This is a genomic window from Polynucleobacter sp. AP-Nickl1-40-C4, assembly GCF_035012665.1.
Taxonomy (GTDB): domain Bacteria; phylum Pseudomonadota; class Gammaproteobacteria; order Burkholderiales; family Burkholderiaceae; genus Polynucleobacter.
Genome location: NZ_JAYGQR010000009.1, coordinates 1 through 56,026 on the forward strand (window position 1 = coordinate 1; position 56,026 = coordinate 56,026).

Annotated in this window: 61 protein-coding genes (1 of these 61 cut by a window edge); 34 read left to right on the plus strand and 27 right to left on the minus strand. The window is 45.1% G+C overall.

The window, feature by feature from the left end; genetic code table 11:
* Window positions 1-191 precede the first annotated feature (191 nt).
* The 7 genes from VC182_RS09960 (at window position 192) to ppx (ending at window position 6,891) form a co-directional block, all read left to right on the plus strand.
* The gene (locus tag VC182_RS09960; RefSeq protein ID WP_158009062.1) at window positions 192-368 is read left to right on the plus strand and encodes a hypothetical protein; all 177 of its coding nucleotides are present in this window, start codon (window positions 192-194) and stop codon (window positions 366-368) included.
* Window positions 369-392: 24 nt separating this feature from the next.
* On the plus strand, window positions 393-896 hold the full coding sequence (locus VC182_RS09965) for an arsenate reductase ArsC (RefSeq protein ID WP_323485203.1): 504 nt from the start codon (window positions 393-395) through the stop codon (window positions 894-896).
* A 54-nt stretch (window positions 897-950) separates the two neighbouring features.
* Window positions 951-2,393: a DUF2252 domain-containing protein gene (locus tag VC182_RS09970; protein WP_323485204.1), complete on the plus strand. Its 1,443-nt coding sequence runs from the start codon at window positions 951-953 to the stop codon at window positions 2,391-2,393.
* Between the two features lie 83 nt (window positions 2,394-2,476).
* Window positions 2,477-4,222: an alkaline phosphatase gene (locus tag VC182_RS09975; protein WP_323485205.1), complete on the plus strand. Its 1,746-nt coding sequence runs from the start codon at window positions 2,477-2,479 to the stop codon at window positions 4,220-4,222.
* Window positions 4,223-4,240: 18 nt separating this feature from the next.
* On the plus strand, window positions 4,241-4,957 hold the full coding sequence (locus VC182_RS09980) for an MgtC/SapB family protein (protein WP_072583839.1): 717 nt from the start codon (window positions 4,241-4,243) through the stop codon (window positions 4,955-4,957).
* Window positions 4,958-5,009: 52 nt separating this feature from the next.
* Window positions 5,010-5,216 carry a GDCCVxC domain-containing (seleno)protein gene (locus VC182_RS09985; RefSeq protein ID WP_323485206.1) on the plus strand — a complete coding sequence of 69 codons (207 nt, stop codon included), beginning with the start codon at window positions 5,010-5,012 and terminating at the stop codon, window positions 5,214-5,216.
* A gap of 112 nt (window positions 5,217-5,328) precedes the next feature.
* Window positions 5,329-6,891, plus strand: coding sequence for an exopolyphosphatase (gene ppx / locus VC182_RS09990; RefSeq protein ID WP_323485207.1), 1,563 nt, complete (start codon window positions 5,329-5,331; stop codon window positions 6,889-6,891).
* A 72-nt stretch (window positions 6,892-6,963) separates the two neighbouring features.
* Here the strand turns inward: ppx and VC182_RS09995 are convergent, their stop codons facing one another.
* Genes VC182_RS09995 through VC182_RS10010 form a run of 4 tightly spaced genes read right to left on the minus strand, consistent with a single transcriptional unit; the run spans window position 6,964 to window position 10,159 of the window.
* Window positions 6,964-7,887, minus strand: coding sequence for a GNAT family N-acetyltransferase (locus tag VC182_RS09995; protein WP_323485208.1), 924 nt, complete (start codon window positions 7,885-7,887; stop codon window positions 6,964-6,966).
* Window positions 7,888-7,906: 19 nt separating this feature from the next.
* Entirely contained in the window at window positions 7,907-8,311 is a 405-nt protein-coding gene (locus tag VC182_RS10000; protein ID WP_083564292.1) for a diacylglycerol kinase, read from the minus strand.
* 13 nt (window positions 8,312-8,324) lie between these two features.
* On the minus strand, window positions 8,325-9,353 hold the full coding sequence (locus tag VC182_RS10005) for a glycosyltransferase family 4 protein (RefSeq protein WP_216121376.1): 1,029 nt from the start codon (window positions 9,351-9,353) through the stop codon (window positions 8,325-8,327).
* Window positions 9,350-10,159, minus strand: coding sequence for a UDP-2,3-diacylglucosamine diphosphatase (locus tag VC182_RS10010; RefSeq protein ID WP_416350584.1), 810 nt, complete (start codon window positions 10,157-10,159; stop codon window positions 9,350-9,352). Before VC182_RS10010 ends, VC182_RS10005 begins: the two co-directional genes overlap by 4 nt.
* A gap of 103 nt (window positions 10,160-10,262) precedes the next feature.
* Here VC182_RS10010 and VC182_RS10015 point away from each other — a divergent pair, with 103 nt between their 5' ends.
* Both VC182_RS10015 and ppk2 (VC182_RS10020) read left to right on the plus strand, forming a co-directional pair.
* Entirely contained in the window at window positions 10,263-11,057 is a 795-nt protein-coding gene (locus VC182_RS10015) for a lysophospholipid acyltransferase family protein (RefSeq protein WP_323485209.1), read from the plus strand.
* Window positions 11,058-11,103: 46 nt separating this feature from the next.
* On the plus strand, window positions 11,104-12,009 hold the full coding sequence (ppk2, locus tag VC182_RS10020) for a polyphosphate kinase 2 (RefSeq protein WP_072583845.1): 906 nt from the start codon (window positions 11,104-11,106) through the stop codon (window positions 12,007-12,009).
* Between the two features lie 4 nt (window positions 12,010-12,013).
* Here ppk2 (VC182_RS10020) and ppk2 (VC182_RS10025) read toward each other — a convergent pair whose 3' ends face one another.
* Window positions 12,014-12,787 (minus strand): polyphosphate kinase 2, encoded by a 774-nt coding sequence (gene ppk2, locus VC182_RS10025; RefSeq protein ID WP_072583846.1) that lies wholly within the window; start codon window positions 12,785-12,787, stop codon window positions 12,014-12,016.
* Entirely contained in the window at window positions 12,787-13,077 is a 291-nt protein-coding gene (locus tag VC182_RS10030) for a serine/threonine protein kinase (protein WP_072583847.1), read from the minus strand. The genes ppk2 (VC182_RS10025) and VC182_RS10030 overlap by 1 nt, the downstream gene beginning before the upstream one ends.
* Window positions 13,078-13,237: 160 nt before the next feature.
* Here VC182_RS10030 and VC182_RS10035 point away from each other — a divergent pair, with 160 nt between their 5' ends.
* The 6 genes from VC182_RS10035 (at window position 13,238) to VC182_RS10060 (ending at window position 18,091) form a co-directional block, all read left to right on the plus strand.
* Window positions 13,238-13,567 carry an ArsR/SmtB family transcription factor gene (locus VC182_RS10035; RefSeq protein WP_072583848.1) on the plus strand — a complete coding sequence of 110 codons (330 nt, stop codon included), beginning with the start codon at window positions 13,238-13,240 and terminating at the stop codon, window positions 13,565-13,567.
* Window positions 13,564-14,043, plus strand: a complete 480-nt coding sequence (locus VC182_RS10040; protein WP_072583849.1) for an arsenate reductase ArsC — start codon at window positions 13,564-13,566, stop codon at window positions 14,041-14,043. The genes VC182_RS10035 and VC182_RS10040 overlap by 4 nt, the downstream gene beginning before the upstream one ends.
* On the plus strand, window positions 14,040-15,083 hold the full coding sequence (gene arsB / locus VC182_RS10045; protein WP_072583850.1) for an ACR3 family arsenite efflux transporter: 1,044 nt from the start codon (window positions 14,040-14,042) through the stop codon (window positions 15,081-15,083). The genes VC182_RS10040 and arsB overlap by 4 nt, the downstream gene beginning before the upstream one ends.
* Window positions 15,084-15,200: 117 nt before the next feature.
* Entirely contained in the window at window positions 15,201-17,264 is a 2,064-nt protein-coding gene (locus VC182_RS10050; protein WP_323485210.1) for a hypothetical protein, read from the plus strand.
* A gap of 114 nt (window positions 17,265-17,378) precedes the next feature.
* Window positions 17,379-17,777: a hypothetical protein gene (locus VC182_RS10055; RefSeq protein ID WP_323485211.1), complete on the plus strand. Its 399-nt coding sequence runs from the start codon at window positions 17,379-17,381 to the stop codon at window positions 17,775-17,777.
* 56 nt (window positions 17,778-17,833) lie between these two features.
* Window positions 17,834-18,091, plus strand: a complete 258-nt coding sequence (locus tag VC182_RS10060) for a hypothetical protein (RefSeq protein ID WP_237767789.1) — start codon at window positions 17,834-17,836, stop codon at window positions 18,089-18,091.
* Between the two features lie 32 nt (window positions 18,092-18,123).
* On the opposite strand, the gene VC182_RS10065 is transcribed toward VC182_RS10060, so the two are convergent.
* Window positions 18,124-19,002 (minus strand): hypothetical protein, encoded by an 879-nt coding sequence (locus VC182_RS10065; RefSeq protein ID WP_323485212.1) that lies wholly within the window; start codon window positions 19,000-19,002, stop codon window positions 18,124-18,126.
* Between the two features lie 217 nt (window positions 19,003-19,219).
* Between VC182_RS10065 and VC182_RS10070 the strand changes: the two genes are divergently transcribed.
* Complete coding sequence (locus VC182_RS10070) at window positions 19,220-19,435, plus strand: YdcH family protein (RefSeq protein WP_216121390.1); 216 nt, start codon at window positions 19,220-19,222, stop codon at window positions 19,433-19,435.
* 39 nt (window positions 19,436-19,474) lie between these two features.
* Here the strand turns inward: VC182_RS10070 and VC182_RS10075 are convergent, their stop codons facing one another.
* On the minus strand, window positions 19,475-19,819 hold the full coding sequence (locus VC182_RS10075; protein WP_323485213.1) for a zinc ribbon domain-containing protein YjdM: 345 nt from the start codon (window positions 19,817-19,819) through the stop codon (window positions 19,475-19,477).
* 66 nt (window positions 19,820-19,885) lie between these two features.
* On the opposite strand from VC182_RS10075, the gene VC182_RS10080 reads away from it, so the two are divergent.
* Entirely contained in the window at window positions 19,886-21,685 is a 1,800-nt protein-coding gene (locus tag VC182_RS10080) for an AsmA family protein (RefSeq protein ID WP_323485214.1), read from the plus strand.
* A 27-nt stretch (window positions 21,686-21,712) separates the two neighbouring features.
* On the opposite strand, the gene VC182_RS10085 is transcribed toward VC182_RS10080, so the two are convergent.
* From VC182_RS10085 to VC182_RS10095, 3 genes are read right to left on the minus strand one after another with little or no spacing between them, the layout of a single operon-like run.
* Window positions 21,713-22,060, minus strand: coding sequence for a phage holin family protein (locus VC182_RS10085; protein ID WP_072583858.1), 348 nt, complete (start codon window positions 22,058-22,060; stop codon window positions 21,713-21,715).
* 60 nt (window positions 22,061-22,120) lie between these two features.
* On the minus strand, window positions 22,121-22,321 hold the full coding sequence (locus VC182_RS10090; RefSeq protein ID WP_072583859.1) for a SlyX family protein: 201 nt from the start codon (window positions 22,319-22,321) through the stop codon (window positions 22,121-22,123).
* Window positions 22,322-22,331: 10 nt separating this feature from the next.
* Window positions 22,332-22,553 carry a hypothetical protein gene (locus VC182_RS10095; RefSeq protein WP_072583860.1) on the minus strand — a complete coding sequence of 74 codons (222 nt, stop codon included), beginning with the start codon at window positions 22,551-22,553 and terminating at the stop codon, window positions 22,332-22,334.
* A gap of 33 nt (window positions 22,554-22,586) precedes the next feature.
* Between VC182_RS10095 and VC182_RS10100 the strand changes: the two genes are divergently transcribed.
* The gene (locus tag VC182_RS10100; protein ID WP_323485215.1) at window positions 22,587-23,585 is read left to right on the plus strand and encodes an LLM class flavin-dependent oxidoreductase; all 999 of its coding nucleotides are present in this window, start codon (window positions 22,587-22,589) and stop codon (window positions 23,583-23,585) included.
* Here VC182_RS10100 and VC182_RS10105 read toward each other — a convergent pair.
* Both VC182_RS10105 and VC182_RS10110 read right to left on the minus strand, forming a co-directional pair.
* The gene (locus tag VC182_RS10105) at window positions 23,580-23,996 is read right to left on the minus strand and encodes a putative toxin-antitoxin system toxin component, PIN family (protein ID WP_323485216.1); all 417 of its coding nucleotides are present in this window, start codon (window positions 23,994-23,996) and stop codon (window positions 23,580-23,582) included. The genes VC182_RS10100 and VC182_RS10105 overlap by 6 nt on opposite strands.
* 9 nt (window positions 23,997-24,005) lie before the next feature.
* The gene (locus VC182_RS10110; protein WP_072583863.1) at window positions 24,006-24,551 is read right to left on the minus strand and encodes a YaeQ family protein; all 546 of its coding nucleotides are present in this window, start codon (window positions 24,549-24,551) and stop codon (window positions 24,006-24,008) included.
* Between the two features lie 120 nt (window positions 24,552-24,671).
* On the opposite strand from VC182_RS10110, the gene VC182_RS10115 reads away from it, so the two are divergent.
* The 3 genes from VC182_RS10115 (at window position 24,672) to VC182_RS10125 (ending at window position 28,527) form a co-directional block, all read left to right on the plus strand.
* Window positions 24,672-26,285 (plus strand): NAD(P)/FAD-dependent oxidoreductase, encoded by a 1,614-nt coding sequence (locus VC182_RS10115; RefSeq protein WP_323485217.1) that lies wholly within the window; start codon window positions 24,672-24,674, stop codon window positions 26,283-26,285.
* 18 nt (window positions 26,286-26,303) lie between these two features.
* The gene (gene hemN, locus VC182_RS10120) at window positions 26,304-27,719 is read left to right on the plus strand and encodes an oxygen-independent coproporphyrinogen III oxidase (RefSeq protein ID WP_323485218.1); all 1,416 of its coding nucleotides are present in this window, start codon (window positions 26,304-26,306) and stop codon (window positions 27,717-27,719) included.
* 169 nt (window positions 27,720-27,888) lie between these two features.
* Window positions 27,889-28,527 carry an OmpW/AlkL family protein gene (locus VC182_RS10125; protein WP_216121402.1) on the plus strand — a complete coding sequence of 213 codons (639 nt, stop codon included), beginning with the start codon at window positions 27,889-27,891 and terminating at the stop codon, window positions 28,525-28,527.
* Between the two features lie 59 nt (window positions 28,528-28,586).
* On the opposite strand, the gene VC182_RS10130 is transcribed toward VC182_RS10125, so the two are convergent.
* Window positions 28,587-29,183, minus strand: coding sequence for an AAA family ATPase (locus VC182_RS10130; RefSeq protein WP_323485219.1), 597 nt, complete (start codon window positions 29,181-29,183; stop codon window positions 28,587-28,589).
* Between the two features lie 67 nt (window positions 29,184-29,250).
* Between VC182_RS10130 and VC182_RS10135 the strand changes: the two genes are divergently transcribed.
* A complete protein-coding gene (locus VC182_RS10135; RefSeq protein ID WP_072583867.1) occupies window positions 29,251-31,185 on the plus strand; it encodes an ATP-binding cassette domain-containing protein in 1,935 nt (644 codons plus the stop codon).
* A gap of 9 nt (window positions 31,186-31,194) precedes the next feature.
* On the opposite strand, the gene VC182_RS10140 is transcribed toward VC182_RS10135, so the two are convergent.
* The 4 genes from VC182_RS10140 to VC182_RS10155 form a co-directional block, all read right to left on the minus strand.
* Window positions 31,195-31,503, minus strand: a complete 309-nt coding sequence (locus VC182_RS10140) for a chaperone modulator CbpM (RefSeq protein ID WP_072583879.1) — start codon at window positions 31,501-31,503, stop codon at window positions 31,195-31,197.
* A 5-nt stretch (window positions 31,504-31,508) separates the two neighbouring features.
* Window positions 31,509-32,489 carry a DnaJ C-terminal domain-containing protein gene (locus VC182_RS10145; RefSeq protein WP_216121406.1) on the minus strand — a complete coding sequence of 327 codons (981 nt, stop codon included), beginning with the start codon at window positions 32,487-32,489 and terminating at the stop codon, window positions 31,509-31,511.
* Between the two features lie 61 nt (window positions 32,490-32,550).
* Window positions 32,551-34,098, minus strand: coding sequence for an altronate dehydratase family protein (locus tag VC182_RS10150; RefSeq protein ID WP_323485220.1), 1,548 nt, complete (start codon window positions 34,096-34,098; stop codon window positions 32,551-32,553).
* Between the two features lie 26 nt (window positions 34,099-34,124).
* Entirely contained in the window at window positions 34,125-35,087 is a 963-nt protein-coding gene (locus VC182_RS10155) for a tripartite tricarboxylate transporter substrate binding protein (protein ID WP_323485221.1), read from the minus strand.
* Between the two features lie 54 nt (window positions 35,088-35,141).
* Here VC182_RS10155 and VC182_RS10160 point away from each other — a divergent pair, with 54 nt between their 5' ends.
* A complete protein-coding gene (locus VC182_RS10160; protein WP_323485222.1) occupies window positions 35,142-36,287 on the plus strand; it encodes a mandelate racemase/muconate lactonizing enzyme family protein in 1,146 nt (381 codons plus the stop codon).
* On the opposite strand, the gene VC182_RS10165 is transcribed toward VC182_RS10160, so the two are convergent.
* Window positions 36,274-37,209: a 3-hydroxyacyl-CoA dehydrogenase family protein gene (locus tag VC182_RS10165; RefSeq protein WP_072583456.1), complete on the minus strand. Its 936-nt coding sequence runs from the start codon at window positions 37,207-37,209 to the stop codon at window positions 36,274-36,276. The genes VC182_RS10160 and VC182_RS10165 overlap by 14 nt on opposite strands.
* A 141-nt stretch (window positions 37,210-37,350) precedes the next feature.
* Here VC182_RS10165 and VC182_RS10170 point away from each other — a divergent pair, with 141 nt between their 5' ends.
* Genes VC182_RS10170 through VC182_RS10185 form a run of 4 tightly spaced genes read left to right on the plus strand, consistent with a single transcriptional unit; the run spans window position 37,351 to window position 41,087 of the window.
* Window positions 37,351-38,283 (plus strand): SMP-30/gluconolactonase/LRE family protein, encoded by a 933-nt coding sequence (locus tag VC182_RS10170; protein WP_072583457.1) that lies wholly within the window; start codon window positions 37,351-37,353, stop codon window positions 38,281-38,283.
* A 1-nt stretch (window position 38,284) separates the two neighbouring features.
* Entirely contained in the window at window positions 38,285-39,019 is a 735-nt protein-coding gene (locus VC182_RS10175; RefSeq protein ID WP_158009046.1) for a GntR family transcriptional regulator, read from the plus strand.
* A 6-nt stretch (window positions 39,020-39,025) separates the two neighbouring features.
* Window positions 39,026-40,075, plus strand: a complete 1,050-nt coding sequence (locus VC182_RS10180) for an Ldh family oxidoreductase (protein ID WP_323485223.1) — start codon at window positions 39,026-39,028, stop codon at window positions 40,073-40,075.
* A gap of 28 nt (window positions 40,076-40,103) precedes the next feature.
* A complete protein-coding gene (locus VC182_RS10185) occupies window positions 40,104-41,087 on the plus strand; it encodes a tripartite tricarboxylate transporter substrate binding protein (RefSeq protein ID WP_323485224.1) in 984 nt (327 codons plus the stop codon).
* Window positions 41,088-41,108: 21 nt separating this feature from the next.
* On the opposite strand, the gene VC182_RS10190 is transcribed toward VC182_RS10185, so the two are convergent.
* A complete protein-coding gene (locus VC182_RS10190) occupies window positions 41,109-41,810 on the minus strand; it encodes a pirin family protein (protein ID WP_072583461.1) in 702 nt (233 codons plus the stop codon).
* An 85-nt stretch (window positions 41,811-41,895) separates the two neighbouring features.
* Between VC182_RS10190 and VC182_RS10195 the strand changes: the two genes are divergently transcribed.
* Complete coding sequence (locus tag VC182_RS10195) at window positions 41,896-43,305, plus strand: TAXI family TRAP transporter solute-binding subunit (RefSeq protein WP_323485225.1); 1,410 nt, start codon at window positions 41,896-41,898, stop codon at window positions 43,303-43,305.
* 4 nt (window positions 43,306-43,309) lie between these two features.
* On the opposite strand, the gene VC182_RS10200 is transcribed toward VC182_RS10195, so the two are convergent.
* The 3 genes from VC182_RS10200 to VC182_RS10210 all read right to left on the minus strand — a co-directional run bounded on the left by VC182_RS10200 (window position 43,310) and on the right by VC182_RS10210 (window position 45,498).
* Window positions 43,310-43,768, minus strand: a complete 459-nt coding sequence (locus tag VC182_RS10200) for a phosphate-starvation-inducible protein PsiE (RefSeq protein ID WP_143143912.1) — start codon at window positions 43,766-43,768, stop codon at window positions 43,310-43,312.
* Window positions 43,769-43,876: 108 nt separating this feature from the next.
* Window positions 43,877-45,151, minus strand: a complete 1,275-nt coding sequence (locus VC182_RS10205) for an NAD(P)/FAD-dependent oxidoreductase (protein ID WP_323485226.1) — start codon at window positions 45,149-45,151, stop codon at window positions 43,877-43,879.
* A gap of 14 nt (window positions 45,152-45,165) precedes the next feature.
* Window positions 45,166-45,498 carry a c-type cytochrome gene (locus VC182_RS10210; protein WP_323485227.1) on the minus strand — a complete coding sequence of 111 codons (333 nt, stop codon included), beginning with the start codon at window positions 45,496-45,498 and terminating at the stop codon, window positions 45,166-45,168.
* Between the two features lie 180 nt (window positions 45,499-45,678).
* Here VC182_RS10210 and VC182_RS10215 point away from each other — a divergent pair, with 180 nt between their 5' ends.
* From VC182_RS10215 to VC182_RS10240, 6 genes are all read left to right on the plus strand, one after another.
* Entirely contained in the window at window positions 45,679-47,400 is a 1,722-nt protein-coding gene (locus VC182_RS10215) for an ArnT family glycosyltransferase (RefSeq protein WP_323485228.1), read from the plus strand.
* Window positions 47,397-48,632 carry a sialidase family protein gene (locus VC182_RS10220; protein WP_323485229.1) on the plus strand — a complete coding sequence of 412 codons (1,236 nt, stop codon included), beginning with the start codon at window positions 47,397-47,399 and terminating at the stop codon, window positions 48,630-48,632. The genes VC182_RS10215 and VC182_RS10220 overlap by 4 nt, the downstream gene beginning before the upstream one ends.
* Complete coding sequence (locus VC182_RS10225; protein WP_323485230.1) at window positions 48,632-49,246, plus strand: hypothetical protein; 615 nt, start codon at window positions 48,632-48,634, stop codon at window positions 49,244-49,246. The genes VC182_RS10220 and VC182_RS10225 overlap by 1 nt, the downstream gene beginning before the upstream one ends.
* Window positions 49,247-49,427: 181 nt before the next feature.
* Complete coding sequence (locus tag VC182_RS10230; RefSeq protein WP_323485231.1) at window positions 49,428-50,612, plus strand: DUF3300 domain-containing protein; 1,185 nt, start codon at window positions 49,428-49,430, stop codon at window positions 50,610-50,612.
* 22 nt (window positions 50,613-50,634) lie between these two features.
* A complete protein-coding gene (locus VC182_RS10235; RefSeq protein ID WP_323485232.1) occupies window positions 50,635-51,003 on the plus strand; it encodes a Rap1a/Tai family immunity protein in 369 nt (122 codons plus the stop codon).
* Window positions 51,004-51,086: 83 nt separating this feature from the next.
* Window positions 51,087-52,438, plus strand: a protein-coding gene (locus tag VC182_RS10240) for an IS3 family transposase (protein ID WP_416350585.1) whose coding sequence is annotated in 2 segments (ribosomal slippage) — window positions 51,087-51,549 and window positions 51,549-52,438 — 1,353 coding nt in all. Because the reading frame shifts where the segments join, the coding sequence is not laid out codon by codon here.
* A gap of 64 nt (window positions 52,439-52,502) precedes the next feature.
* Here VC182_RS10240 and VC182_RS10245 read toward each other — a convergent pair.
* The 4 genes from VC182_RS10245 to VC182_RS10260 form a co-directional block, all read right to left on the minus strand.
* The gene (locus VC182_RS10245) at window positions 52,503-53,492 is read right to left on the minus strand and encodes a tripartite tricarboxylate transporter substrate binding protein BugD (RefSeq protein WP_072583469.1); all 990 of its coding nucleotides are present in this window, start codon (window positions 53,490-53,492) and stop codon (window positions 52,503-52,505) included.
* Window positions 53,493-53,586: 94 nt separating this feature from the next.
* Window positions 53,587-54,432: a CoA ester lyase gene (locus VC182_RS10250; protein ID WP_323485233.1), complete on the minus strand. Its 846-nt coding sequence runs from the start codon at window positions 54,430-54,432 to the stop codon at window positions 53,587-53,589.
* A gap of 38 nt (window positions 54,433-54,470) precedes the next feature.
* A complete protein-coding gene (locus tag VC182_RS10255) occupies window positions 54,471-55,847 on the minus strand; it encodes an MmgE/PrpD family protein (protein ID WP_323485234.1) in 1,377 nt (458 codons plus the stop codon).
* Between the two features lie 18 nt (window positions 55,848-55,865).
* Window positions 55,866-56,026: the 3' portion of an FAS1-like dehydratase domain-containing protein gene (locus tag VC182_RS10260; protein ID WP_072583472.1), read on the minus strand. Its footprint extends 724 nt past the window's final position; only the last 161 of its 885 coding nucleotides appear in the window; its start codon lies beyond the right edge, outside the window; its stop codon occupies window positions 55,866-55,868.

Genomic DNA, 56,026 nt, shown 5'->3' on the forward strand with positions numbered 1-56,026 from the left:
CAGTTTGGCTAAGGTGTTGATAGGTCATGGCTACTTTGACTTGCAGGTCTAGAAGCTTTGGATACTAAAACATCCTTAGCCTCCTTAACTAGTTGTTCAAAGTTGCACTTCGTAGTTGAATCCACCTAATAAAACTGCCATAAATTACGCCTAATATTGATCTTAACTTTATACATAAGAATGCATTTCAAATGACTGAGAATCTTGTTAAGTATCTTCCTTTGGCGCTCAGAATTGGTGTCGATGGAAAATCCACAATTGAAAAAATTGAGAAAGAAATCATTTCTCATAATCAACTATTAGATTCTCATCAAAATCAATTTTTGATGGATGGGAGATTTTCTCTTCGTCTTGACGAAATTATTTAATCCAATTGAAGTGCATAAATATTAATGAGTAATCAGTACAATATTTTATTTTTATGCACTGGCAATTCCGCAAGATCCATTCTTGGTGAAGTATTGGCAACCACTCTAAGCCATGGACGATTTAGAGGGTATTCAGCTGGATCTAGGCCATCAAAGTATGTGCATCCAATCGCATTGCGTATTGCCAGACAATTAGATTACCCACTAGAGCTGCTGAACAGTAAAAGCTGGGATGGGTTTGGAGTAGATGGGGCTGTACGTATGGACTTCATTATTACCGTCTGTGACTCTGCTGCTGGGGAGGAGTGCCCTTACTGGCCCGGCCATGCTGTGAGCGCCCATTGGGGGTTTGCCGATCCTGTCGCTGTAGATTCAGGGGATGCAGCCATGCTAGATGCATTCAGGCAGGTTGAAATGGGGCTGCGAAATCGCATTGAACTACTCATGGATTTACCCATAGATAAATTAGATCATGTGCAAATTAAGGATGAACTACAGTCCATTCATCATCGCCTAAAGTTTAGATAGGCAATAGCATCGAATTAAGGGTTAAGATTGAATGTAACCCTTTTGAGGAAGTTGATGTCTATAGAGAAAAAGCCAAAATTTGCTGTTCTAAGGTCGGTAGAGTCTTTTAGTAATCCTAGGCCCAGCATCAAAAAGCGCATGGCAGATGGTAAAGCCTTGCGAAAAAAGGTCGGCATTGCTCAGCAGGGCATCTATACCCCACCAGAACACCGAATTGACCCAATCACTATTCTGGAGAATCAAGCTAAGACTCGAATTGAGTCGCTGATCCCGATTCGTTATGAGCGCATGCTGCAGTCGCCCTTTGCATTTTATCGAGGGGGAGCCGCCATCATGGCTCAAGACTTAGCTAACCAACCATCTACCAATATCACGGTTCAGCTATGCGGAGACATGCACGTATCTAATTTCGGCTTATTTGGAACTGCCGAACATCGACTGGTATTTGGTATTAATGACTTTGACGAAACTTTGCCCGGTAGTTGGGAATGGGATCTCAAGCGTCTTGTTGCAAGTGCAGTTATTGCCTGTGAAAGTAATGGTGGCGATAAAGTATTAAGTAAAAAAATAGTATTACGTATTTGCGCTGAATATCAAAAGCGGATGGCTCAATATGCGCATATGCCTTATTTGGATTTAGCTCAAGACTTTATTAGTGGTTCAGATATACGTAAGCATTTTTCTAAAGAACATCAAAAGCAAATTGATGTTTATTTAAAGCAGACTAAAGGGCAGGGCAATATACAAGTACTGCAAAAACTGACTACGCTTGTTGGCAAAGATAGAAAGATCATCAACAAGCCTCCTTTAATTGAGCATTTCAAAGGGAGTGTTTACGGACAGCCTCTAAGCTCCCTGATTAATAGGGCCTTGTTAAATTACTCTAGTACTTTACTGGCTGATCGCAAGATTCTTTTTGAACGGTATGTCCTAAAGGATTTTGCTCGAAAGGTAGTTGGCGTAGGAAGTGTGGGCACCAATTGTATGGTTCTTTATTTTGAAGGCGATAGCGTAAATGATCCCTTGTTCTTGCAATACAAGGAAGCTCAAAAATCTGTCTTAAGTCCTTATTTAGGCGAGTCTATTTATCGAGATATGGGGCGGCGTGTGGTGGCTGGTCAGAGACTGCTACAGGGTGCTCCTGATATCTTTTTGAGTTTCGGCTCCATGCAGTTTGATGTTGATAAAAGTGAAGGATTTTATCTCCGCCAACTACGCGATATGAAGGGAGGTATTCCGATCGGTCCGGGTGGCATCTCTCTAAAGAACTTTGCCGACTATTCAAAATTGTTCGGCTGGGCTCTTGCCCTGGGTCACGCTCGCTCTGGAGATGCGGCTGAACTTACCGGTTATTGTGGTGAATTAAAAGAATTTGGCGAGGCAATGTATTCCTTTGCAAGATCCTATGCAAAGCAGAATGAGCAAGACTTCGATTTATTTCGTAAGGCGGTCAAATCGGGTAGATTGAAAGCGGCTAAGAAAAAAGCAGCCCTTTAAGGCCTATCAGGGCGTAGTCATGAGAGTGTCACTTTATTGGTGGATATTGTAGCTTCCCTAAGCTTATTCACCATTTCAACTCTATGAAAACTCCCCGTCTTATCAGGATTGCCTCCTTCATTTTTTTTGGATCAATTACAGGATTTCTTCAGGCAGCAGCTATCTATCCAATCGACCAAGCTACCATCTTGGCTGGATCTAAGTTTGATATCAAGATTGAATTTAATACCGTCATTAATCTTGGGGATGCTGAGATCGAACTCAATGGCGCACCAATAAATAAAATTATTAGCGCCCAACCCGAGTTTATTTCTAATGAAAATGTCAAAGGTAGCTCCATCCTGTATCGAGATGTTCAATTACCAAAGGCTGGTAAATATCAAATCGTGGCTCGAGCACCCCAGGAGCGTTTGCAAGTAAATTGGGATGTATATGCAACTGGTCCTCGCCGCGTAAAAAATGTGATTCTATTTATTGGTGATGGTATGACGATTGCTAACCGGACAACCGCAAGAGTTCTCTCGAAGGGAATTCAAGAGGGCAAATATCAAGGCAGATTGGCATTTGACGATATGCCCAGTACAGCCATGATAGGTACTTCAGGGTCTGATTCACTAATTACTGACTCTGCGAACTCTATGAGCGCATACACAACAGGGCATAAGACAGCGGTGAATGCCATGGGCGTTTATGTATCCCGAGCTAGCGATAATCTCTCGCATCCCAAAGTGGAAACCATTGCGGAGCTGATCAAGCGCAATACCAAGATGGCGGTAGGCATTGTTTCTGATGCAGAGTTGGAGGATGCAACCCCGGGCGCCATGGTATCTCATACTAGGCGTAGAGCAGATAAACAATATATTGCTGATCAGCTCTTATCTAGCGGTGCGGAAGTCATCCTAGGCGGTGGCTCTGCCTATTTTTATCCGCAATCCACTAAGGGCTCAAGACGTAAGGATGAGAAGAATTTGGTTGAAAACTTCAAGTTGAAGGGCTATCAGTTAGCTTTTACAAAACAAGAATTACTTTCAGCATCAGAGAGTAAGGATACAAAAAAACTATTTGGCGTCTTTCATCCAGACAATATGGATGGATCGCTGGATCGTTTGTATCTGAAAAAGAATACGGTTGAACAATTTCCTAATCAGCCCGATTTAACAGAGATGACCCAATCTGCCATTGATGTGTTGTCCAGAAATCCCAATGGATTTTTCTTGATGGTAGAGGCGGCTTTGATTGATAAGTTCAATCACCCTCTTGATTGGGAGCGAGCTGCATTTGATACCATCATGCTTAGTAATGCCGTGCAAATCGCTAAGGACTTTGCTAAAACGCATCCAGAAACTTTAATCATCGTGACGCCTGATCATACTCACAGCGGATCCATTAGCGGGGTAGTGCATGATGACAAGCCTGGACCTTTACGTGAAAAGGTAGGTATTTACGCCGAGGCCGGCTATCCAAATTATCCAAAAGCAGATATTCAGGGTTACCCAAATAAGATCGATGTATCTAAGCGCATTGCCTTCTTTTATGGCAGCTATCCCGATCACTATGAAACCCTACATCCTAAAATGGATGGCACTTTTGTTCCTGCCGTTAAAGATGATTCTGGTAAATATGTAGCCAATCCAAAATATCTCCAGCTTCAGGAGGATGCAATTCATGTGGGCGGTAATTTGCCATCGCACCAAGAGTCTGGCGTTCATACGGCAGATGATGCCGTTCTGAATGCAATGGGCCCCGGCTCAGAAAACTTCAAGGGCTTTATGGATAACACGGAAGTGTTTAAGATAATGGTGCAATCCTTAGGTTTGGGATCAAAATAATTTTGGATTAAAGCTGCCATGGAATTCATTAACAACATCAACTATGGATCACTGACAGATACGAGCGTCAGCCTCTGCGCTGCTTTTATTTTGGGGGGATTAATTGGCTTAGAGCGCCAATACCGCCAACGGACTGCGGGCTTAAGAACAAATATTCTAGTTGCTATCGGAGCTGCAATTTTTGTGGACGCTGGTAATCGCCTCACTGGTCATGATGGGGCTGTTCATGTGATGGCTTATGTTGTTTCTGGGATTGGCTTTTTGGGCGCCGGTGTCATCATGCGAGAAGAGGGTAACGTCAGGGGTATCAACACTGCTGCTACTTTGTGGGCATCGGGCGCAGTTGGTGCATGTGCAGGAGCTGACTTAATTTTAGAGGCTTGCCTAGCCACTGTTTTTGTTCTGGCAGCGAATACCTTACTTCGCCCAGTAGTCAGCTTAATTAATAGGCAGCCACTAGATACCGAAGCAGTAGAGGTGACTAATTCGGTATATATCATCACTCCTAAGCATGCTCAAAAGCATGCCTTAAAGCAATTTATTAAGACGCTCGAAGAGGCGGGCTATCAAACCCAAGATATTGAAGTGCATCAATTTGACAGCGATGATGTTGAAATACAGGCCGTTTTAACTGCATCGGCTGTTGATGGCGATGAGATGGATCAGTTGATCGCTAAGATTGCTGATCAAGAATTTGTGACCCAGGCGTTCTGGAGTCCCAGCACAACCGACTAAGCCATTTATTTATTGACACAATATTGAAATAATTCTGGTTCACTATTGTGATGTGAATAAGACCAACTATCTCCAATCTATCGTTACCTGCCCCCATTGCCAGGCTTCCGAGCTTATTAATGCCGAAGAAGGTGCGCAGCACTTGTATCGCTGCCGCTCATGTAGCGCTATCTTGAAGCCAAAATCTGGTGATTGCTGCATTTTATGTAGCTTCGGTAATCGCGATTGTTCTAGCTCAGAGCAAAACTTAGCAGCCTAAATAAGGCTCGTATATCCCAGCCACAAAGGCTTGCTGTTGATTTCATCAAGATGTCATGGTTTTTACATAAAATAGACATAATTGATACAGCATTCCATTTTTGGGGAATATTTTGGCCAGAAATCCCGTAGATCCTTTAGTTCATTCAGAAGACCTTGTTGCTGCGGTCGACTTGGGGTCGAATAGTTTTCGTATGTTAGTAGCCCAAGCAGTAAATACCCCCTCTGGCACACAGTTACGCCCCATTGATACCTTGCGTGAGACAGTCCGATTGGCTGCTGGCCTCACTGAAAATAAATTGCTTGGCAATGACGCCTATCAGCGGGGATTGATAGCTATTCGGCGTTTTGGTGAGCGTATTCGTGGATTTGATCCCGCTAATGTTCGAGCAGTCGCAACGAATACTTTGCGCGTTGCTAAAAATTCCCAACAATTTATAGAAGATGCGCAAGTAGCTCTAGGATTCCCGATTGAAGTGATTGCCGGCGTCGAAGAAGCTCGGCTGATTTATATCGGAGCGGCGCATGAGGTTCAGGCCGTACAAGGCAATAGACTAGTAATTGATATCGGTGGCGGCTCTACAGAATTCATCATTGGCAAAGGTTATGAGCCAAAGCTGATGGAAAGTCTCTATATTGGTTGCGTATCTCATAGCATGCGTTTTTTCCCTAAGGGAAATATTGATGCCCATGCTTTTAAAGAGGCTGAGTTGGCAGCGCGTCGTGAAATACAGGTAATTTCTGGCGCTTATTTAAGAAGCGGCTGGAAGCAGGTTATTGGCTCTTCCGGTACCGCTAGAGCTTTAGCAGATCTCATAGGAAATAATCATTTCAATGGAAGTGGCGATGGCTTAATGATGGGCCGCGTCAATAGCTCGAGTGGAATGATTACCCGTGAAGGCCTTAAGAATCTAAAAAAACACCTTCTCAAGTATGAACATGTCAATCAAGTGGAGCTAGAGGGTCTGAAGGATGACAGAAGATCTGTGTGGCCAGGCGGTTTAGCGATTATGTTGGCAGCATTCGATGAATTAGGTATTGAAGAGATGGAGGTAACGGACGCTGCATTGCGAACTGGTGTCTTGTATGACTTACTTGGCCGATCACAACATCACGATATGCGCTATGTGACTGTAGAGCAATTTATGCAACGCTACACCGTCGATCGAGAGCAGGCAGGTCGGGTTGGTAAATTAGCCGCAGATTTTTTACAGCAATTGCCAAAACCTGAATCGGAAAGCAGGGCGGATAACGTGGCTTTATTGCAGTGGGCAGCCAATTTACATGAAATCGGCTTATCAATCTCCCACAACGGTTATCACAAACATTCTGCCTACATAGCAGGTAACGCAGACATGCCGGGCTTCTCTAAAAATGATCAGGCTAGGCTGGCTGCATTACTCATTGGACATACTGGCAAGCTAGGCAAGCTGGCGAATAATGCTAGCTTTGAAGATTGGCGCATGCTCTTTTGTTTGCGACTTGCTCAAGTGCTGTGTCGCGGCCGAAATGACACCAATTTTCCTAAAGTAAAAGTCTCTGAACACGACGGTTCATATTTAGTGAGTCTGCCAAAAGAATGGGTTGCCGAGCATCCTTTGACTGAATTTAGCCTTCTGAAAGAGGCGGCGGAATGGGAAAGGGTAGGGCGCTCCTACCAAGTCAGCTTTAAGTAGGGATACATCTCAGAATGAAAAAAGCCACTTCAATACGAAGTGGCTTTTTCTTTGAGAGCTGATGCTTAAATATTACAACCCTAGAAAATGCTTTGCGTAACGAGGGTTGATTTCTGAAAGGCGGAGCATCGTCAATAAGTCAGCTGTATTGAAGTCTGGATCCCAGGCTGGGGAGCTACAAATTTTTGCCCCCAGCTTTAGGTAACCCTTGATCAATGGTGGAGGCTGCACATCTAAACCACCATTTAGCTTATCAAGAGGCAAAGGCAAGCGCGGGAATGCATGAAATTCTGTTGGCGCCATTTGATCATTGCCTAGGGAGTTATAAAGACTTGCTGCAAAGTGACCGCCATCTGCCATTGGAATGCTGGCACAACCAAGCATGACTTCATAGCCGTTCTTTTGCATATATTGAGCCAAGCCACTCCATAGCGCCATGATGACTGCTCCTGAGCGATAGTCTTGGTGCACGCAAGATCGACCAAGCTCAACCAATTTAGGGCGCAGGTGATCAATACGAGATAGATCAAACTCAGAATCAGAATAGAGGCGACCGATTTCTTGTGCCTTATGTGGGGGCAGTACGCGATAGGTGCCAACTACTTTCAGGCTGTCTTGATCACGAATCAATAAATGATCGCAATAAGAGTCAAACTCATCGACATCTAAGCCTTCAGCGTTCTTGGGGAGATTGGCACCCATTTCTTCGGCGAATACTTTATAGCGCAATCTTTGTGCTTCTTTAATCTCGCCCGTTGTGCTTGCCCAAACAATTTGAAAGGCAGGTTTTTTTGGTTTATCAATCTGAACCGCAGGAGCAGGAGCTACTTCTCTGAGCTCAGCCCTAGTTTTTGTCACAAACTTCTTGCCAAACAGCTTTTTGGCCAACTTTTTAGAGAGCTTTTTAAGCGGGTTTGGTTTATTTCTTTTTAATGCTTTGACCTTCTTAGGGGTGAAAATCTCAAATGAACCAATTGGGTTAGGGATATCAGACATGGCTGGCCTTAGTAGGTAATTAAAGTTTCAGAAGCAAGGGGATGCAGACTGCAGCCCAGAGTAGGGCTGCGACAAATAGCGCAAGCATGACGGCGGCACTGCCAAAATCTTTTGCCCTTTTGGAGAGATCATGATGTTCGAATGAGATTCGATCGATCGCTGCTTCCACGCTGGAGTTCAATAGTTCAATAACCAGCACCATCATCAAGGAAGAAATTAGTAATGATTTCTCTAGCAGTGTGATCGGCAACAAGAGCGCGACTGGTGTTAGCAAGGCAAATAAAGTCAGCTCTTGTCTAAAGGCGCTTTCTTCCATGAATGCATAAACTAAACCACACCAAGAGTTCTTGGCTGCATGCCATGCTCTGGCAAGGCCTCGATTGCCCTTATGGGGGTTCTGATCTATGTGATATGGGGAGTTCAAGATGCGTTTTTCTTTAGGCTAGTGCTGTTACATGAACTTCTGTTGTTGGTACAGGCTTAAGGTGATTGGCAAATTGCTCTGAGGCCGCTCTCCAGGAGAATTTCTCAGCATGTGCACGTGCTACTTCACGAGGAATCTTGAGGGCCTGCATGCAAGCCTCACGCAAGTCTTCGTTCATGGCGCCGGAATTGGAGTTGCCTAAGACATCAATAGGGCCAGTAACAGGATAAGCGGCTACTGGCGTCCCGCATGCCATGGCTTCTAGTAACACCAAACCAAATGTATCGGTCTTGCTAGGAAATACAAATACATCTGCTGCTGCATACACTTTTGCTAACTCATGCTGCTGAAGCACTCCCAGATAGTTCACTTCTGGATATTTTTCTTTGATTCCAGCCATTGCTGGACCGTCTCCTACCACCCACTTTGAACCTGGTAAATCGATTTCTAGAAAGGCATTGATATTTTTCTCAACAGCAACTCTGCCCACGTATAAAAAGATGGGATGCGCGGTATTTAAGGCTTTGGAATCCTGCATCTTAAAGATATCCAGATCAACGCCTCGTGACCACAACACCACGTTATCAAGACCATAAGATTCTAAGTCATTCTTAACCACAATTGTTGGCGCCATGACGGCCATTGACGGTTTATGAAACCAGCGAATAAAGGCATAGGTAATTGCTAAAGGAATGCCAGTACGCGCTTTGACATATTCTGGGAAACGGGTGTGATAAGCAGTTGAAAAAGGCAGGCGATTTTTAACTGCGTAGGCGCGAGCAGATAAACCTAGTGGGCCTTCTGTCGCAATATGCATTGCATCAGGCGCGAATTCTTTAATACGACGAGCCACTTCTTTGCCTGGGAAGAGTGAGAGGGCGATATCAGGATAGGTTGGGCAAGGAATGGATTTGAAGCCATTGGGAGTAATCATTTCTACTTGATGCCCCATGGCAGTTAATTCAGCGCGGGTTTGTTTCAGGGTGCGGACAACACCATTAACTTGTGGGTCCCATGCATCAGTAATGATCATAATTTTCATAGCGTAGCCTCTTTGATGAGTGATTCGATAGCGGGTTGAAGAGTGATTTGAGGTGACTCAACTGGCTCACCCTTGATCTGTGTCCAGTGAATAATTTTGAGTTCACCTGTTTGTGTTTCAACTAAGGCAGTAAGGCTCTCGACCCAATCACCATCGTTGCAATACAACAAGCCATCAATCTCGCGAATTTCTGCTTTGTGAATATGTCCACAAACTACGCCATCACAGCCTCTTAAGCGGGCCTCTCTGGCCATGATGTGTTCAAAGTCTGCGATATAGCTGACGGCATTTTTGACTTGATGTTTTAAGTATTGAGATAGCGACCAATACTGCAGCCCCATCTTGGCGCGCACCATATTGAAATAACGATTTACGTAAAGAATGAGCGAATAGAGGTTGTCACCAACGTATGCAAGCCACTTGGCGTATTGCATCACGCCATCAAACTGATCGCCATGGGTTACCCATAGTTTTCTACCATCAACTGTCGTGTGAATCACTTCCTCAACTACCTTGACATCACCAAAAGACATTCCAAAGAATTGTCTGGCGCTTTCATCATGATTTCCAGGAACATAGATGACTTCTGTCCCCTTACGTGCCTTACGCAAGAGTTTTTGTACTACATCATTATGTGATTGAGGCCAGTAGAAAGACTTCTTCAGTCTCCAGCCGTCAATAATGTCGCCAACTAGGTAGAATTTATCTGCTTCGTTGTGCTTAAGGAAATCGAGAAGGTAGTCTGCCTGACACCCTGATGTTCCTAGGTGTACGTCTGAAATCCAGATGGCTTTGTAATGCATCATGAAACAGTATTAAGCCTACTGAGTATGAAACCAGCATGACAGTTCTAAGACAGTTTTATGACTACGGAGTATTTTCTGAGATTGTTTTATATTCTTACAGCATATGAGCCTGACTAAACACTCCAAACAGCCTCCGTTTCAATATTGGGCTTATGCATGGTCGTGGATTTTAGTGTGGAGTCATGTGATTGCTGGATTGGCGACTCTATCTTTTCAGTTTCCATTTGCAACTCAGGAAACTAAAAATAGCCATATTCAGGAGTGGTCAAGAAGACTGCTAGCTATTTTTGGTATTGAATTAAGGCTCAGGAATCCAGAAATTCTTCCTGCCACAGCCTATCTACTGGCATCAAACCATATCTCTTGGATGGATGTCCACGCTATCAATGCTTTCAAACCCATTCGCTTCGTAGCAAAGTCCGATGTAGAGGGTTGGCCCATATTTGGATGGATGGCCAAGCAATTGGGTACGGTATTTATCAAGCGTGATAGCGCTCGTCATGGAAAGTATGTTGCTAGCGAAGTGAGTGATGTACTTAAAGCTCAGTCTGTTTGCATTTTTCCAGAGGGCACCTCCACAATAGGTGAGGGTGTCCTACCCTTTAAGCCCAATTTATTTGAATCTGCGGTTATTGCTCAAGTGCCAGTCTATTCGCTTGCAATTACCTATAGATCCCTGTCATCTGGCGAGAGAAGTGAAGTGCCTGCATTTGTGGGTGAGATGGGGTTACTGGAATCCATGGCTCAGATCTTGAGGGATCGTAACCTGATCGTGGAGCTTACCTTTTTATCACCCTCGGGAGCTAGTCCTGAGGCTTCCAGAGACCGAAAATGGCTGGCTTTGCATAGTCAAGAGGCGATTTCTAATCAATTAAAGGGTAATCAGCCCTCTATGTAATAAAAGTGTCATTTTCCCCCGCTATAAGTATTATTAGGGAAACAATATGACATCAAAACACAACGAAATGGCCGAGTGGTATCGCCGTGCACAAGAAGAGATTCTGGACAGCATGGATGAAGAGCTTGAAATGGAGCTCGATGATGACCGCCTATCTCCTGATGGTGATAGTCATTCACAAATTCCACGTAACGTTTACTTCCGAGAACTCTTTAGACTCCAGGGTGAGTTAGTAAAGCTTCAAGACTGGGTGGTAGAGAACAAGCTTAAGGTGGCAGTCCTATTTGAAGGTCGAGATTCTGCTGGTAAGGGTGGGGCGATTAAGCGCATTACCCAGCGATTGAATCCCCGGGTTTGTAAAGTGGTTGCTTTGCCCGCACCTAACGAACGTGAAAAGACGCAGTGGTACTTTCAAAGATATATTTCCCAGTTACCCGCTGGTGGCGAGATCGTTCTATTTGATAGAAGCTGGTACAACCGCGCTGGCGTTGAAAAGGTAATGGGTTTCTGTACTGATGATGAGTATGAAGAGTTTTTAAGAACGGTTCCTGATCTGGAGCGCATGATGATTAGTTCAGGCGTTATCTTGATCAAGTACTGGTTCTCAATTTCTGACGAAGAGCAATACAACCGCTTCATGATGCGGATTCACGATCCTTTAAAGCAGTGGAAGTTAAGTCCAATGGATTTAGAGGCAAGAAGGTTGTGGGAGGCCTATACCAAGGCCAAAGAGACCATGCTTGAACGTACGCATATTCCTGAGGCGCCTTGGTGGGTGGTTGCTGCCAATGACAAGAAAAAAGCACGTCTAAATTGCATTACGCATTTATTGGATCAAATCCCGTATAAAGAGATTGATCACCCAGTGATTACCTTGCCAAAACGCGTTCATAACCCGGATTACCTTCGAGGCCCAGTACCGCCTGAGATGTATGTTCCCGAGGTTTTTTAAGGGCTTATTTTTCGAGCTTAGATAGTTTGCTGTCCCATTGGAAGACGATATCCTTATCAGCCTTCAGCAAGCCTTTATCTTTTCCTGGGTATGAAACTCTAGAAAGAAGATCTTGAATCATATTGAGATGAGCAACTTTTTTATCGTTCGCCTTAACAACGATCCAGGGCGCATCTTTAGAGCTGGTTTTTTCTAGCATGTCATTTCTACATTTGCTATAGGCATCCCAGTTTTTCTGCGCTTGCTGATCAATCGGGCTAATCTTCCATTGCTTGAGTGGATCTTTAGCTCTATCTGCAAGACGAACAGCCTGTTCCTTTTTTGAGATGTCTAAATAGTATTTGAGAATCGTTATGCCAGAGCTGGTCAGAATAGATTCGAGCTCATTTACGGTTCCCATGAAGTTGGCGTACTGCTCCTTCGTGCAGAAATTCATGACCATCTCAACGCCGGCACGGTTGTACCAGCTGCGGTTGAATAGAACAAACTCACCTTTTTTGGGAAGCTCAGCTACATATCTCTGAAAGTACCATTCTGCAGATTCGGTATCAGATGGTTTTCCGAGGGCAACCACGCGGGTTTCCCTGGGGCTTAAGTGTTGGGTGATCACTTTAATAGTGCCATCCTTGCCAGCCGTATCGCGGCCCTCAAGAATGACCAGTATTTGATCGCCTTTGCTGATCAGACTATTTTGCAGCTTGACCAACTCAATCTGCAATAAGCGGAGCTGATCGTCGTAACTAGATTGCTCTAGCTTATCTTTGCCTTTTTGACCCATTAGCTTGCTTCATTTGTATTGGCAGGGCTAGCAGGAGTAGTTTTCTTTGCAGCCGCTTTTTTAGCAGGAGCCTTTTTAGCTGGGACTTTCTTGGCGGGGGCCTTTTTAGCAGGCGCTTTCTTGACCGGAGTCTTTTTGGCGGCAGCTTTCTTAGCCGGAGTTTTTTTGCTAGCTACTTTTTTATCTAACTTATCCAACGCTTTTCCAAGCTTGTCGATCAGCTTTTCTCTATCTGACTCTAATTTATCGAGCTTTTTTAATAGCTGCTTAACTAATTTCTTTTGGCTCATGCTGATTCCTGGGTTGATTGTGAATTCGTTGTATTGGCGTATCTTCAATCAATCCTACGTTTAATTTTCTCTATTTTCAAGCATATATGACACATATATGTCAGTTATGTGACATTGATTGTCACTATTGTGAAATATATATTTCGATACAATTGGAAATATGAAAAATACTGATGCCATCAAAGCATTCCTGGCCCTGGGTCAAGAGACCCGTTTGAATATTTTTCGCTTGATAGTTCAGCGTGGTGATACTGGATTAACGCCTAGCGAGATGATTGAAAAGCTAGGGGTTGCTAACGCCACACTGAGTTTTCACCTGAAAGAACTAGTAGGCGCTGACTTATTGTCAGTAGAGCGTCAAAGCCGCAATCTCATCTATCGACCTAATGCAGGCTTGGTGCAAGAGTTAAGCGGGTTCTTGCTTGAAAACTGCTGCGGTGGCAAATCATGCGCTCCAGTATTAATCTTGAAAAAGGCGAAGGCTAAATGAAGCAGTTCAATATTCTCTTCTTATGTACCCATAATTCTGCTCGGTCTGTTTTGGGGGAGGCACTTGCTTCAACTCATGTCAGCGGAAAATTTGTGGGCTACTCAGCAGGATCCACTCCAGGCACTTCAGTAAATCTATTTGCACGTGAGTTGGCTTTGCAGATGGGTTACGATGAATCTAAATTACGCTCCAAGTCCTGGGATGAGTTTGGTTTGCCAGAAGCTCCAAAGATGGATTTCATTATTACGGTTTGTGATAACGCGGCAGGCGAAGTGTGCCCATTCTGGCCTGGAAAACCTGCTACTGCCCACTGGGGCTTCCCAGACCCATCACAAGTGCCTGGCACGGATGACGATAAACGCCGTGCATTTAAAGAAGTCATGATTGGCTTAAAAAAACGCATTGATCTTCTGGCGGATATGCCATTAGATCGACTCAATTCACTTAGCCTTCAAGAAATTCACAATAAATCATGAGCACAGTTACCAGCAAGCTTTCCTTTTTAGATCGATACCTCACTGTTTGGATATTTGCTGCCATGGCGGCAGGTATTGGGTTGGGATATTTTGTTCCTGGGGTAGAGGAGTTCATTAATTCCTTTCAATCGGGCACTACTAATATCCCAATAGCCATTGGATTGATATTGATGATGTATCCACCGTTTGCAAAGGTAAAGTACGAAGACTTGCCTGATGTCTTCAGAGACAAGCGAATCTTTGGTTTGGCATTCTTGCTCAATTGGATTGTTGCGCCTACCTTGATGTTCTTCTTGGCTATCCTCTTTGTTCCCAATCAACCGGAATACATGGCAGGTCTTATCTTGATTGGCATAGCGCCTTGTATTGCCATGGTGATTGTCTGGAACGATATTGCCAAAGGTTCTACGGAATATGCGGCTGGCTTAGTAGCTTTTAACGCAGTGTTTCAGGTGCTGTTCTTTAGTGTGTACGCCTATTTCTTCTTAACTGTCTTGCCGCCGTATTTTGGCCATGCAGGATCCGTTGTCAATATCACTATTGGTGAGATCGCTAAGACAGTTGCTATCTATCTAGGGGTTCCTTGTGTTGCGGGATTCTTGACGAGATACATTGCCCTCAAATTTGTGTCGAGAGAGTCGTATCAAAATACTTTCGTCCCTAGAATAGGCAAAATCACCTTAATTGCTTTGCTTTTCACGATCGTAGTGATGTTTAGTTTGAAAGGTAAGTTAATTCTTCAGTTGCCAATGGATGTGGTTACCATCGCAATTCCATTGCTAGTCTTCTTTGTGGTGATGTTCTTGCTGACATTCTTTATCACCATCAAAATGGGTATTGAATATAAGCGTTGCTGCACTTTGTCATTTACGGCATCTAGCAATAATTTCGAGTTAGCTATTGCCGTAGCCATTGCCGTCTTTGGGATTAATTCTGGGGCGGCATTTGCTGCTGTGATTGGCCCACTGGTGGAGGTGCCGATCATGGTTGGTCTGGTTTCGGTTGCTTTATGGCTTAGAGATAAGTTCTTTCAGGCCTAAAGCCTATGATTTTGGCCTCCAAAGGGGGCTTATATTCAAAATTGTGCCGAAATAGAGGAGATTAGCTCTAGGGAGAATGTAGAATCAGATTCCCTATTTACAGAAAGCGTCATCCGTATGTCTACCTCTACCGCTCTAAAATTTTGGCGTTATATTTCCCTCAGTTTCTTGGCATTAGTAACGCTTGGTTTAGCTGCCTGTGGTGGCGGTGGTGATAGTGGTAGTGGTTCTGCTGTCGCAACCCCGAGCGTCTTTTACGTTGTGAGTAATACCAACGACTCAGGTGCCGGATCTCTGCGAGATGCAATTACGGCAGTTAATAGCGCATCAACTTCCCAATACTCAGGCATTACTTTTTCTGTAGCCGGTGTAATCACCCTTGCAAGCGATTTGCCTGCTATTACAAAGAAAGTATTAATTGATGGCGGTACTGCTCCTGGCTATGTAGCTGGTAACACCACTACTGCGCCATTGGTTGCGGTGAACTTCAATAACGTTGCCTCAGGTTTTACTTTTAACAGTGGCTCTGCAGGTTCTGGCATTTATGCTTTGTCAATCATTGGATCTAATTCAAATGGCATTACCTTAAATGCGGGCAATATCGTTTTATTAAGAAACTATATTGGCCTGAACTTAAGTGGTGCAGCTTCTGGCAATGCGAAGGATGGTATTTATATTGCAACCTCTTCTACTAACAACGTTATTGGCACAAACCCAAATAGTATCTCTGGTCTTTACTCTAATGTGATTTCCGGTAATACGCAGAATGGTATCCAGATCTATGGCAGCGCAGGCAACAAGATTCAAGCCAATGCAATTGGCACCAATCCAGCAGGAACAGCAAAGATTGCTAACGGTTTCAACGGTATCTATGTAACTTATTATGCGGTTGATAACACCATTGGTGGAACTGCATATATCAATTCCGCTACAGGGCAAACTAATAATCCAACGGGCAACAAGGGTACAGTCCCAATCGTTTCTATTGCTCCGCCATTAGGTAATCTGATTTCCGGTAATTCGCTTAACGGGGTTTTAATTGATGGTGGTTCAGAGTTAACGGTATTAAGCGGAAACTTTATCGGCACCAATAATGTTGGTACTGCAGCTGTTAGTAACACCTTAGATGGTGTCTTGATTCGTAATGCGAATAACAATCAACTCATCGGTTGTACTTTTGAAGACAATCCATTTATTTATTACAACGTATTGAGCGGCAATGGAGGCAATGGTTTGCATATAGCCGACTCCAATGCGATTTTGGTCCAGGCTAACTTTTTTGGTGCTGGTGCAAACAATGCATCGATGGTTCCAAATGGCGGCCACGGCATCTTGGTTGATGGCAGCTCTGCAGGCGTCCAGGTTGGCGGTGTAATCCCGCTTGGTAACGTTTCGGCTGGCAATACACTTGATGGTATTAAGGTTTCAGGAACTGCTAGTGGCTTCACCACCTTCAATACGTTTGGTGGCTTGTACGCCTTTCAGGGCGCTGCTCCGAATGGTGGAAACGGGATCACAATTGATTCTACTGGCGGCAACAATTTAGTTCGCACTAACGTATTCTCTGGAAATATGCATCATGGTATTGAGATTTCCGGAAACGCATCTGGTGTTACTGTCGATCCTAACGTGGTTGGTTTGAATACTGAAGGTACTGGTGCTCTTGCTAATGGTCCTGGCGCAAATGGTGCTGGTAACGGCGGTAGCGGGGTTTACATTGCGGGAACTGCCTATGGAAACTATATAGGCGGTTACAACAATTCTGTTATTCCGCAAAACACCTTCTCTGGCAACGCAAGATACGGAATTGAAATTGTCGGTACTGCAAATAACAATACTGTATTTAACTCTGTAATTGGCCTTGGAACCACTCAGGTTTCTGCTTTTGGTAATGGACTGGGTGGTATTTATATTGGCGGAGGAAGTAACAATAACTCTGTTATCGCCTATACACCTTCCAGTTCATATACTGCAATGTCTAGTGTAATCAGCGGAAATACAGGGGATGGTGTTCTTATTGCTGATACTGCATTTAATAATACTGTTCAAGGAAATTATTTTGGTTATGGTAAGCGTTCTATTGTCGGTAATTTGGTTGCGGGGCTGTTTCCCAATTCACTACTTCCGGTTCATGTAACGAGCTCTGGCTCGGGGAATGTGACCACCCCGAACAACCCTTAATATGAGCATTAGTCTAAAACTTACTTAAGTTGCCGTTGATTTATAAAAGCCAGCTAGTCTTTGACTGGTTGGCTTTTTTATTTCCTGGCATGCCAATATGAAAGAGATTGTGTCATGACAAAACTCATCATTTATTTATTTGTAATCGCAGAATTCTCTAGTTTTGCTTTCGCACAAATGCCGCCCCCAATGATGCCTCCTCAAGGAATGCAGCAGGGCATGCCTAGATCACCTCAAGGGGGTCCAGTTGGCCCAGGAGGCATGATGCGCGATGATCCTCATGGACCCGTTGACCAAATTAGTCGTGGTCTTGGAGTGACGCCAGACCAATTTAGAGCTTGCTTTAGTGATGTCAATCCTGCACCCCAAGGGACATTACCGGGTTCCAATCAGAAGCACGCCAATAAGCAAGCTCTCTTAAGCTGCCTCCAGCGTGCAAATCCGGGTATTACCAATGACAGCCTAGATGCAGTGATGGACCAATATAGGCCTGGGGGCAAGGCGGCTCAGTAATTTGGGCGTCCTAAGATAGAATCAATCTATCCCTCATCTTTTAGGCGGCATTGAAAATGGTAAGTCATTACTTAGTGGTTTTTCTAGGCCTGATGTTAGCGGCCTGCTCAACACCAGTCAGTCAGTTTGGTGTGTACAGGCAATCAGATGGCACGGTTGGTGTTCATGCGCCCAAAGATGCAAAAGAAAATGAAGCCCAGGAAGTGGCATTAGAGGAGTGTAAAAAGGAAGGGAAGAGAACTGCGACGATTCTAGAAAGCAGAAAAACGGTCAATGACCGTTTTCCCTTAACTTATATCTACCTTTGCAGATAGTGACGATTAGTTAAATCGCCATTGATTAGTGCTTAGCTAAGCAACCACTTCTTAATCGACTTATTGACACACATCGCATCTAAAGCAAGGCCAAAGAACTCAGAACCATTGGTAACCATGCTTTCGATTGCTTCCACTTTGCCAGACTTGATGCCACGCAAATAGGTTGCAGCACGGTAGCGCAAGAAGTGCTCAGTTTCACCATTTTCATTCTCGGTTGGGCAGATTTCTAGGCTGCCATAGCGAGTTTCTGGGTTAATGTTGAGAACGGCTAGGCTTAAAGCCCCAACCAATTTCTCAGGCACTGGGATAGGCACATAGGAGTAGAGGGAGATCATCATTTCCTCTTCATCTACTTCAATGATGTGATCAATATCCAGCACATCTTTTTCGGTTAACTCTGTCTCGCCAGAATCGCCACCACCAAATGTGGATTCAAACTGCAACATAGCAGTATTGCTTCCTTTGGAGATCTCGATCATGTCAGGGTAGCCAAGCAAACCTTTCCACCAATACATCAGCGAGAAAGTGCAGGGCTTTACTTCAACCAATCCCTTGTTAGTAGACTTTGCAAAATACAGGCCGTAAAACTCATCATCTTGCTCTAGACCATATTGGTCAACTTTAGGTGATTTAGATGAAGCAGGTTTTGCAGTCTTCTTGGCAACTTTCTTCGCTGCTGGCTTTTTGGCTGCAGGTTTCTTTGCCACTAATTTTTTAACTGCTACTTTTTTGGCAGCAGGCTTCTTTGCAGCCACTTTCTTGGCTGCTGGTTTTTTCACTACCTTTTTGACCGTCTTTTTGCTTGCTACTTGCTTAGCGGCAACTTTCTTGACAGCTTTTTTAACAGGGGCTTTTTTTACCACCTTGGTAGCTACTTTCTTTTTTGCTGGAGACTTCTTTGTAGCCATGGTTTATTACCCTTCTTTCGGTAGTTATTGTGCTTGATGCACTATCTGATATTACTGCAAATTCTCTCGGGAATTCGCCTTTCCTATATGGGGTTTGTCCCCCAGATTGCAAGGGGAGGGGTGAAACAAATAGATTGAGGAAGGCATTGTTCTTGGAATGGAGGGTTGCTACACTAAAAGCGTGAAGTTTTGTGCAACCTAAATATCAAGAGGGCTTATGTTTCCTGAATATCGCGAACTCATCACCAAGCTGAAAACGACAGATCGTCATTTCTCGCATTTATTTGATAAGCACAACAATTTAGATCAAAAGATCCAAAGAATGGAGTCCCATTCAGAGCCGAGTACCCCAGAAGAAATCGAGACCTTGAAAAAGGAAAAACTCCTTTTAAAAGACCAGATTTATGCCGTCTTAAAGAAGGCTAGTAGTTAAGCTCCTGGTGAATTAGAAAAGCCTAGATGCAAAATGCTTCTAGGCTTTTTTCAGGAAGCAGGCTTTGAGTAGCATATTGCCTGCTTCTGTTTTGCAGTCGACTTCGTGATCACCTGATACCAGGCGTATCCCTTTAATCTTGGTGCCGACCTTCAGGGTGGTTGAAGAGCCTTTAACCTTGAGGTCTTTGATGAGGGTGACTGTATCGCCATCTGCTAGGAGATTGCCATTGGCATCTTTCACAATGAGCCCAGCCTCAGACTCTTCTGCAGCAGCAGCCATAGGCCATTCATGGCCACACTGCGCGCAAACGTAATTTTCCCCATCGGGGTAGGTCATATCGTCCTGGCAGGCAGGACACTTCGGTAAATTATTTGTGCTCATGGCCTCATTTTAATCTAGGGGTGATGCGTCTTGGCTCTTATCTAGCACTCGATTTAGAATGGATAGGTGAATAAAACTCTGAAGATTTTCCTTATTGCTCTGATAGGCTGTCTTGCCATAATAGGTTTGGGCGCATGGTACGCATCATCTTTTATAAATCCTGCCCAGGTAACCAAGCTCCTAAGTTCTTCGGTCAAAGATGCTACTGGGCGTGAGTTGAAAATCGCCGGTCCAGTAAGTCTGAGTCTTTTCCCATCAATTAGCGTAAAAGCCGAACAGGTGTCTTTGAGCAATGCCTCATGGGCAAGCAATCCTGATATGTTTGTATTCAAGCAGATTGAATTAGATATTAGGATACTTCCGCTTCTGAAAGGTAGCGTTGAAATCAGCAGAATCGGTATAAGAGGATTAGAGGCGAACTTACAAACCAATAAGGCTGGGGAGGGTAATTGGAATCTTACTCCGCCTACGATAGTTGCCAGTGGTTCGGCAACACAGTCTGTAACTAGCGATTCTTCTAGTAATGCCCTTGTCTCCATTAAAACTCTTGATGTCGTAGATGCTCGTATCAATTATCAAGACGGAGAAAAAGCAGCCAGCCCGATTGGCATTCCTAAACTTTCTTTAGATGCCGGTGACGGGAAGTCTACGATTCTGGTAGATGTTCAGCGCGCTAACTACACCCTGAATCTAAAGGGTAAAACAACTTCACTGCGTAATGCTTACTTCGCTTGGAATCAATCTCCAGTAAACCTAGATCTCGATTTAGTTCTAACCTTAAACGGTAAGTCTCTTGCGATTACGGGCGACATTGATAAAAAGCCAGATCTATTACCAAAATTCAATATCAATCTCAATTCAAAGTCCTTTGATTTAGCGCCTTTAGCGGGTTCTGTTGTTATTGCTGGAGCAGCTGGAAAAACTTCCTCGGCTTCCACACATAAAGCCCAAGGAAAGTATTTATTCTCCGATGACGCGCTGCCTTTTGATCTTTTACCTTTAGCTGATGGCTCGGTCAACATTAATATTGCTGAGCTTGGGATTCCGCATCAGGCGCCGTTTACTAACTTCAAAACGACACTCCAATTTCAGAAAGATAGGATTGATGCGAGCGATGTCAGCTTTAATATAGGTAAGGGAAGTGCCCAAGCGCAACTTTCCATTACTCAGTTTACCAGCCCTGCGCCTAAGATTTCTGTGAAGGGTATTGCTAAAGACTTTACCTTAGAGCAAATTATTGCCGTCACCGATTCAAGCGCTAGAGTTTCTGGTGGTGATACAAAAGTGGCCTGGAACTTACAGGGAAGTGGTGTGAGTCCACATCAAATCGCTAGTCGAGCCATTGGGGCTATTCAGGTTTCAGTAGGGCAAAGTAAATTAGATTCGAAGTTCATCAATAAAGGCGGGGACTTTGTCATCACTGTAATAGATGCAATTAATCCGATGTATAAGAAATCTAATCAAACTACTTTGAATTGTGCTGTTGCCTACTTACCCATCAATAGTGGGCTGGTAAATATTCAGAATTCAGTTGGCATTGAGACGGATCGTCTTGACATCACCCTAGCGGGCTCGATCAATCTTGCCAGCGAGGCTCTCAATATCAGCATTAATCCAAGAGAAAAATCAGGCCTGACAACGGGCTTGGATCTGGCCGGACTTGTAAAGATTGAGGGAACATTACAAAACCCGCAAACTGGGGTGAATAAGGCAGGGGTGGTGAATAGCGCCGTCTCTATTGGATTGGGTTTCTTAACCGGCGGTATTAGTATCGCAGCGGAGAATGCTAAATCATTGGCGACCAAGTCGCAGCCATGTAAAACAGCGCTGCACTCTTGGTCTGATATCTATCCTGCTAGCAAGTAAGCCTAGCGAAGCTCGTAAATCAGCTTCTTAAAAAACTAAGCCGCTGACAAAGAGGCTAAATAAAGAAATAAAGATGCTGGCAAAGAATGCGGTCCAGAAGCTGGAGATCGTAAAGCCACTCACCACTGCAGAAACCAGCATCAATACCAAGGCATTAATCACGAGCAAGAAGAGGCCCATGGTTACTACCGTTAATGGTAACGTGAAAAGAACGAGCAAAGGCTTAACGATCGCATTAGCAAATCCTAAGAGGAGGGCAGCAATTAATAATGAGCCGCCATCCGCAAAGCGCAAGCCACTAAAAATATAACTGGCAACCCAAAGGGATAAAGAAGTTAAGCCCCACTGGACTAGAAATAGAGTTAAGTTACTCATGGATGATTCCTTTGCTGGTGTTGAAAGGGGTTTATGCCTAGTGACTATATTAGCAGTTGATTAATAGTGCGGGGGGATTTCATCCTGAGAACTTGCGCCGCCGCCTCCACCGCTGCTGGCTTGTTCTTTAATTGCCTTTAATTCGCGATACAGAAATTCGATTTGCTGTTGCTGTTTATAGACGGTCTCATTGAGTTTCTCAATTAAGTCTTCCGTGAAGCTCAATTTGATTTCTAGATTAGTGATGCGTTCTTCTGACATAACTTACTTTCTATTCTGAGATAAGCTCAAATCGCCCATCTTCCATTTCTGCTTTGGGTCTAATCCAAAAATCATGCGATTGCATGGATTCGTAAACATAAGCTGGCTCCAGATTTGCCTCTACGTTAGCCAAGAAGGCCACCTTATAAAATCCACCAGTCTTAATGTGGCGCAATCTACTGCCTGGCTTAAATAGGCCATCGTCAGGATCAGCCATTTTGGGTTTACTCATGTCAACAATGCACTTTCTCGGTATGATCTAGCGATGGCAAATTCCATCCCATACTCCATTCTAGATATATCTCCGATTCCTCAGGGTTTTACTGCTGCCGATGCACTGCGCAACTCCTTGGATGTGGCAAGGCATGCCGAAAAATGGGGCTATACCCGCTATTGGGTAGCAGAGCATCACAATATGACGGGCAATGCGAGCTCTGCAACTGCAGTTTTGATTGGCTATATTGCTGCTGGCACCTCCCATATCCGAGTGGGCTCTGGCGGCGTTATGTTGCCAAATCATGCTCCTTTAGTAATTGCTGAGCAATTTGGCACCCTAGAAGCTTTATACCCAGGAAGAATTGAGCTTGGCTTGGGTCGTGCACCTGGTACCGATCAAATGACTGCCAGGGCATTGCGCAGGGATTTATTGGGTAGCGATGATCGTTTTCCACGGGATGTCCGTGAGTTACAGCATTATTTTGGCCCGTTACAAGAAGGGCAATCTGTAAAGGCGATACCAGGGGTCGATAGCAATGTTCCGATCTGGATTTTAGGTTCTAGTTTGTATGGAGCTCAATTAGCCGCTCACTTTGGCTTACCTTATGCCTTCGCTTCTCACTTTGCGCCAGAGCAACTTTTAGAGGCAATGAAGATTTATCGTGAGCTCTTTAAGCCATCGGCACAACAAGATAAACCCTATTCAGCATTTGTGATGAATGTAGTTGCAGCAGATACAGATGAAGAAGCTCAACATCTATTTACTACACTGCAACAGAATGTTGTCAGAATGCTGCGCAATACCCGCGGGCAATTACCACCCCCAATTACTGACATGAATGAATTTTGTGAGCCTCATGAACTAGCAGCGGCAGATCATACCTTGCAGGTTTCAGTAGTGGGTTCGCTAGAGACGGTAAAGCGGGGGATGCGTCGTTGGTTGGATCTTACTGGCGCAAACGAAATCATCTTGACTGGGCAAATTTTCGATCATCAGGCTCGTCTCAGATCTTTTGAGATTGCCGCACAGGCCGCGCAAAGCCTATAAGATCGCTGCGTTGTAATCTGCGGTAATGAATACTTGTTCTTTTGCAGTCTGATTCGCAAATCGCAGCACTGCATTGTCTTTGCTGATTAAGAAGCAGGGCTTTGCAGTGTAAGCAAGGTCTAAAAAGACTTGATCATCTGGGTCTTGGCATATCCAGGGGGCTTTGGCCAAGTTTTTATCATCCATCAATCTTGCTAAACCATGCCATTGCTGGCGAATTTGCTCTTGTTGCACTTCATCGAGCGAAAACAGAGGGCGAGCAATCACATCAGCAAATTCTTCTAAAGTGTTTGGAGTTGCGAGCGCATCTATTTTGCCTTCGATCAGCGCTTGCTTTAAATGAAGCGCTCTAAAGTCATTAAAGACAAAAAGATCTAGCAAGACATTGGTATCGAAAACTACTACCTTCATTTTTAAGGCCTATTGATTGTTGCGCCAAATCTCTGGAGTAATGGTGACCTGCCCTTTATCAGAGGAGACGTAAGCTTCACCATCTTGAACATTGACATGGATCACCATGCTGCGCTCAACCAACTTGTTCAGCTCTTCCGCTTGTTCTGCTGGTATAGCGATTATTTGTAAATTGCGAGCACGAGTGAGTTTGTTAGCAATGCCATCCCACCAGATTTTGCTGGTATGTCCGCCATAGCAATAGACAATTACTTGATCAGCACGACCACAGGCTTTCAGAATACGACGCTCGTCTGGTTGGCCGATTTCAATCCACAACTTGATTGCATCGGTAAGATCTTTAATCCACAGATCGGGTTCATCGGTATCACTCAAACCCTTTGTAAACGCTAGATCCTCATTTGCCTGCAATGCAAAGGCGATGATGCGGACCATCATGCGCTGCTCAGTCTCAGAAGGGTGCTTAGCAATAGTTAACGAATGACTGCCATAGTAATGGCGATCAGAATCTGCGACATGAAGGTCGGCTTTGTGGATAGTTGCGCGTAGAGCCATGACCTATTATCGCCTTTATGAACCAACTCCTGGCCTGAGTGAGCTCATAACCAGTATTATTTGGCTTGAGGCTCATGATGAGCCTAGAAATGCCTCAAATTACTGTGTACCGTAAAACCCATGATCCGTATTACTGAATTACGTCTACCAATTGACCACGCTCCAGAATCTTTGGAGAAGGCGATATTGAAGCGTCTCAATCTAGATGCCAAAGACTTAATACGATTTGAGGTCTTTAAGCGTAGTTACGATGCTCGAAAGAACGTCGCCCTCTCTTTTATCTATACGGTTGATTTATCTGTAAAGCATGAAGATGTTCTTCTGAAGCAATTTGCTGGAGACATTCATGTAAGACCATCCCCGGATACGAGCTACCACTTTGTAGCAAAAGCCCCTGAAACTATAGACTCTGGAAAAGCGCTGCGCCCAGTAGTCATTGGATTTGGCCCATGCGGTATTTTTGCCGCTCTAGTGTTAGCGCAAATGGGTTTTAAGCCAATTGTCCTTGAGCGCGGCAAGAAAGTTCGCGAACGCACTCAAGATACTTGGGGCTTGTGGCGTAAGAATGTTTTAAATCCAGAATCCAATGTGCAATTTGGAGAGGGAGGGGCTGGTACGTTTTCAGATGGCAAGTTGTACAGCCAGATCAAAGATCCTAAGTTTTATGGACGCAAGGTCATTCATGAGTTTGTGAAAGCTGGCGCTCCTGCAGAAATTACGTATGTAGCCAAACCCCACATCGGCACCTTCCGCCTGGTTGGCGTGGTGGAGAAGATGCGTCAAGAAATTATTGACTTAGGTGGTGAGATTCGGTTCTCGCAAAAAGTAATTGGCTTTGATATTGAGAGTGAACAAATTACCGGGGTCAAGATTGAGGGGCAGGCAGATCTACCTGCCAACCATGTCATCTTGGCTTTGGGACACAGTGCGCGGGATACCTTTGAAGCCTTGCATCATGCTGGCGTCTTCATGGAAGCTAAACCCTTTTCTGTTGGTTTTCGGATTGAGCACCCACAATCTCTGATCGATAAAGCACGCCTAGGTCCTCATGCGGGCAATGAGTTAATTGGGGCGGCAGATTACAAATTAGTCCATCATGCCAAAAATGGTCGTTCCGTCTATAGTTTTTGCATGTGCCCTGGTGGCACAGTAGTTGCTGCTACCTCCGAACCGAATCGAGTTGTAACCAATGGCATGAGCCAATATTCTCGTAACGAACGAAATGCCAATGCAGGCATCGTTGTTGGCATTACGCCTGAGGATTACCCGGGTGGTCCATTAGCAGGCATTGAGTTTCAGCGCGCTATTGAATCAAAGGCCTTTGAATTGGGTGGTAGAACTTATGAAGCGCCGGGTCAGCTGATTGGCGATTTCTTAGAAGGGAAGGCTTCCACTCAGTTTGGTAGCGTGATGCCGTCGTATAAGCCCGGCGTTCATTTAACGGATCTGGCAGAAAGCTTGCCCGCTTATGCCATTGAGGCGATTCGTGAGGCGATTCCTGCTTTTGAGAAGCAAATTAAAGGCTTTTCTATGAAAGATGCCGTTTTAACTGGTGTGGAGACGCGCACTTCCTCTCCTTTGCGAATTACTCGAGGCGCGAACTATCAGAGTCTGAACATTAAAGGTCTTTACCCAGCAGGCGAGGGCGCAGGTTATGCGGGTGGAATCTTGTCTGCAGGAGTTGATGGGATTAAGGTAGCAGAAGCAGTGGCGTTAGACTATCTGTCAAAGTAAATACCCCATAAGAATCCCATGAACTCTGTAGTAACTCTTTCATCAGCCGAAGAAAATGAAGTGCTTTTTCATCCTGAGCTGTTGAAAAAGTTTGATATCAATGGGCCGCGTTATACGTCCTACCCCAGTGCTGATCGATTTCATGGGGACTTTTCTGAAGCTGATTATCTTGAGGCATTGGAGCGGGTAGCTCAAGCGAATGAGCCGCTGTCCTTATATTTCCACTTACCATTTTGTCCCAATATTTGTTATTACTGCGGCTGCAACAAGATCATCACCAAGGATCATGGGCGTAGCGCCAAATACATCAAATATCTCGCTAAAGAAATGGCCATGGTTACTAAAGCCATGAGTGCTCAGAAAAAGATTCCCGTTACACAATTGCATTGGGGTGGTGGCACGCCTACTTTTCTATCGCATGAAGAGATGACTGAGTTGATGCAGCACACTCGCGAGTATTTTGAGCTACTGCCTGGCGGTGAGTATTCAATTGAGATTGATCCGCGCCGTGTTACTGAGCAAGATATTGCACTCTTGGCTGAATTGGGCTTTAACCGTATTAGCTTGGGTGTGCAGGATTTCAATTTGGCAGTTCAAGAGGCAGTACATCGCGTGCAGACTATTGAGGAAACCCAAGCAGTCATGGATTGGTCTAGAAAGTATGGGTTTAAATCCAGAAGCGTTGACTTGATCTATGGCCTACCAAAGCAAACGCCAGAGACTTTCAAGGAAACGGTTGATGCGGTCTTGGTAATGAACCCTGATCGTCTCTCTGTCTATAACTACGCACACTTGCCGCATATTTTTAAGCCGCAACGCCGTATTGCTGAAGCTGACTTGCCTGCGGCAGCAGATAAGCTGGATATTCTCTCCAATACCATTGCACGCTTAGGTGAGGCGGGTTATGTCTTTATTGGCATGGACCATTTCGCTAAACCAGATGATGAATTAGCTATTGCCCAAAGAGAGGGCAAGTTGCATCGCAATTTCCAAGGCTACTCCACTCAGGCAGAATGCGATCTTCTGGCATTTGGAATCTCTTCTATCGGTAAAGTCGATGATTGCTACTCTCAGAATGTCCGAACTTTGGATGAATATTACGAGGCGTTAGATGCGGGTCACTTACCGGTGCTTCGAGGTTTGCGTCTTGATGAAGACGATCTGATGCGCCGTGAGTTAATTGGTGAGTTGATGTGCCAATTTGCCTTAGACACCAAAGCTTTTGCGACATCACATCAAATTGAATTCTCAAATTACTTTAAGACGGAAATAGAAGAGCTCAAGAGTCTAGAGGAGGCTGGTCTCCTCAACTGGGAGGGTGAAAGTATTCTGGTTCCCACCAAAGGTCGTCTCCTTGCTAGGCGGGTAGCCATGACTTTTGATCGGCACCTCAGAGAGTCTCAAGCCAAAGGGACCTATTCCAAGGTTCTGTAAGGGTAAGTCTGAGGTAATTTGATCTAGATCAAATAAGCCCAAAAACTCTGTTGCTTTTTAACCAATAAAAAATCTCCAGCCTCAGTCAATTTGATTTACATCAAATTGCACTCCCTTCATCAATTCGAAAATGATTTCATCGAAATTGATAAGAAAAAGGGAAACCATCATGCGTATTAAGACACTCGTAGCAGCAATGGCTGCTGTAGCATCCTTAGCCCCAATGGCGGCTCAAGCTCAAGCTGAAGAAAATCCATGGATGGTTAGAGTTCGTGCTGCAGATTTGCTATTTCAAAATGGCCAATCTGGTATTGCTCAAAGTGCTAACTTGAAGGCTCAGAATCGTTGGATTCCAGAGTTTGATGTTTCATATTTCTTTACTAAAAATATTGCCGCTGAATTAGTATTAACTTGGCCACAGCAAATTAATATTTACGGTAATCTAGGCGCTGGCCAACAAAACGTAGGCAAAATCACTGCATTACCTCCATCTTTGATCGCCCAGTATCACTTCACAGATTTAGGTGCAATTAAGCCATACATTGGCGCTGGTATTAACTACACTATCTTCGGTAATCGCCAAAATTTCCCAGCAGCATCTAACTCTGTACAGGTTGAACCATCAAGCGTAGGTTTTGTAGGTCAAGTTGGTGCTGACTACATGCTTGATAAAAATTGGGGCTTAAATCTTGATCTCAAGTATGTAACGATGGCTACTAATGTTCAAGCAGTAGCTGGCGGCGCAAACCTTGGAAAATTGACATTGAATCCTTGGATTCCAGCGGTTGGTGTGACTTACAAATTCTAAGAATTTAGTTCTTAGGTCTTGAGGTAGAGCCCCTAAGGGGCTCTATTTTTTTCTTAACTTTATTGAATCAGGGCATCAATTAGCTTTTCAAATGCAGCTTCGTTCAAAACGAAGTTATCAAATCGATGCAATGAGAGGTGGCTTGGCGGTTCAGTCCTGCGCTTAGCATATTGCTCCCAGTGAGCAAGTTTCCACTCATCTCTTGGGTCAGCTCTTACCTCCATCCGTTTTTTGGCCTCACGCTCCTCTAGATCAATCCAGGCAACCTGAATTGAAGTCAGTGCTGGCACCCCCAATTTTTGCGCGTCAAACATCTTGCCACTCTGAATCTCCTTCGAGAATGGGCCGATCAGAATGACATTAACCCCTAAAAGCAAATTCTCTCTGGCAATATCAATGAGACCTTTGTATTCCCAATCGCGCAGGTTCTCAAGGTAGAAGGGGCTGTCGCGATCATTCGGGTTTTGAGTGGTAAGGTCCATGACGTGGGCGCTGAAGGCGCCATAAACGGTGTCTTTGTCTAAAAAGAAAAAATCTTCCCCAGTTTTCTCAATGATCAGAGGTAAAGCCTTTTTGGCTAGAGTCGACTTTCCTGTGCCGGCATGTCCTGCAAAGAGGATCAGGCGGGGCGCAGAGGGGGTTAATTTACAGACCATAAGTAGCTAGTCTCGCAGAAATAAGTGGAAATATCTCCTCTTTTAGGGAAGTGACGATAATGTCGCCATGGCTTTAATCGTACTCACTGATGCAAAACTGGCTTTTGGCCACGTTGACCTCCTCGCAAACACCGCTTTTTCACTGGAATCCGGTGAACGTGTTGGCTTAATTGGCCGCAATGGCACTGGTAAATCTTCCTTGTTGAAGATATTGGCCGGTATAGAAAAAATGGATGATGGCCTGTTGCAATATCAGCAAGGCCTCAGAATTGCTTATGTTCCTCAAGAGCCTATATTTGAGGCGGAAGAGACTATCTTCGAGTCAGTATCCAAAGGCGTTGCTCAAGCTAAGGCCTTGCGCGAGGAATATGAGGCTCTCAGCGTTGGTGAGTGGGATGATGCTTCCCATGATCGACTTGACGAAGTGCAGTCGCAATTAGAGGCTTTGAGTGGTTGGAATTGGGAGCAACGTGTTCATGAGACATTAGATCGTTTGCATTTAGAGGCTGATCTCAAAATCAATACACTTTCTGGCGGTACTAAGAAGCGGGTTGCCTTAGCGCGTGCTTTAGTTGAGATGCCTGACGTGCTGCTACTTGATGAGCCAACCAACCATTTGGATTTAGATTCGATTGCATGGTTAGAGGAATTGCTCAAAGAGTATCAAGGCTCAGTAATTTTGATTACCCATGATCGCGCCTTCTTGGATAACGTCTGCACCCAGATTGTTGAGCTCGATCGCGGTATTTTGCGCAGTTACCCTGGTAACTTTACGCAATATGAAGTTTTAAAAGAACAAGAACTAAATTCTGAATCTTTAGCTAATGCTCGTGCTGATAAATTATTGGCACAAGAAGAGGTCTGGATTCGTAAAGGGGTTGAGGCACGCCGCACTCGAAGCGTTGCCCGAATTGCCCGTTTAGAAAAATTACGGAGTAGCCGTGCCGAACGCAGAGATGCGATGGGGCAGGTGAAGTTGGCTGTTTCTGCTGGAGATCGAAGCGGCAAGATTGTGGCTGATCTTCAAAACGTTAGCAAAACCTATGATCGTCCGATTGTGAAAGATTTCACGGCAACGATTTTGCGCGGTGATAAGGTTGGTTTGCTGGGTCCTAATGGTGCAGGCAAAACAACTTTGCTCAAATTGATTTTGGGAACTATTGCGCCAGACTCCGGCACTGCAACTATGGGTACACGTATTGAGGTGGCTTACTTCGACCAAATGCGCGAAGGGTTAGATCTGAACGCTTCACTGGAAGATTACATTAGCCCAGGTAGTGAGTGGATAGAAATCAATGGCAATAAAAAGCACGTTAAGAGTTACCTGAGTGATTTCTTATTTGCTCCTGAGAGAACTAATTCCCCGGTAAGTACTTTGTCAGGCGGTGAGCGTAATCGTTTATTACTAGCACGCCTATTTGCGCGGCCTGCAAACGTCTTGGTCTTGGATGAACCAACTAACGACTTAGATATTGATACTTTAGATTTGCTTGAGCAACTCTTGCAAGACTATAAGGGCACGGTCTTCTTGGTCAGTCATGATCGTTACTTCCTAGATAACGTTGTTACTAGCATTATTGCCAACGAGGGTGATGGCTTCTGGCGTGAGTACGAAGGGGGTTATGAGGATTGGAAAATCCAGAAAGCGCGCTCAGACAAAATTCGTGCTGCCAATGGCAATGCCAACACAAAATCTGTAGATAAGCTTGAGGTCAAAGCAGAGGCAAAGGTAGAAGTTAAGGCAGAAGTTAAGCCTGTAGCTAAAAGTGGAGTTCAGAAACTCAATGGCAAAGAGCGCCAAGAACTGGAGGTTTTGCCATTACAGATCGAGACATTGGAAACTGAGCAAGCTGATATTGGTATTGCCATGAGCAATCCCGATCTCTATAAAAATGAACCTGAGTTGGCAGCGAGCATGCAAGCGCGCTTGAGTGAAATCACTGCTGACTTAGATCAAAAGCTGCAACGCTGGGAGCAGCTATTGAGTCGTTCAGAGTCTTAGTGCTATAGCCTAGTCGCGCGGTAAACGAGCGCGCAACTGGGCGATTTCATCAAGCAGGTCCAGCGCCAAGGCAACCCCAGGCACATTTAATTCGAGATCATGGGTGAGGTGCGCTGCGGTTTTTGCTCTTCGCAAAGAGTCGCCACTAAAGCGCCAATCCTGAGGTGAAGAGCCAGCTGGACTTAAAACACCTTCGGATACCCAAGTCATGATGAGATCTTCTGGTGTGCGGGATGCATGGGAGAGCTCCACAATGGTCATGTGCACCTCATTCTCTACAACAGCACCCTCAATCCAAGTGATATTAGTTTGTGTCATATCAATCATCCCTTCAAGTGTGTTCTAGGGTTGAAATCAAAAGCCTTCTCAAAGGTTTGATAGGCTTCTTTTTGTGATTCAGTATCAGCAGGAGGCAAGGCGATAGAAGGTACCGCATATAAATCACCTGGCTCTGAACTTGGTATGCCTTTACCTTTAAGGCGCATTTTTCGACCAGCAACAGTTCCTGCGGGGATCTTCAATTCTAAAGTGCTGCCTGCAGGAGTGGGGACGTTGACGGTAGTACCCAGTGCCGCTTCCCACGGTGCCAAAGGAATATCAATGAAGACATCTTTGCCTTCTACGCGATAAATGGCGTTAGGATGAAATTCAATTTCGAGATAGAGGTCACCAGCAGGGCCCTCGCCAACACCAGGACCACCTTGTCCGGAGAGTCTCAAATTTTGTCCGGCCTTAATGCCTTTAGGAATACTGACATCTAACTTGCGTTCTTGGGTGCTGACGTGGCCGCTCGCATCTTGCACGGGCATATGCAATGCAATAGTGCGCTTAGCTCCGTTATAGGCATCAGCGAGATCAATCAAAATTTTGGCGTGATGATCTTGGCCTTTGAAATTCATACCCTGGCGAGGATTGCCACCACGACCACCTTGGCGATGTTTTCCGCGACCGAACAGAGATTCGAAGAATTCACTCTGATCACCTTCAAAGCCACCACCATAACCTGGATGACCACCACCAAAACCGTCATCAGAATATTCAAAGCCTTCATTCCAATTTGGCGGAGGGGTAAAGTCTTGGCCGTTTTTCCAGTTCTCGCCAAAGCGATCGTAGGCTGCGCGTTTCTCAGTGTCCTTTAATACGGCATAAGCTTCGCCGATTTGCTTGAACTGCTCTTCAGCACCAGGTTCTTTATTAACATCTGGATGGAACTTGCGCGCCATCTTGCGATAGGCTGATTTAATCTCAGCTTCAGTGGCGCCACGAGCTACGCCAAGAGTTTCGTAGTAATCCCTAAATTTCATAAGCCTGTTTCAGTTCGGTTTCTGCCTGGGTTAAGCTAATAGGATTGATTCTACAGTTCTCTTAGCTCATTACACCAATTTGCCATGGAACAAATTCATAGTCTCCCAGGCCAAGAAGTTCGCTTTTGGAGGCCTCCCCGGAGGCGGTACGCAGAAATAACTCAAATATCCGTTGTCCCATTTCCTGAACGGAGACGGTGCCATCCAAAATCTCACCGCAATTAATGTCCATATCTTCAGTAAGGCGCTGGTACATTGGCGTATTAGTGGCTAGTTTGATACAGGGCGCAGGCTTAGAGCCAAACATAGACCCGCGGCCGGTAGTAAAGGCAATCAGGTTGGCGCCTCCAGCAATCTGGCCGGTGGCCGATACAGGATCAAACCCCGGAGTATCCATAAATACGAAGCCTTTGGTGCTCACTGGCTCTGCATACTTATAGACTTCCATTAGAGGACCAGTGCCGCCTTTCATGGAGGATCCTAGAGATTTCTCAAAAATATTAGCGAGACCACCAATTTGATTGCCGGGACTTACTTGTCCGTTAATTTGCACATCTCTACCAACAGAGTATTCATCTTTCCACCAGCGAATTCGTTTAATGAGCTTTTCACCCACTTCTTTGCTAACAGCGCGACGGGTGAGGGTATGTTCCACGCCATAAATCTCTGGTGTTTCTGAAAGAATGCCAGTGCCACCATGACGGGACAAAATATCAATCGCTGCACCTAGTGCTGGATTGGCTGTGATTGAAGAAAAGCCATCGGAACCGCCACACTGCAAGCCAACAGTCAGGTGACTTGCTGACACTGTTTCCCGTTTTGCTTGATTAGCTGCAGGTAGAAGTGCTTTGACAGCTTCGATACCAGCCTCAATAGTTTTGCGCGTGCCACCCGATTCTTGCATGATGAAGGTATGCAGAGTATTTCCTTCGGCCAGGTCTTCTTGCTCCATCAAGCCTTTGAGTTGATTACGCTCACAACCGAGACCCACAATCAGAGCGGCTGCTAGGTTAGGGTGACGAGCATATCCAGCCATAGTACGGCGAAGCAATTGCATTGGCTCACCACTCATTTCCATACCGCAACCGATGTCATGACTAAACGCCACGACTCCGTCTACATTGGGAAAATCTCTCAATCTTTCGGGGGTAAACCAAGCTGCAATTTTGTTCACAACGGTTGCCGAACAGTTTACTGTCGATAGAATGCCGATGAAATTACGTGTTCCTACTTTTCCATTGGGTCTGACATAGCCCTGGAAGGTAGCTCGTTGAGCTTCGGGCAACAATTGGGTCGGCTTATATTCGCTTGCATAAGCGTAGTCACGATCAAACTCGCGAAACTCAGTATTGTGACTATGCACCATCGTGCCGGGTTCGATGTCTGTATTAGCAAAGCCTACCGTCACGTTGTATTTCAGAATTGGCTCGCCCTTGAGGATCTTTTTGGTGGCAATCTTGTAGCCAGCAGGCACTTGGCTGCGACTTGTAAAATTCTCACTAGGAACTTCAGCGCCAATTCCAACATCAACCCGGGCGACCACAATATTGTCATTAGGATGCAGACGAATAATAGGACCAGCTAGTTTTTTTTCAGAGATTTCAATCATAGGTTTCTTTCGATTCAATAGTTTATTTATTCAGCAGTTGCGCCAGATTTCTTAACAATAGGGGCCCACTTAGCCACTTCGGACTTAATGTAGTCACCCAAATAGTTTGGGGTACTGGTGACCACTTCAAAGCCCTTGCCATTGATTTGCGCTTTGATTTCTGGATTGTTAAGCACGCTGATGAGTTGTGCATTCAGTTTATCGATAATCACTTTTGGTGTCTTTGCTGGTGCGACGATTGCGTATACAAGCTCAACTTCAAATTTAGGGATGTACTCTGAGATCGCCGGAATTTCAGGGGCGCTTGGAGAGCGTTTAAGGCTGGTAATTCCTAGTGGGATCAATTTTCCAGAACGCACATAGGGTAAAGCTGCAGGAGTACCGACAAGCGCAGTTTCAATTTGACCACCAAGTACATCAGTTAATGCTGGTGCGGCACCCTTATAAGGCACATGCAGAATATCAGTTCCCGCTTGCGTATTAAACAGTTCACCACCTAGGTGAAGTGGTGTCCCAGCACCTGATGAGGCAAAGCTAACCTTATTAGGGTTGGCTTTCGCGTAGGCAATGAGTTCTGGAATTGTTTTGAAAGGTGCCGATGGGTTAGCTACAAATAATAGCGATGAAGATGCGACCAAGCTGACAGGAGCAAAATCTTTAACGAGGTTGTAGTTCAGTTTTTTGTAAAGCGTTTCGTTAATCGCTTGGGTGCCTACCATCATCAGAAAAAGGGTGTAGCCATCGGGTTTGGAGTTGGCTGCATACTCAGCGGCAATATTAGCGCCTGCGCCCGGCTTGTTTTCAATAATGATTGGTTGACCAAGGTTTTCGCCAAGTTTGGGAGTAAAACCTCTCGCCAAAACATCAGAAGGCCCACCCGCAGCAAATGGAACGATTAGCTTGATGGGTTGAGTGGGATAGCTCTGCGCCTGTATGCTATTGGTAAAGCCAATGCTAACTAGCGATAATGCAATAAAGATTTTTCTCATGTAATGTTCTCCGTATTCTTATTGTTTATTCTTATTTAAATGTTGTGTAAAAAAATGAAAATCACTCAGGCAACCATCTTCCCGCTTTCAATTCCACTCATTGAGCCAATCAAGATGGCTAAAGAAGTGATTGTGGATGCCAAAACTGTATTGCTTTGCCTCACTGATGAAGAGGGTCGCCAAGGTTGGGGTGAGGCATCTGTTGCACCCCTCATGACTGGTGAGACTCTCGAGAGCCTATTAGCGAGCGTAAAGTATTTGGTAGAAAAAGCACGTGGAATTGAGTGGGGCGATCCTAAGGATTTTTCTAAACTGTTTGATGCAATTTTGTATGGCAATCCATCAGCTAAGTCTTGTTTGGAGATGGCATTACTTGATCTGTATACACAGAAAAATTCGATCGCGCTATGGAAATATTTGCGCTCATTTGTTGTAGGTGTTGCTTCACCGGAAGTGGCCGAGATTCCCTTGCTGCGCATGCTTGGCGGTTCACTAGAAAAAGAAATCGCTGACGCTAAATTATTTCGCGAAGCAGGATTTAAACATTGGAAAATAAAGATTGGCTCTTTATCGGTTGAGGAGGATTTACGTCGAGTCAAGGTGCTCTCAGATCTGCTAGAGGGTGACGTCATTTCGGTAGATGCTAACGGTGCCATGTCATTAGAAGGGGCTATACAGTTTTGCACCTCAAAGCAGGCGTGCAAGCTGTCATTTGCTGAGCAGCTAATTAACGCAGATTCTGCAATGGCTGATTTCGTCTTGCTCAAGCAGCAATCTCCAATTCCAATTGGCTTAGATGAATCTATCCATGGCACAGATGAGATAGAGGAATTTGTGAAGGCTAAGGCCCTTGATGGCGCCAGTCTAAAACTCATTAAAACTGGCGGTGTAATGGCGGCCTGCAAAAGTGCACAAACCTTGCGAGCAAATAATCTAAAGCTCAACTTAGCTTGCAAAGTAGCAGAAACATCTCTAGCGGGGGCTGCAACAGCATCCATCGGTTTTGCAATAGGAGATGTGCCTTGGGGATTTAGCATGTCAAATCAATATCTACGCTTTGATATCTGCGATCGTCCATTAACGGCAACGCGTGGCCATCTTGATGTTGCTCAATTGGGCTCTATTGGCGTCGGGATTACTCCCAACCTTGATCGTGTGAAAGATGCTGTAGCTCAAGGTTGCCCAATCATTCAATATTGAGAACGTCAAAAGCCGCCTTCAGCCTGCGAGAGTAGGAGTCGGAAACAGTTTTGATTTCTTCTGGGGTCCACTTTCTAAATCCTTCCCCAGCTTTCATGCCTGTTTTCCCATCGGCCATAAGTTGAACTACTTTTGGAGGCAGGGCAGTGATATTGGAGAGTGAAGGATAAATCTCCTTAGCGGCATTCGCCATTCCATCCCAGCCTGAAATTTCTTTTTGTGTCATTGGGCCTACAGCGGCATAACGGAAGCCAAAGCTATATCTCACGGCATCATCAATATCGGCTGGCGTAGCAATCCCTTCTTGAACGAGCGAGAGTGCCTCTCTCATCAAGGCATGTTGAATACGGTTCGCTAAAAATCCAGGAATATCCTTCTTTACCAGGACAGGCTTCTTTTCAATAGCCCTATACAGTTCGCAAGCTTGCTCCGCATATTTAAGCTCTGTTTTTTGTCCCATAACAATTTCAACCAGAGGAACAACTTCTGCAGGCATGAAATAGTGCGCACCCATCATACGGTTTGCGCTTTTGAGGCCTTCTGCAATTTTACTGATGGGGAAGCCTGAGCTATTGCTGCCAATAGGAATGTCTGCTGGCACTACTTGATCAAGGTATTGGAAAACTTTTTGTTTTAGTTCTAAGTTCTCGGCAACAGTCTCAATCACCCAGGAGAATTGATTCCAGTCCTGCCAATCCTCTAGGACGCCAATGAATTGCTGCTTCTTAATGTCAGCGTCATCTTTAGTGGCGTTGTCTCCAACCATACCTATTTTTTTTGCAAGGCTGATGGCTTTGTCCAAGCAAGCGTCAGCCTTATCTTTTGTTCTGCCCAATATGACTACGGGTATGTTTTGAGCAATAAATCCAGCTGCAATGCCAGCGCCCATGATTCCGGTTCCAATAACAGCTACAGATTTCATATTTTTCAACTTATTCGGTTAAGTTATAAACAGCTTAAATTAATTTTGATCAACAACAACTTAAGGTTATCATTATTTATGGTTTAATTGTTTAATAATAAAACGTACTTATCCGTATAACTTACCCTAGGAGATCTCCCCATGACGATGCATAACCCTTTCCAGCCCGTTGAGAAAATTAAAACGGAAGTGTTTTCAACCATGCCAGAGAAGTTTCGCAAAAAATCCCGTACTGGATGGTCCGATCCTAATCGTCAAGGTGCAGAGGTTGAGTGCTTTTTAGAGGGGCCTTCATTCGATCGTGAAGGCAATTTGTGGTTTGTCGATATTCCCTTTGGTCGCATTTTCCGCATTGACACCAAGGGTGAGTGGGAGCTGATTACTCAATATGATGGTTGGCCAAACGGCATGAAATTTCATAAAGATGGGCGCGCTTTTATTTGTGACTACAAAGCAGGGTTGTTGGCACTAGATCCAAAGACTGGAAAAATTGAAACTATCTTAGGATCAATGTATAGCGAAAACTTTAAAGGTTTGAACGATCTACACTTTGCCTCGAATGGCGATTTGTATTTCACAGATCAAGGTCAGACCGGTATTGCTGACCCAACTGGTCGCGTGTTTAGATTGCGTGCCAATGGGCAACTGGATCGTTTGGCGCTTAATGTGCCAAGCCCAAACGGCATTACTTTGAATACTCAAGAAAAGCATGTATTCGTAGCGGCCACTAGATCTCAGCAAATTTGGAGATTGCCTTTGATGGCTGACGGCTCCGTTTCCAAGACAGGTGTAGCGATACAGTTAACAGGTGGCGTTGCGGGTCCAGATGGTATTGAAATGGACTCAGAAAATGGTTTGTTGGTATGTCACCTTGGTATTGGAATCTGGAGATTTGATAACAATATGCTGCCAACCCACTTGATCTACTCTGAGAACCCACATCACCATCATTTGGCTAATATGTGTTTTGGTGGGGCAGACGGAAAAGATCTCTACATTACCGAGTCTTTATCTGGCGATATTCTGAAAGCACGTCTGCCAGTTGCTGGTAAAAAAATGTTTGGACTTTCTTAAATTGAGTGAACGATCACCGTTATATAAGTCTCTAGCCAAAACGCTAGAGCAGCGTATTTATAACGGTGATTGGCCAGTGGGATCCGTCTTGCCTGCCGAGGCGGATCTTTGTCGGGATTTTCAGTCTAGTCGGCATACATTGCGGCATGCATTGCAAATTCTAGAGGCTAATGGCCTTATTTATCGCCATCAAGGCGCGCCTACAAAAGTGGTGTCTAGACAGCGCTTACGCCGTTTCACCCAAAGCTATAACTCTCCAATTGATATTCTGAGTTATTCACGGGATACCTATCGTCAGAACATAGTCGAAGAATTCATTGAGCTAGATAAGTCTCTAAGTCAGATTGTTGGCGCACCGATTGGATCATCTTGGTATCACATTGGCGGAATTCGAAAGCGTCAACAGGCAGAGGAGGTCATTGCCTGGACGGATATTTATATATTGCCCCAGTTTGCTTCGTTGACAAAAGATCCAGAACATACCCAGGTAATGGTGTACGAGCAGATTGAGGAAAAATATGGCGCCCGTATCGAGAGGGCGGAGGTAGATGTATATGCCTCTCAAGTGTCGCCAGAAATTGCGGGAAAACTCCACATCAAGCCTGACACTGCATGTCTGGTCATTATTCGCCGCTATTTTGATGATCAGGATAAATTATTTGAAGTGACGGTAACGCATCATCCGGAGAAAAAATATGTTTACAGCATGGAATTTAAAGCGAGCTCAGAGGCTTAAATCACAATGAACTATTTATCTATAACTGATGCAGAGCGTTTTATCTCGAGCGCACTTCAAGCAGAGAAAGTTCCCGTAAGTGATGCAGACATCATTGCCAGTCTGATGGTGCAGTCTGATCTCGTTGGCGCGGATGGTCATGGCATTTTCCGTTTGCCAGCTTATTTAAAAAGAATTCGGGCTGGTGGCGTGAATTTAAATCCCAATATTCATATTGAGCGCGAGCAGGGTGCAACTGCGTTGATTAATGGTGACAATGCCTTAGGGCATTTGGTGATGAATAGAGCTGTAGACCTCGCTATCGAAAAAGTGAAGCAGCACAGCGTATGTTGGATTGGTAGTCATTACGGCAATCATTCAGGAGCTGCTTCGGTATATGTTCGTAAGTTAGCGGAGCAGGGTTATATCGGTATTTATATGGCTGTTGGTAATGCAAATCATATGGCGCCATGGGGCGGCATTGACTTATTGTTATCAACCAACCCAATTGCAATTGCAGTTCCAGCAGGCGATGGGCCAACAGTGCTTTTGGATATTGCAACTACTGTAGCGGCCTACGGCAAAGTAAAAGTAGCTGCGCAAAAGGGGGAGTCCATTCCAGATGATTGGATGATTGATCGCCAGGGTAAGCCAATTACAGACCCTAAAAAATCTGCCGAAGGATCCTTATTGCCCATTGGTGGATATAAGGGTTATGGCTTAGCAGTCATGATTGGCTTGCTTGCAGGCGCACTTAATAATGCAGCAGTTGGCAAAGGAACAATTGATTTCAATGCTCACCATGACTTGGTTACAAACACGGGGCAAACGATTATTGCAGTCGATCCAAGTGCGTTTGGAAACACGGAAGAGTTTATTAACAGGGTAATTGCTTTAGTGAATGATTTGAAAAATTCATCAACATTGCCTGGCGTTAAAGATATTCGTGTGCCAGGTGAAGGCGCAGCAAAAACAATGGCAGAGAGAGGTGAAAGGGGTATCCCTGTCTCGCCCGAGCTGCTAGAGGCATTGAATGCTTGCGCTCAGGAATGCGGCATCCCCGCTTTAACGTTTTAAAAAAATACTAAATTACTGGAGGAGACATATGTTTAAAAAACTAATAAAAAACATAGTAATAAGTGCGGTAGTTGTTCCGGCGGTTGTTCCAGTATTTGTAGGGGCAGCCTGGGCTGCCTACCCAGATAAACCCATCAAAATGATGATTGGCTATGCGCCAGGAAGCTCTACTGATATTGTCGGCAGGATGATTGCCAATGATCTCAGTCTTGCTTTAAAGCAGCCCATTATTGTTGAGAATCGTGGCGGCGCAGCAGGAAGCCTAGCAGCAGATGCGGTGGCAAAAAGCGCCCCTGATGGCTACACCATCTTGTTCGCACAAAATGGCCTGGCTATTAATGTGGCAGCCAATCCAAAACTGCCGTTCAATGGCCAAAAAGATTTATTGCCGGTCGTTGGGGTCGCGGCAACTCCTCATATTCTGATTGTCAATAACAACTCACCAGCCAAGAGTGTTGCAGATTTAATAGCAATGCTTAAGGCCGAGCCAGGTAAATTGAGTTTTGGCTCTTCAGGAATTGGTAACTCCGATCATATGGCTGGCGAATTATTTTTAGCCACTACTGGATTACAAGCGATTCATATTCCCTATAAGGGTGGCTCACCCGCTGCTACAGACTTAATGGGCGGGCAGATCGACTTTTATTTCGCAGGCATGCCAGTAGGCCTCCCTTTGTATAAAGGCGACAAGGTAAGGGCATTGGCTGTCACCAGTAAAAATCGTTTTAGTGGCGCCCCAGAATTATTAACGATTCAAGAGGCGGGCGTTAAGGGTTACGAGATGGCTTTGTGGCAGGGAGTATTTGTTCCTGCCAAAACGCCTCAAGGAATCATCAAGGAGTTAAATAACTCTATTTTGAAGATCCTAGAAACCCCTGAGATGAAGGACCGCTTTCAAAAGGCTGGAGTACAAATTGCCCCGATGAATACTCAGCAATTCTCGGACCTGTATTTTTCAGACATTGCTCGCTGGAAAACGGTGATTGAAAAGGCCAAAATTAAGTTAGATTAACTCTGGCGCTTCAGAAATACGCTAAGCGCTGAGGTCGAATACCAAGACTTCGGCGCTTTTTCCATCAGAGAGTGCTAGTTGGTTTTCCTCCTGCATTAGGAGGGCATCACCGCCATTTAAAACGTGGCCATTCACATCAAGTGAACCACGAATAAGGTGAACGTAGAACTTTCTATTGGGGTCTAATGCTAGCTCGAATGATTGACCCTGATCAAAGAGCCCAGCATATACCTTGGCATCTGCATTAATTTTCACAGCACCATCAGTTCCGGTAGGGGAGGCAATGATGCGCAACTTGCCATCTTTTTCTATTTCTGGAATGGATTTTTGTTCATAGCTCGGCTCAATTTCTAATACATTGGGCTCTATCCAGATCTGTAAAAAATGAGTAGTTTGATCTCTGGCGTGATTGAACTCGCTATGAGTAACTCCACTACCGGCGCTCATGCGTTGGACATCCCCCGGTGGGATTCCTTTGATATTGCCCATACTATCTTCGTGCGCCAACTCTCCAGATAGTACGTAACTGATGATTTCCATATTGCGATGGCTATGCTTGCCAAAACCCATTCCTGCAGCTACGCGATCTTCATTAATGACGCGCAGATTCCCCCAGCCCATAAAGCGGGGGTCATGGTAGCCCGCAAATGAGAAGGAGTGAAAGCTTTTAAGCCAGCCATGGTCAGCATAGCCACGATCCTGGGATTTTCTAAGATTTATCATGTTTTAGGGCGTTAAAGGACTAGTTGAAGGATTCAGAATAAGCCTATTATCATTAGCTTTAATGATATTTGTCGATCGGTAGCAAATGGGAAGCTTTAAACAAGACATTCAAGAAACGTATCTAGGGCTTTCTGAGAGCGTTCGGGAGAAGTGGGATGACTTTACCCAGTTCCTACAGGAGGCTTGGCCGCTCCTTATTCTCTTGCTGGCAATACTGATGGGCATCTGGTTGTATGCGGATCCACCGCCCCCAAGACATGTCCTTATGGCCACCGGATCATCAGGCGGTTCATACGAAGCTCTTGGGAAAAAGTATGTAGAGTTTTTCAAGGCAAAGGGTATTACTTTAGAGTTGGTAGCCACAACAGGCGCGCAAGAAAACATTGATCGCTTAGCAGATCGTGATGACCCCGTACAAGTTGCTTTTGTTCAGGCTGGAGTAGACCACACCAAGGAAGTAACTGGTATTCAGTCCTTGGGTGCAATTGCCTATGATCCTATTTGGTTTTTTTATCGAGGTTCGGAGCTAAAGTCTACCGAGTCCGATTCAGTTGGCGTCGTATTTCAACATTTTGCCAATAAAAAGATTTCTGTGGGAATTGAGGGCAGCGGTACCTACGCTCAGTCAACCAAAATACTGAAGGCCGCAGGCTATAAAAAAGGGGTACAAATTCTCAATCTTGCTGGACATGATGCGGTGAAGGCGCTCCAGGCGGGCGAGATAGATGGAGCCTTTATTGTGGATTCCTATGATGCTCCCAATGTACAGACCTTGTTAAACGATAAGTCATTGCATTTAGTCACTTTTAAACGTGCAGCAGCCTATGTCAAATTAATGCCTTATCTCAATATTTTGGATGTCCCCCAAGGGGCTTTTAATTTGCCACGCAACTTTCCACCAACGGATATGAAGCTGTTGGCAACAACAACAAATCTATTGATTGATGATCGCATGCATCCGGCGATTCAATTTCTATTTTTAGAAGCTGCCAGACAGATTAATGGCAAAGAATCTTTCTTTGCTGAGCGCGGAGAGTTTCCATCCTTTAAAGATTCCATGTTGCCTGAAAGTCCCGTCGCAATTCATTATGAGAAAAATAATTACCCCTTATTGGTAGCCTATTTCCCGTTCTGGGTGGCCGAGCTTATTAATCGCCTCATTTTTGTATTCCTGCCCTTCTGTGTATTGAGCTATCCGCTTTTACAGGCTCTGCCAGGATATCGCGCTAAGCGCATGCAAAATAAGATCAATCGCTTATATGGTTCTTTAAAATCCTTGGAGCAAGAATTACTGAATGGGTTTGACGATCAACAGCGGGATGAATATCTAAAGAGGCTTAATTTACTTGAGTATCAAGCTTTAAATATTAAAGTTTCTAAGCGCCTGTCTGGCGACTACTATGCCTTGCGAGCTAGCATTGATTACGTGCGTAATTGCTTGAATAGGGGCGTACACCCCTATCAATTTGATGAAGGCATTGATCCTGACTTATAGGGCTTTATTCGCTATCACCATTTCTGCTGGGGAATTTAAATGAAGCGTAACGAACGACTGCATTAGCCAGAGCCAAAATGAGAATGGTAAGCCCCATAAAGAGGATGGCCATATCAGCCTCGTGCTTGGTGTTAACTAAGTCAATGATGAGACGAGTTACCGCAGTAATCGCTACATAAATCAAAAAGCGAACTGGCATATGATTGGTTTTGAAATAAATCCCGACCATGGCGCCAATTTCGAGATAGATAAATAGCAAGAGCAGGTCTTCGATTGAAGCCGATCCTTTATTAACCATACCCAGGAATGCAACAGCTGCTGACCAAACGGTTGCGGCACCGATTCCAAATAATGCAATCCGATGAAATAAAGAGACAAATAAGTTTCCAATGGGAACGGTCCATCTTTCAATGGCATCTTCTAATTTGGATGCATCTTTTGGTGAGGTAGGGGTCATATTCATTAAGCCTCCGAGTTTTTTAATCTGTTTTGTTTAGTATAGGTATCTATGCAGCCATGTAAACAAAAAAAGAGGCGCCAAGCCCCCTTTTTTTGGAAGTATTGACTTAGATCAACCCAGGCTGTCCGCCCAAATATTATGAGCCCAGCCCCAGGCATATACCCCTTCAAGAGTTGAGGGTGCCGGAGATAGTCCGCCTGCACCATGAACAGGCTCAAAAGTTTTCTTAGCGGCACTGTATTGATGAACGCTAGCCACGTGAATTACTTCTCGTTCGTTCACAAAACTGTAGCAAGTATTGTTCACTACTGGCGCTGGATTAACTTCCCAGTTACTGAGTTCAGCCACAATCGCGGCAGCCGCCACTTTGGCATGTTGATTGGCCATGTGCCCTGACTTAGGCATTGCTGGCGCTACTTGAATCGAGTCACCCAAGACATGAATGTCTTTTTGTGCAGTAGATTCAAAGTTGAGATAATTCACATTAACCCAGCGGCCGTTAGCATTTGCTAACCCAGTTTTGACGGCAATCTCACCGGCGCTCATCGCCGGTAGAAGATTTAAAACATCTGCTTTAATATCTTCTTGCACTTCAAATTTCAAAGTTTTTGTTTTTGCATCCACGGCGGTGACATTGTATTTGGGCAAATACTCAATCAATCCTGGGTACTGTTCTGCCCACACCCTCTTAAAGAGCGCACCTTTTGAAGTGACATCTTGGTTAGCATCCAAAATGAGAACTTTAGACTTAGGCTTATGGTGCTTAAGATAGTTTGCTACCTGGCAGGCTCGCTCGTAAGGTCCTGGAGGGCAGCGATAAGGGGCTTCTGGAATGCTGATTGCGAAGGTGCCACCATCGCGCATTGCTGCCAGTTGATTGTGTAGGGCTACTGTTTCGGGGCCTGCTTTCCAGGCCTGGAGGGTAACGCCTGCTGTATTGGCTTGAGCCAGTCCTTCAATACTGTTCATCATTAAGGCAACACCGGGTGAAACGATCGCTTTGTCATAGCGTAAGGTTTTCCCAGAGGCAAGCTTGACTGTTTTTTTATCGGGGTCGATGCTGGAGACGTTGTCCTGAATGATCTTCACGCCATGACGCTTACTCAGATTGTCATAAGGGGTCGTGATTTCAGATATTGTGCGTGAGCCACCTACAACTAAATTAGATAGTGGGCAGGAAACAAAGGCTGCATTAGGCTCAATCAATGTCACCTTAGCAGTGTTGTTAGAGAACAAGCGTAAATATTTAGCAGCGGTAGCGCCACCATATCCTCCGCCAATCACAAGGATTTCTGCCTTTTGTAAATTAGCGTGGGCTTGACCAGAAAAGCCTGCCAGCAAACCAAGTGCGGCGGTGCTCTGACCTATAAAGTGTCGACGATCCATGGTGGGCTTCCTTGTTAGTTCTTGCCAAGTTGATTGGCGATGGTATTAAGCTGTTCTTCGGTATAGCCTTTGGTAAGCTGCGGCATGATAGTGCCGTCCAATGACCCAGATTTATAAGCCATCAATTTTTCTAATATTTGCGCGTGAGTAAGATTGTTGATGAGTGGGATGTTGCCATCAACAACACCGTTTCCGTCAGTGCCATGACAATTTGCGCAGTTTGCTGCAAGACTACGTTTATATAAATTGCTTGCATCTGGATTTTGCGCTAAAGAAAGACTGCTCCATAGACACAATCCAATATATGTCGATACTACGATTCCGGGTCTTGAAAACAGTGCTCGCATGCGGCCTTTCTCCATTCGAATTATTTTTTTGACTTATAGGTGTATTGCTTTATGAGTATCTTAATCAAGAAATCCATAAAAAGTAGCGCTTACCTCAGATTCATTTTTCATAAACTCATTCGAAAATGCGGGCCTGATGTATTTTGTTGGAATTTCCTATAAGCCCTATAAACTACGGGTATGAGAATTTCATTTTCTTACCGTTCCGCCTTATTGATACTCCTTTTAGGTGTATTTACCTACCTTTATGGTTTGGATAGCCGATTTGCGCCAAAAAACGGTGATGAGTATCCCTATATGCATATTGTGCGCATGACGGCGGACTCGGCCCAATGGCTGCCACTGCAGTCTGAAATGGATGGCATTAAAAACACTAAGCCGCCACTGATATTTTGGCAGGGTATTGCTAGTACGCATTGGGCAAGCGAATGGAGTTTGGCAAATTTGCGTTGGCCTAGTGTTTTATATACCGCACTAACGGCATTTTTCTTATTTTTAGCAGTCCGACGTTTCAGTGGCAAAACGCAAACTGGAATATTGGCATCATTAGTATGGCTCTCCTTTTTTGCAACCTATCGCTACGGTCGACCATTCTTAGCGGACCCCCCAGAAGTATTTTGGGTATCGCTACCATTTATGGCGATTTTGTATTGGGGTAAAAGTGCATTTGAATCTAAATTCTTTTTCCCATTGATGGCGGGGGTGTGTTTTGGTCTTGCGCTATTTGCAAAATCTTTTGCCTACATCGTTCCTGCTAATTTTGCTTTGGGGCTCTATTTCTGGCGCTGGCGGCAGTGGAGTATTCCTCAGGTACTCATCCGCGACCTATATAAGTTGATCCTGATTACTGTACTTGCCCTCGGCGTATTTGCCTTGTGGTTTGCCATGGACCCATATCCAGAAGCTGTTTGGAGCGAATTTGTACTGGGCGAGAATGCCGGTAAGTTTGCCGCTCGTCAGTCTAGTTATTTTATGGATTTGCTGCGCGGTGGAGATAGCATTTGGCTTTTAATTTTGACGACGATTGCTAATGCAGGCTTATTTAGCTTTGTATTGATATCAAGTTTGATGCAATGCTGGCGTACACGTCGCTTTCTGAATTTAGAAGAGGTGCTATTACTGCTTTTGATAGCAGCGTTCTTTATTGTGTTCAGCTTACCTAGTCAGCGTTCAGGTCGTTATCTTTTGCCAGTGATGCCAGCCTTTGCGGCGCTGATTGCCTTATATTGGGATAAGTTGCCTTTATGGGGCTTCCGCATTGCCTTGCTCTTGCAATTACTGGTGTTATCGCTCTTGCTATGGATTGGTATCAATCTTCAGTTCTCACAATTTATGGGTGATGCTGGCGCATGGACTTACTCCTATTATCATTGGATTCTCATGGCGGCAGGAATATTGCTGGTCTTGCTTGGCTTGCTGAATCGGCGTTTCACTAAAACCATTTCTTTGGCAGCCTGCTTTTTGGTTTATTGCGGGTTGACTAGTAGTCTTGCTCCATTAGAAGGGCGCTTAGGGCGCTACTCGGTAGAAACGATTGCTCGGTTGGCAGGCAGGGATGTTTGGATTCCTTGTGACTATCGAGCCAAGGATGAGGAGTATCGATTGTTGCTACCAGGTGCAAAGCTGCATGGCTATTTAGCGAAAGATGCTAGTGATGTCGCAACTCTGACATCCGCCTACCCTCTAGTTGCGGTGCACACTTCTTTGGGTACTCAGCCTGCACTATGTGATTCTTGTCAGATTGTTGGACAAAGAATGGAGATGAGGGCCCGTCACTCTAATGAAGAAATTCAGGAAATGTTGATGGGGCATATTGGTAAATATTTATTTGTTAATGAATACCTGATTTTTACACCGGTGGCGACCCCAGATTTATCCAACTTAAAGGATGTTTGTAGATGAGTCGTGTCATTGCTCTTTGTTTTTTGTTGCTTGCTGCAGTGATTGGCTTTCTGCATATTGATAGTCGCCCAGTGTGGGCGCCATTTGCTGCTGCTTCCTTTCAGGCAGACGAAGCGCTTGACGAGCCTGCGTTAACGAAGACAAAAGACTCCATCAAGGATAGCGTGTCTCCGCCTCAATCAAATTGGTTGCCAGATACTGGCGCTGCCTCAGTCCATGCTGCATCCATGATTGCCCTCAAGGATGGTGCAGTAAGAGCATTTTGGTTTGCCGGTAGTCGCGAAGGTGCTGCTGATGTTTCGATCTTCAGCTCTGTATTCGACCCCAAGTCTTCGAGCTGGAGTGCACCCATTGTTGTGATGGATCGCATTAGTGCGGAGAAGGGGCTTTCACGTTATATCGCTAAGTTAGGCAATCCTGTGCCAGCCAGATTGGCTGATGGACGTCTGCAATTGTTCTTCGTCACCGTCTCTATTGGCGGTTGGGCGGGTAGTTCAATTTCTGCAATGACTTCGGATGATGAAGGTTTGACATGGAGTAAGCCGCAACGCCTCATCAGCTCCCCGTTACTGAATTTAAGCACTCTCGTGAAATCCCCTAATGTGATGTTCACCGATGGTCTACTAGGCTTGCCTGCCTATCATGAGTGGATAGGGCGTTTTGGCGAGTTCTTAAGGTTGGATGCAGGGCAGGTAATTGATAAGCGTCGTATGAGTTCTGGGCGCGGTGCGATTCAGCCACTCGTATTTGTAAATGACGCGCAATATGCCAGTGCATATTTCCGGCAAACACGGAGCTCTGGGTTACCAAAGAAAATCCCGGTTAGTCATACAGAAAATGCGGGTCAAACATGGCAGCAGGCAGAAGATTTGGATATTGCCAATCCCAATTCTGCAGTTGCTGGGCTTGTTCTCAAAAGCGGCGCTCGCATTTTGGTTTTAAACAATATTGAAAATGGGCGCTATCGTTTGGTCTTATTGATGAGCGATGTTAAATCTGAGCAATGGCAAACCGTTGAGGTATTGGAGGACGATGAGGCTTTACCTGAGGCTCAACGTAAAGAGTTCTCTTATCCTTACTTGATCACGGTTAATGGTGATGATGCTCATCTGGTGTATACCTGGGATCGCAAGAAGATTCGTCATCGTTATTTCTCAGGCGCATGGTTGAAGCAGGCCTTCAGTAAAGCGCAGTCGCTCGACGACGTTGCATCAAGCCCGGAGGCTCAATAATGAATCAGCTTATGCAAATCACAGCCCCGATTGAATTATCTATTTCTTGTGCAGTAGTTGGAGTTTGGATCTTACAAAAGTTTTCTCCAAGCGCTATTCCATTCGTCATCAAAGTATTTTTAGTTCTTCTAATGGGAAACATTCTGTTTTGGCCATTAGGTATGAATTTACCGTTAGTTGCCTATGTGCGTGGCTTGACTGGTGATCTGAGCATCGTGCTGACTTTATTGTTGTGGAGCTCATTGCTGCCCGCCAATAAGCCTGTACCATTTGCTTTCAAATTGTTTGTGGCAATCATCTCTCTATGTTTTTATCCATTTGCCTTGGGTTTGGGCATGATTGACCCTTATGCATGGGGTTATGGATCTATTGCATTCTTAGTTTCGGTTCTATTTTTTGCCGCATTGTGCGGCTTGGCGAATTGGACAAAGGGTGTCTGGATTATTGCTATCGCCATTCTGGCCTGGTCAGTCCATTGGCATGAGTCAGCTAATCTTTGGGATTACTTACTTGATCCATTCTTGGCCATCTGGGCTATATATTCCTGTATTGGCATGATGTATACAAGGAAAAGGGACAAAGCCCGCTCTGGATATTTATTTAGACCGGGTTAGGACTCATCAAACGCAAGGTTGTAAAGTAATATGCATCTAGTGAGTTATTGAATTTATATAGATCAATGCTGAGGCAGATATGAAGCAGACAAGCCAACAAAGTATTTCTGTGTTGAGTAAGAAAGTGAGGTTGCTAACGTTAGTAATGATCACTTTTGGATCCCTTCTCAATGGATGCGTTATGAGCCCTGATACTTATCAATCTAGCGGATATTACCCTCAAGGTTATGTGCAAGGCGGAGGATACGCTGGATCCGGCTACAACGCTGGCCCGCAAACTATTTCTTCAGAGCAATTACAGTCATTGGTCTCGCCAATTGCGCTGTATCCCGATTCTTTGCTGTCGCTGATGCTGCTGGCCTCAACCTACCCGTTAGAGGTAGCAGAAGCTCATAATTGGCGAGCTAGCAATGCTTCATTGGCGGGTGATGATCTGCAAAATGCACTCAAGGCCCAATCTTGGAACGATAGTGTTAAATCTTTAATGTCGTTTCCAAAAGCATTCAATATGATGGGCAATAAATTGCAGTGGACCCAGAATTTAGGTAATGCTTATAAGCTCCAAGCCGCAGATACCATGAAAGCAGTTCAAGCTCTCAGAAAAATGGCTGTTAAGGCCGGTACCCTAAAGACTAATAAGCAAATTACCGTAACAGCTGATGCGGACGGGAACGTCTTGATCAGCCCAGCCAATACAAAAGTAGTTTACATCCCAACCTATAACCCCACAGTTGTTTATGGGCCCTGGCCATATCCAGAGTACCCTCCGTATCCTATCTACAACCCATCTTGGGGTCTGATGACTTTTGGTGCGGGATTTATGATCGGCGATGATTTTTGGACGCAACCCAATTGGAATAATGGCACGATTAATTCTACGAACATCAATGCATCTGGGCGCATACCCTCTCGTGCAATTATCGGACCAGCAAATGTTGCTAACCAGCAGCGCTTGCTGAACGACTGGAAAAATAAAGCTACTCCAGAGGAGAGGCAGGCGGCCAGAATGGATGGTCAGCGCGCTAATAATGCTTTTCAGAAAGATGCAACTCCTGAAGAAAGAAGTCAGGCAGCGCGATTAAATCAAGAAGCGCGCAATGATGCCCAGATGGATAGATCTAATCCCAATATCTATCGCGAGGCCGCTCAAGAAAACGCTTTGCGAGATCAAGCGCGCTTTGATGGTAATCAAGATCGCTCACGTAGCTTTGATGAGGGTGGGCGAGATGGAGGATTTGGCGGCGGCCATATGGGTGGATTTGCCGGTGGTGGTGGCGGACATATGGGCGGATTTGGTGGCGGTGGAGGCGGTGGTGGCCATATGAGTGGCTTTGGCGGTGGGCACATGAGCGGTTTTAGGCGTTAACATTTACTGAGAGAAAAGAATCATGAAAACATTCACAGCAACATTTGTACTTATTGGATCCATCCTTTCCACTGCTCCAAGTGCATTTGCGCAGAAGGATCTCCCAGCGGATGATGCTAGTACTACTGCATTTGTTGAGCTCTGCAAAAATCCTGATGATGATCAAGGTCGCAGTTTTTGTTTTGGCTTTGGCGAAGGAGTCTATCAGGGATACTTGGCGAATCGTCGTCCAGATGCCAAGCCAGCCATTTGCTTTGTAAATAAGAGCGAGACTCGTAATGAGGTCTTGCAAAAGTTCCTGGTATGGACCAAGACAAACCCTCAGTTTAATAAAGAGAAAGCAGCTAAAACTTTAATGCGTTTCTTTGCTGATAATTACCCCTGTAAATAAGAACTCAGCACAATAAAAAAGTCAGCGAGATGAACTGACCCCCAAAAGTTGGACATTATGTCCAACCAAGGGGGTTTTGTTTTATGAGCAAGTACAGCAAGCAGTTCAAGCTAAAGGTAGTTAAAGAGTTTCTAAGGTCAGGCGGTCTTAGGCGGGTAGGTCACCTATTTAAGATTAGCCATTCAGATGTCCGCAAATGGGTCTTGGCCTATCAAGCCCATGGCCATAGTGGGCTTACTCCCAGCTTCCAACGCTACTCCCCAGATTTTAAAGTCCAAGTTCTGCAGCACATGGCTGCGCACCAGATATCAGCAAGGCCAGCTGCCGCCCACTTCGGCATTGGGAGTATGACTACGATTTTGCAGTGGCAAAAACTCTACAATGAAGGCGGTATTACAGCCCTTGCCAATCGACCGAGAGGACGACCGCCGATGTCTCAATTTAATATCAAAGCATTACTCAAAAAGCCGATCTCTGAGCTCACGCCGGCAGAGTTGCGAAGACGCTTAGAGTATGCCGAGGCAGAGAGTGCTTACCTAAAAAAGTTAGAAGCCTTAGCTCAGAGCAAAGCAGTAAAAGAGAGCAAGCCCAAGTAATTACTGAGTTAAGGCTGCATTACCGTTTACTAGATTTACTCCAGATTGCCAAGATGGCGAGAAGCGTCTATTACTACTGGCGGGATGCCAGTGGTAAAGCCGATCCTTATCAGGATGCTAAAGAGCATATCACCCAGATCTTTAATGCCCATCGGGGTCGCTATGGCTATCGGCGAGTGCTACTAGAGCTACGCAATCAACAGCAATACTTAAACCACAAGACTGTACAAAAGCTGATGGGGCAACTAGGACTTAAATCCCTTGTTAGGCCTAAACGCTATCAGTCCTATAAAGGCACTATCGGTAAGGTGGCACCCAATTTACTAGAGCGTAACTTTGCGGCCAGTAAACCCAATCAGAAGTGGGTTACTGATGTGACGGAGTTCAACATCAGGGGTGAGAAGGTATACCTCTCACCGATCTTAGATCTATACAACCAAGAGATCATCTCCTATGAGATTGCCGATCGACCACAGATTAGCTCAGTAATGCAAATGCTCCAAAGCGCATTTAAACAACTGGGACCAAAAGACAAGCCTATGTTGCACTCAGACCAGGGTTGGCAATACCAGATGGGGCTTTATCAACAGGCCCTTCACCAGCAAGGCATTACTCAAAGCATGTCTAGAAAAGGCAATTGCCTAGATAACGCTGTCATGGAGAACTGGTTTGGGATTATGAAGACCGAGTTCTTCTACCAAAAGAAGTTTGAGGATGTTCAGTCATTTAAGGCAAAGCTAGAGGAATACATCCACTACTACAACCATGATCGAATCAAACAAAAACTAAAGGGATTAAGCCCGGTAAATTACCGAACTCAATCCCTCGTGCTAACCTAACTAAACTGTCCAACTACTGGGGGTCAGTTCAAGATGCTGGCTTTTTTATTTCTAAGGTAAGTCCTTAATCAGCATAGGCTCCAGCCTTGCGAATTACAGGACCCCATTTATTAATCTCAGCCTCAAGATGTTCTTGCAAGCCTTTTGGAGTTCTCTTAGCTGGTGGAACAATTTCAATATTGGACTCTGCTAAACGAGCCTTTACTTCAGGGTCATTCAAAGCAACGTTAAGCGCCTTATTGATTTTATTGACAACTGCTGGAGGCGTGCCTTTAGAGACATACATACCGTGCCAAACTTTTACTTCAAAACCTTTCAAGCCTTGTTCATCCAAGGTGGGTATGTTCGGTAAGGCTGGCAGGCGTTTTGGTGTGGTAACACCATAGGCTTTTACTAAACCATCTTTAATATAAGGAACAGTCTGCGTGGTCTGATCGCAGAGTAGGTCAACCTGGCCACCAAGCAAATCGGTTAATGCAGGGCCGGTTCCTTTGTAGGGAACGGTTGTTAATTCCACGCCTTCACGCGACATAAATAAAAGGCCGCACAACTGAGACACCGCACCAGGACCAGCGTTAGCTAGCGTCACTTTATCCTTATTGGCCTTGATGTAGGTCTCTAATTCTTTAAAGTTGTTTGGTGGGAAATTCTTGCGACCCAAAAGCACCATTGGTACATCCACGACTTGGCCGATGTATTCAAAGTCCTTCATCGGGTCAAAGTTCAATTTTTTATACAAAGCCGGCGCAGTAGCCATGCCCATGTGATGAATAAAAATCATGTAGCCATCTGGAGCGGAACGCGCAACTCGGGTGGCTGCAATGGTGCCGCCTGCGCCAACAGTATTCTCAACAATAACGGTTTGACCCAATTCTTTACCCATCGGCACGGCAATCAGACGGGCAACAGCGTCTGTAGGTCCGCCGGCAGCAAAAGGTACAACCAAGGTGATGGGCTTATTTGGATAGGGATCTGCAGCTAACACATTACCTGCAATAAATCCTAGGGTAGTGATTGCATAGAAACCGGCAAATAGTGATTTACGTAATTTCATTTTAGTCTCTAGTAGTAGTTATAAAAATTATATGAGTGCAAAACAACTCTGGGTTATTTTGCCAGTTTTGCAACTCCTTAGACATAGGAAACTCTTAGTGTTTACCAGCAATTGCCAGGGTTCTTTTGGCTAGTAGCACCACGGGTCGATCAATCATACGGCCATCTAGCTTTACAGCGCTGCCCTTGGAGGCCACATCTGCCTCAACGACCCGTTGGGCCCAGGCTAGTTCTTCTTCGGTTGGCGTAAATGCCTTGATGACGATAGCCACTTGTTTTGGGTGAATACAGAGTTTTCCGCCAAAACCCATACGCTTTGCGCGTTCTGAGTCATCGGTAATGCGCTCAATGTCGTCAGTAGATGGTGTAACCCCATCAATAGGAGGGGCAATCTGTGCAAGTCGTGATGCTAAAACGATCTGAAACCGAGCTGTTTGTAATTCGATCTCTTGGCGGTCGCAGACCATGCCCAGATCCGCTTGTAAATCTAAATTACCCAAAGCAAGGCGAATCACTTGGTTGGAGTATGCAATTTCTTTCAGTTTATCCAGGCCAATTGCCGTTTCAATCATGGGAATGATTGCAGTATTGGGGAGTATGAGGGCGGCACCATTAATTTGGTCGAGCGATTCGCTTTTGGGAATCAATAGACAGGCAACTTCAAGTTGTTGCGCGAGAATTAAATCGCCTGAATAAAATTTACTACCAGGTGAGTTTGTACGAATGACTAGACGCTTCTTTTGCTCAGGACTAAAGCTAGGCCATGCAGTGCGAATGGCGTCACGCGCACTCTCTTTGTCTTCCTCCGCAACGGCATCTTCTAAATCTAAGACAACACCGCTAGCACCACTATCGAGGGCTTTGATAAATCGTTCAGGACGAGTGCCCGGTACAAATAGAAAGTTAGTACTAAAGCCTAGTGGTGTATCAAGTGGGTTCATATCAATCTAGAAAATAAGGGAGCGAGTGGTGGGTTTACTTATGCGGATGGCAGTAGAAAGCCTATCTTGGCTTGTTTGCGGATATTCCACAAGAGATCAATTGCTTTACTCATCTCTGTTGGGCTGGCACCCCCGCTAAAAGCAGCTAAGCGCATTGCCTTGTCTGTTATCTCTGCGCGAGATAGGGTATTACCAGGGTCGCCTTTAGGTTCGTCTACGCGACCCTCCAGAATTTGTCCATTGTTCAGATGAACTTTGACTTTGCCAATCCAACGTTGCGGATAAGCACTATCAACCTCTGGATCGAGAATCATCGAGACGCGCTCACGGAAGGTGCAGATTGCATCATCATGAAAGTGCTGATCAAATTCTTGCAGGCCAGCAAATTGGTAATGTGCAACCAAAGCGAGCACAGTTCCCATAGAAAACTTAGACTGATGCACAGTAGCAGGGTCAGTTACCGGGCCTAATACATCAATAGCACCTTGGTGAACCAAGGTTTCTACTTTCGCAATATCGTTAGGCGTTAGTTTGTTTACCAACATGACTTGAAGTAGGGCGTCAGCAGCGGGGTGAGTATGACGACAGGAGGCGTAATACTTAAAGCTTGCTTCTGCTAAAGCCCAGCGAGTACCTAAACGATCAACCAATTTACTGGGGTCACTATCGCTTGACATGCCTGCCGCTAATCCCTGCTTGCCTTCCAGGATATGTTCAGCACCTGTAAAGCCAGCTTGTGCAATATAGGCAGACATTAAGCCAGTGGAGGCCGCATGGGCGGTATGTAGTTGTTTGGAGTCTGCGGCATCACGCAGAAACTCCCAAAGGCCGGCTGATTGAGTCCCCGCAGAGCCAAAGGCATGGAGCATTTGTTCTGAATTGAGTTTGAGTAGGCGACCAACTGCCGCAGCAGCAGCTAATGTGCCGGCCGTTCCGGTGGTATGAAACACTTTGTAATGAGAGCGACCTAAAAATTCCCCAACCCGAATACCTACCTCGTAGCCTGCCACTGCAGCAACCAATAAATCTTCACCAGAAGCGCCAATGGCTTGCGCGTAGGCTAATGCTGGAGGAAATACCACCGTAGCTGGATGAAAGACTGATCCATTGTGGACGTCGTCTTGTTCTGCAACATGTGATGCTGCTGCATTAGCCATTGCCGCTAAAAAGGGGCTAGAGGTTTTGCGAGAAACTAAAACTTCAGAGGGACCAGCGTGTCTTGCATCAAACCCACCCATATTTTGGGCAAACTGAGTAATGAGTTCCACTGGGCGCGAGCCTTTGCCAGCAATAGCTGAACCAAACCAATCAACCAATAGGTCTTCGGCGCGGCTCATGACGTCGCTTGGAATATCTGCAGCTTTTAAATTGGCCGCAAAGCTAGCTAGCTCAAGAGAAAGGTGTTGAGTGGTCATCAGTAAACCTTCATGTGTTTAGGCTAGAACACCGGTTGCTTGCATAGTGAGCCAGCCTTCATGGTCCTCCGCCCAAATGGAAATGGTTTTTCCACTCGGATCTTTTTCTAGATCCGGCTTGGCATTGACTTTAAAGATGTTGATATCAAAAGTAGGGCGTATAGCGCGGAACTCAAAAC

Bases quoted from the DNA above. Each gene is read 5' to 3' on its own strand.
- VC182_RS09960 (WP_158009062.1), top strand. From the start codon at position 192: ATGACTGAGAATCTTGTTAAGTATCTTCCTTTGGCGCTCAGAATTGGT.
- VC182_RS09965 (WP_323485203.1), top strand. From the start codon at position 393: ATGAGTAATCAGTACAATATTTTATTTTTATGCACTGGCAATTCCGCA.
- VC182_RS09970 (WP_323485204.1), top strand. From the start codon at position 951: ATGTCTATAGAGAAAAAGCCAAAATTTGCTGTTCTAAGGTCGGTAGAG.
- VC182_RS09975 (WP_323485205.1), top strand. From the start codon at position 2,477: ATGAAAACTCCCCGTCTTATCAGGATTGCCTCCTTCATTTTTTTTGGA.
- VC182_RS09980 (WP_072583839.1), top strand. From the start codon at position 4,241: ATGGAATTCATTAACAACATCAACTATGGATCACTGACAGATACGAGC.
- VC182_RS09995 (WP_323485208.1), bottom strand. From the start codon at position 7,887: ATGTCTGATATCCCTAACCCAATTGGTTCATTTGAGATTTTCACCCCT.
- VC182_RS10005 (WP_216121376.1), bottom strand. From the start codon at position 9,353: ATGAAAATTATGATCATTACTGATGCATGGGACCCACAAGTTAATGGT.
- VC182_RS10010 (WP_416350584.1), bottom strand. From the start codon at position 10,159: ATGATGCATTACAAAGCCATCTGGATTTCAGACGTACACCTAGGAACA.
- VC182_RS10015 (WP_323485209.1), top strand. From the start codon at position 10,263: ATGAGCCTGACTAAACACTCCAAACAGCCTCCGTTTCAATATTGGGCT.
- ppk2 (WP_072583845.1), top strand. From the start codon at position 11,104: ATGACATCAAAACACAACGAAATGGCCGAGTGGTATCGCCGTGCACAA.
- ppk2 (WP_072583846.1), bottom strand. From the start codon at position 12,787: ATGGGTCAAAAAGGCAAAGATAAGCTAGAGCAATCTAGTTACGACGAT.
- VC182_RS10030 (WP_072583847.1), bottom strand. From the start codon at position 13,077: ATGAGCCAAAAGAAATTAGTTAAGCAGCTATTAAAAAAGCTCGATAAA.
- VC182_RS10035 (WP_072583848.1), top strand. From the start codon at position 13,238: ATGAAAAATACTGATGCCATCAAAGCATTCCTGGCCCTGGGTCAAGAG.
- VC182_RS10040 (WP_072583849.1), top strand. From the start codon at position 13,564: ATGAAGCAGTTCAATATTCTCTTCTTATGTACCCATAATTCTGCTCGG.
- arsB (WP_072583850.1), top strand. From the start codon at position 14,040: ATGAGCACAGTTACCAGCAAGCTTTCCTTTTTAGATCGATACCTCACT.
- VC182_RS10050 (WP_323485210.1), top strand. From the start codon at position 15,201: ATGTCTACCTCTACCGCTCTAAAATTTTGGCGTTATATTTCCCTCAGT.
- VC182_RS10055 (WP_323485211.1), top strand. From the start codon at position 17,379: ATGACAAAACTCATCATTTATTTATTTGTAATCGCAGAATTCTCTAGT.
- VC182_RS10060 (WP_237767789.1), top strand. From the start codon at position 17,834: ATGGTAAGTCATTACTTAGTGGTTTTTCTAGGCCTGATGTTAGCGGCC.
- VC182_RS10065 (WP_323485212.1), bottom strand. From the start codon at position 19,002: ATGGCTACAAAGAAGTCTCCAGCAAAAAAGAAAGTAGCTACCAAGGTG.
- VC182_RS10070 (WP_216121390.1), top strand. From the start codon at position 19,220: ATGTTTCCTGAATATCGCGAACTCATCACCAAGCTGAAAACGACAGAT.
- VC182_RS10075 (WP_323485213.1), bottom strand. From the start codon at position 19,819: ATGAGCACAAATAATTTACCGAAGTGTCCTGCCTGCCAGGACGATATG.
- VC182_RS10085 (WP_072583858.1), bottom strand. From the start codon at position 22,060: ATGAGTAACTTAACTCTATTTCTAGTCCAGTGGGGCTTAACTTCTTTA.
- VC182_RS10090 (WP_072583859.1), bottom strand. From the start codon at position 22,321: ATGTCAGAAGAACGCATCACTAATCTAGAAATCAAATTGAGCTTCACG.
- VC182_RS10095 (WP_072583860.1), bottom strand. From the start codon at position 22,553: ATGAGTAAACCCAAAATGGCTGATCCTGACGATGGCCTATTTAAGCCA.
- VC182_RS10100 (WP_323485215.1), top strand. From the start codon at position 22,587: ATGGCAAATTCCATCCCATACTCCATTCTAGATATATCTCCGATTCCT.
- VC182_RS10105 (WP_323485216.1), bottom strand. From the start codon at position 23,996: ATGAAGGTAGTAGTTTTCGATACCAATGTCTTGCTAGATCTTTTTGTC.
- VC182_RS10110 (WP_072583863.1), bottom strand. From the start codon at position 24,551: ATGGCTCTACGCGCAACTATCCACAAAGCCGACCTTCATGTCGCAGAT.
- VC182_RS10115 (WP_323485217.1), top strand. From the start codon at position 24,672: ATGATCCGTATTACTGAATTACGTCTACCAATTGACCACGCTCCAGAA.
- hemN (WP_323485218.1), top strand. From the start codon at position 26,304: ATGAACTCTGTAGTAACTCTTTCATCAGCCGAAGAAAATGAAGTGCTT.
- VC182_RS10125 (WP_216121402.1), top strand. From the start codon at position 27,889: ATGCGTATTAAGACACTCGTAGCAGCAATGGCTGCTGTAGCATCCTTA.
- VC182_RS10130 (WP_323485219.1), bottom strand. From the start codon at position 29,183: ATGGTCTGTAAATTAACCCCCTCTGCGCCCCGCCTGATCCTCTTTGCA.
- VC182_RS10135 (WP_072583867.1), top strand. From the start codon at position 29,251: ATGGCTTTAATCGTACTCACTGATGCAAAACTGGCTTTTGGCCACGTT.
- VC182_RS10140 (WP_072583879.1), bottom strand. From the start codon at position 31,503: ATGACACAAACTAATATCACTTGGATTGAGGGTGCTGTTGTAGAGAAT.
- VC182_RS10145 (WP_216121406.1), bottom strand. From the start codon at position 32,489: ATGAAATTTAGGGATTACTACGAAACTCTTGGCGTAGCTCGTGGCGCC.
- VC182_RS10150 (WP_323485220.1), bottom strand. From the start codon at position 34,098: ATGATTGAAATCTCTGAAAAAAAACTAGCTGGTCCTATTATTCGTCTG.
- VC182_RS10155 (WP_323485221.1), bottom strand. From the start codon at position 35,087: ATGAGAAAAATCTTTATTGCATTATCGCTAGTTAGCATTGGCTTTACC.
- VC182_RS10160 (WP_323485222.1), top strand. From the start codon at position 35,142: ATGAAAATCACTCAGGCAACCATCTTCCCGCTTTCAATTCCACTCATT.
- VC182_RS10165 (WP_072583456.1), bottom strand. From the start codon at position 37,209: ATGAAATCTGTAGCTGTTATTGGAACCGGAATCATGGGCGCTGGCATT.
- VC182_RS10170 (WP_072583457.1), top strand. From the start codon at position 37,351: ATGACGATGCATAACCCTTTCCAGCCCGTTGAGAAAATTAAAACGGAA.
- VC182_RS10180 (WP_323485223.1), top strand. From the start codon at position 39,026: ATGAACTATTTATCTATAACTGATGCAGAGCGTTTTATCTCGAGCGCA.
- VC182_RS10185 (WP_323485224.1), top strand. From the start codon at position 40,104: ATGTTTAAAAAACTAATAAAAAACATAGTAATAAGTGCGGTAGTTGTT.
- VC182_RS10190 (WP_072583461.1), bottom strand. From the start codon at position 41,810: ATGATAAATCTTAGAAAATCCCAGGATCGTGGCTATGCTGACCATGGC.
- VC182_RS10195 (WP_323485225.1), top strand. From the start codon at position 41,896: ATGGGAAGCTTTAAACAAGACATTCAAGAAACGTATCTAGGGCTTTCT.
- VC182_RS10200 (WP_143143912.1), bottom strand. From the start codon at position 43,768: ATGAATATGACCCCTACCTCACCAAAAGATGCATCCAAATTAGAAGAT.
- VC182_RS10205 (WP_323485226.1), bottom strand. From the start codon at position 45,151: ATGGATCGTCGACACTTTATAGGTCAGAGCACCGCCGCACTTGGTTTG.
- VC182_RS10210 (WP_323485227.1), bottom strand. From the start codon at position 45,498: ATGCGAGCACTGTTTTCAAGACCCGGAATCGTAGTATCGACATATATT.
- VC182_RS10215 (WP_323485228.1), top strand. From the start codon at position 45,679: ATGAGAATTTCATTTTCTTACCGTTCCGCCTTATTGATACTCCTTTTA.
- VC182_RS10220 (WP_323485229.1), top strand. From the start codon at position 47,397: ATGAGTCGTGTCATTGCTCTTTGTTTTTTGTTGCTTGCTGCAGTGATT.
- VC182_RS10225 (WP_323485230.1), top strand. From the start codon at position 48,632: ATGAATCAGCTTATGCAAATCACAGCCCCGATTGAATTATCTATTTCT.
- VC182_RS10230 (WP_323485231.1), top strand. From the start codon at position 49,428: ATGAGCCCTGATACTTATCAATCTAGCGGATATTACCCTCAAGGTTAT.
- VC182_RS10235 (WP_323485232.1), top strand. From the start codon at position 50,635: ATGAAAACATTCACAGCAACATTTGTACTTATTGGATCCATCCTTTCC.
- VC182_RS10245 (WP_072583469.1), bottom strand. From the start codon at position 53,492: ATGAAATTACGTAAATCACTATTTGCCGGTTTCTATGCAATCACTACC.
- VC182_RS10250 (WP_323485233.1), bottom strand. From the start codon at position 54,432: ATGAACCCACTTGATACACCACTAGGCTTTAGTACTAACTTTCTATTT.
- VC182_RS10255 (WP_323485234.1), bottom strand. From the start codon at position 55,847: ATGACCACTCAACACCTTTCTCTTGAGCTAGCTAGCTTTGCGGCCAAT.